The organism is Kribbella sp., assembly GCF_035655035.1.
GTDB lineage: Bacteria > Actinomycetota > Actinomycetes > Propionibacteriales > Kribbellaceae > Kribbella.
Map to the genome: position 1 here is coordinate 1 of NZ_DASRVN010000256.1, position 41,918 is coordinate 41,918.

Consider the following 41,918-nt stretch of genomic DNA (forward strand, 5'->3'; position numbering starts at 1 on the left):
GCGCAGTCTGAATAGCGTTTTTCTCGGCCCCAGCGTTTGTACAGACATCTCGCTGACAGGCTCAGTCACTGTAAATGTCCCGTGCTAGCCCCGTGACCGGGCTAACAAAGCAAGCTCTCTAAATGAGGCCAGGAACCGGGGCGAGAGCATCCCCGGGCTGACCACCTCTTTAAGTGCTCAGGCCGTCAGGCGGCGAGAGCGAGGTCAGTGCGCTTTACGTCGGCACTTATTGGTTTCCAGAGATCGTTAACGAGATAACCCTGGATCCTCGGCCCGCTTCACTTGGAACATACGTCCAAAGTCGAAACCGTTCACCCCCTGTTGAGTTGTCAAACTCCCACCCGTACCGCGGTGGAAGGACCACACTACCAAGTCCAACCAGCGACCCGCACCTGACATTCCCTTCGCCCGGTTCACCACCCTGCTCTGGTCTCCGCCGGACAGGAGGTGTCCGGTTGTCGAGTAGTGCACCTGAGCGTGAACGGCTTCGTGCGTACAGCGTCTCACCAGCGCACTACCTGTCGAGCGGCCGCTCGACCACCGCCAGCCCTCAGTCCGCGGGTGCCAGGACGAAGATCGTCGCCGCGGCCGCGACCACCGTGCCGGCGAGGACGATCACCCAGGCGATGGTGACCTGGAGGAGCAGAGCGCCGGCAGCGGCGCCGGCGAGCATCGCGAGGATCGAGCCGAGGCGGCGGTACGGCGGGGCCGCGCGGCCGTTGCCGAGCACGCTGTCGGCGGCGAGCCCCGGGAGGGTGAGCGTCAGTACGGTCGTGGTCAGGTCCTTCGGGGCGGCGTGCCGTACGGTCGCGTTCTGCAGCCCGAAGCAGCCGGCCAGCGCGAGGATCAGCAGGTACGACGTGCCGCCGGAATCCCGCAGTACGCCGACCCCGACGAGCAGGCCGCACAGCAGCAGCACCGCCGCCTGCGCCCCGAACGCGATCCCGAGCCAGCGCCGCGGTCGCGCCTCCAGGACCCGGGCCGCCCGGCCGCCGAGCAGCGAGCCGAGGACGAACCCCAGGACCGCGACCACCGGCGGGCCGAGCCGGAAGCCCGACCCGGGTGCCACGGCGAACCCGAGGAACACCACGTTCCCAGTCATGTTCGCGACGAAGGTGTGTCCGAGCTTCAGGTAGCTGACCGCGTCGATCAGGCCGGTCGCCGCGGTCAGCCCGAGGAACGCGCCGACCTCCCACCGCACCCCGACCGGAACACCCATTCCAGCAGGGTAGGGCCTACTTGATCAGGCGCAGCGTGAACGGGTACCGGAACTTGGCGCCGGCCGCGGTGGCGAGGCCGCCGATGCCGGTGAGCAGGAACCACAGGATCCCGAGGATCGGGAACAGGAACCCGAGGAACCCGTGCGTGAACCCGGTCATCACCCCGAGCAGCGCGAACGCGCCGGCGGCGGTCAACTGGAAGTTCAGCGCCTCGACGGCGTGCCGGCGTACGGCAGGGTTCTTCTGGCCGGCCGTCGCGACGACGAGCGCCGGGCCGACGAAGAACGTCGGGTATCCGAGCCAGTGCGCGATCGTACCCATCCCGCGGCCGTCGCCCTGGTACATCTGCAGCGGCGCGGGCCGGGTGAAGGCGGCCGGGGCGAACGTCGGCACCGGGCGGGCGACGAGGCCGTCGAACGTGCTGTTCAGCTCGGCCCGGGTGCGCGCCTTGAGGGCCTTGTCCAGCCGGAGGTCGAACTCCATGTGGTCCAGGCGGCCGTCGGCGTACATCTCTTTGAGGATCTCGACGGCCCGATCCCGCTGCGCCGACGTCACCAGCAACTCTGAAGTGGACATGCTTCCACTGTGCGCGCCCAACCACCCCCACCCCATCCGGTTCAGCCCGGACCAACCCCTGACCCGACCCCACCCCTAGGTCCGGTGCCGCCCGCCCCTGTTCTTCCTGCTTGAGCGTATCCGGATCCGGCGGTCAGGTGCCGGAGTTGTCCACAGGTCAGCTGCGGCGGCGGTCGGAGAGGGCTCGGAGGGCTTCTCGGTTGGCTTGGCGTTCGGCCAGGGCGTGGCGTTTGTCGTAGTCCTTCTTGCCGCGGCCGGTGGCGAGCTCGACCTTGGCGTAGCCGTCCTTGAAGTACAGCGACAGCGGGATCAGCGACACCCCTTGCTGCTCGACGGCGCGGATGAGTTTCTGGGCCTCCTCCTTGTGCAGCAGCAGCTTGCGGGTACGGCGGGGTTCGTGGTTCGTCCAGGTGCCGTGTGTGTACTCGGGAATGTGCATCCCCTGCAGCCACAGCTCGTTCCCGCGGACGGAGGCGAACGCGTCGACGAGGGAGGCCCGGCCCTGCCGTAGGGACTTGACCTCGGTCCCGGTCAGCACCAGCCCGGCCTCCACCACGTCATCGATGTGGTAGTCGTGTCGCGCCTTGCGGTTCTGCGCGATCGGCTTCTCCCGGCCGGACTGTTTCACCATCCGGCCAGTATCCCAGATTGTTCAGAGCCACTTCATCGGATTAACGACCGAACCGTCCTGGTACACCATGAAGTGCAGGTGGCACCCGGTCGAGTACCCGGTGGTACCGGACCACGCGATGATCTCGCCGCGCCGCACCCGGTCGCCGACCTGGGCCTTGTACTTCGACAGGTGGTTGTAGACCGTGGTGATCGAGTGACCGTCCATCACCCCGTGTGAGACGAACAACCGGTTCCCGTAGCCGCCGTTGAAGTACTTGTCCGTGACCACACCGTCGGCGGCCGCGCGGACCGGCGTACCGCAAGGAGCGTGGAAGTCGGTCCCGTCGTGCAACTTCCAGATGTGCAGAATCGGATGGAAGCGCATCCCGTACGGCGACGTGATGTAGGTGCTGGCCGGGTAGCTCAGCCGGCCGCCACCGCTCGGCACCGGGTCCGGCACGTTCCGCGGCGGCCGGTGTTCCTTGCGCGCCTTCGCCAGCTCGGCCGCCTCGGCTGCCGCCTTCCGGCGCGCGGCCGCGGCCTTCTCGGCCTTCGCCTGCGCGATCAGCATCTGCTGGACCCGGTTCCGCTCCCGCAGCAGCGAGTTGTACTGCGCGAGTTCGGAGTTCTTCTCCTTCTCCGCCGCCTTGAACGCGGTCAGCTTGACCGCCGCGACCTTGGCCGCCTCCGCCCGGTCGGTCGCGACCTGCTTGGTCAGCACGGTGACCTTCTGGACCGTCGCGGCGGCCTCGACGCGGGCGGCCTCGGCCTCCTTCTCCGCCGCGGTCAGCTTGACCTGCTTGCTAGCCAGCTGAGCCTGCGCCGAGTTCAGGTTGGCGATCGCGTTGCTCTGGATGCCGAACACGTTCCGCTGGACCTGCATCCCGGTGGCGATGTCCTCCGGCGCGACACCGCGCAGCGCGATCGACAGCCCGACGAGACCGTTCTGCTGCTGGTACGCCGACCGTACGGCGCGCCCGGCAACGGACCGTTTCTCGGCGATCTGCCGCTGGCCGGCCGCCACGTCGGACGTCGCGGTCCGCACCGCCGCCTCGGCCGCGACAAGCTTGCCCGCGGCAACCGCGTCGGCTGCCTTCGCGGCGGCCAGCTGCCCCTGCGCGACGGCGTACCGAGCCTGCACGGCCTGGTACTTCGTGACGGCTTGGTTGTAGGCGGCAACGGACTTGCCGAGCTGGTCGGACGCGTCGTCGAGATCCGCCTTGGACTGGTTGATCTTCGAGTCGAGTTGCTTCTTCTTGGCGGCTGGATCCGGCGGTCTCGCCTCCGCGGACGGAGCGGACGGAACCGCGGCCAGGATGCCGGCGGACAGGGACAGGACAAGGCAGCAAGCGGTAACCACGGTCTGCCGGCCCGGCGATCGGTGACGCGATCGCGGGTACGGCGGGGCTGGGGTACCGGTGCTGTCGTCTCGCTTGATGCTCCCCCGCTCAGGCGGGTTCGCACCGGGGAAGTGCGGGACCACAGGTCGACCCCTTGCTCTGGATGAAGTTGTTGTGCGGTACAGGAGTTACTCGTGTGACTCCTGATACTGCACGATAAGTCACCCGGGTCAGACTTTGAGGTATTTCCGCGTCGTCAGGAATGTCGGGATGACCGCCAGCACCAGTCCGACCAGCACCATGATCAGCGTCACCCGGAAGGTCTCGGACGCGCCGACCCACTGCCAGACCCGGAACGTCGCCTGTGCCTGGCGCATGACCATGAAGTACACGATCATCCACAGCGTGCCGCAGGCCAGCGCGGCGCCGATGACGGCGGCCAGCACCGCCTCCAGCAGGAACGGCAGCTGGATGTAGAAGTTGGACGCGCCCACGAGCCGCATGATGCCGATCTCACGTCTGCGGGCGTACGCCGCCAGCCGGATCGTGTTCGCGATCTGCATCAGCGCGGCGACCAGCAGCAGGCCCGCCCCCAAGTACGAGCCGACCTGGAGCCAGTTCAGCGCCTTGAACAGCGGGTCGAGGTACTGCCGGAGGTCCTGGACCGTGTCCACCCCGGGCAGGCCGGCGACGGCGCTGACCAGGTTCTGGTAGCGCTGCGGGTCCTTCAGCCGGATCCGGAACGACTCCTGCATCTGGTCCTGGGTGACCGTGCTGACGATCGGCGAGTCCTTGTACAGCTTCTTGAAGGACTCGAACGCCTGCGCCTTCGACTCGGTGAACACGCCGTCCGGGGCGGTGTCCGGGTTCGACTCGATGGTGTGCTGGATCCGGCTCTTCTGCTCCTGCGTCACCTCGGTGCCGGTGCAGCCGCGGCCGCCGGAGTCCTTGGTGCAGAGGAACACCGAGATCTGGATCTTGTCGTACCAGTTCCCCTTCATCAGGTTGACCTGCTCGTGGGCGAGCAGCGCGCTGCCGAACAGCGACAGCGAGACCCAGATGGTGACGACGACCGCGATCGTCATCGAGAGGTTCCGCTTCAGGCCGATACCGAGGTCGGAGAGAATGTAGTTCAGGCGCATTTCGTCAGTAGTCCCTGTGCTCGGCGGTCAGTGCTGGTAGCCGTAGACGCCACGCGACTCGTCGCGGACGACGTGACCGTTCTCCAGCTCGATCACGCGCTTGCGCATCTGGTCGACGATCGACACGTCGTGGGTGGCCATCACGACCGTCGTGCCGGTCCGGTTGATCCGGTCCAGCAGCTTCATGATGCCCACCGACGTACCGGGGTCGAGGTTTCCGGTCGGCTCGTCGGCGATCAGGATCATCGGCCGGTTCACGAACGCGCGGGCGATCGCGACGCGCTGCTGCTCACCGCCGGACAATTCGTCCGGGAGCCGGTCCTCCTTGCCGTCCAGACCGACCAGCTCGAGGACCTCGGGGACCGTCTTGCGGATGTGCGAGCGCGGCTTGCCGATCACCTGCAGCGCGAACGCGACGTTCTCCGCGACGGTCTTGTTCGGCAGCAGCCGGAAGTCCTGGAACACGGTTCCGATCTGGCGGCGCATCTGCGGGATCCGCCAGCTGGCCAGCCGGTTCAGGTCCTTGCCGGCCACCATGATGTGACCCTTGGACGTCCGGTGCTCGCGGAGCACGAGGCGCAGGAACGTCGACTTGCCGGACCCGGAGGTACCGACCAGGAAGACGAACTCGCCTTTCTCGATCTCGACGTTGACGTTCAGCAGAGCGGCCTTGGACTGGCCCTCGTACGTCTTGGAAACATTCTCGAAGCGGATCACGGATTCATCCGGCCGTGGTCGGGAACAGGGAGCGACGCGACGGTAACCACGAAGTGCACCGTACGCCACCGGAGCGGCCGGCGATCAGTCTAGGCGTTCCACGGCGTGCCGCCGACCAGACCTGCCGCTCCGTACGCCGCCGTCCGATACCCGGTGCGCGGGCCTACGCGTCGGACTGCCGGGCGATCGTGGCCGAGGCGCGCCGGACGATCGGCACCGGGCCGGCCGGGAGCACGTCGCCGATGAACGCGTAGTGCCGCAGTACGTCGGGGTCGACGTCGCCGGGGCGGTGCCGGCTGTGGTCGCGGACCCAGTCGATGATGTCGCCCCAGCCCGGGGCCGCGAGCGAGCCGCCGAAGTGCTGCACGGACAGCCCGGCGCACAGGTTGCCGAACGCCAGCCGGTGCGCGAGCGGCCAGCCGCGAAGCGTCCCGAGCACGAGCGAGGCGAGGAACACGTCGCCGGCGCCGGTCGGGTCGTACGAGTGCACCGGCAGCGCCGGGACCTGCTCCTCCTCGCCGGTGGCCGAGTCGATCGCCAGCACGCCGTCGGCACCGTTCGTGACCACGGCGAGCGGCACCCGCTCGGCGAGCTTGTGCAGCGCGGCCTTCGGCGACTCGGTCCGGGTGTACGCCATCGCCTCGTCGGCGTTCGGCGTGAACGCGTGGAAACCGTCCAGTACGTCGAGCACGGCCGGTGACCACTCGTCCGTCGGGTCCCAGCCGACGTCGCCGAACAGCAGCGCGCCGGACTCGCGGGCCTCGACGGTCCAGCCGGGCAGTTCCTCGGCGACCGGGACGATCGCGGAGCGGGTCCGCAGCCCCGGCCCGACCAGCTTGCTCGGGTCGCCGGGTGCCTCGTGCGCGTGCGTGACCATCGCCCGGTCGCGGTTGATCGACATCGACACCGTGACCGGGGAGTGCCAGTGGCCGATCCGGCGGGAGTGCGACAGGTCGACGCCCTCCTGGTCGGCGAGCGTGCGCCAGCAGAAATCGGCGTACACGTCGTCGCCGAAAACCGCTGCGAGGCCGCTCTTCAGGCCGAGCCGGGCGGCCGCGATCGCGAAGTTCGCGACGCCGCCGGGGCAGGAGCCCATCCCCTCGGCGAAGATCTCGGTACCGGTGGTGGGGGCGGTCGCCAGGCCGGTCATGACGATGTCGTAGAACACGGTGCCTTGTACGAAGACGTCGTACCCGTCCTGCTGGTCGGTCACGGTGACACTACTCCTTGTCATGCTGGCCTGTCGGTGCTCGATGGGATGCTCCTTCGTAGCATCATCGACCGGTCAAGACCACGGAATTGGGAGGACGACGATGATCGCCGGGGTGTGTCCGTGATTCCCACCTGGATCTCGGTCGTCGGGGTCGTGATGACGGTGCTGTCGCCGTTGCTCGCGCTCGGTGGCGTGGTGCTCGGGGCGTACCTGACCCGCAAGTCCGACCGTGAGCTGGACACCTGGCGGCACCGCGAGGAGACCATGCGGATGGTGCGCTGGGCGGTCGAGCAGATCCTCGAGGGCGAGGACGCCGGGACCGACGCCGGCGTGGTGACGCTCCGCTCACTGATGCGGTCGGAGCTGTTACAGCCGGAGGACTACGACCTGGTCGCCGCGCTGACCGCCGCCGTTGCGATCGACCGGGTCGGGGCGGACGCGTACGCTGATATTGCGGAAGCTGACATCGAGGTCGTCGAGGGAGACAGTGACCATGGCTGACAAGCGGACCGTGAAGGTCTCCCGCCAGGTGATCGAGTTGGCCCGCCTGCACGTCGAAGCCGCTCGCCGAGCCGGCCGCAAACCCGACGAGGCAGTAGCCCGCATCGCCAACGCCCACCCCGACAACGGCAACGACTCCCCCACCCCTGCTCCCGCCTGATCGCTCTCAGTCCAGCGACCCGCGCGGCGCCACCCACAGGTGCGGCTGCCCGGTGACCGCCGCGATGTGCTCGAAGTCCTTGTCGTAGTGCAGGATCACCGCGCCGTGCTCCTCGGCCACGGCCGCGGTCAGTACGTCGACCACTCCGGCCGCCCGCTGCTGACCCCGCGCGGCCAGCCGCAGTTGCACGGCGCGTGCCCGCTCCGCGACCGCCTCGGTGAACGGCAGTGTCACGTACAACGACCGCCGCCGCTCGGCGATCGTCTGCAGCTGCTGGTGGTTGCGCCCGGAGAACCCCGCCTCGAGGTCGACGGTCACGCAGGTCGCCGCGGCCCCGTCCGCGATCAGCCCGGCGATGATCGACCGGACGGCCGGGTCGTTCGTCCGGGTCTGCGCCGACGTGTCGACCAGGTAGAGCTTCCCGACGGTGCCGACCGTGGTCAACGACGGGCCTCGCGCATGACCTCCGGGTCGGTGATGTCCGGGCCGACGCCGAGCCCGTACGGATCGTCGAGCAGGGCCTCGATCCGCTCCCGGCGGCGGGCGACGAACGCGAGGGCGGCGTTCACCGTGTCTTTCTTCGTCACTGTCCCCAGCTCCTTTGCCGCGAGTGCCAGCGCCTTGTCGTCCACGTCGATCACCGTCTTCATGCGATCGACACTAGGTGTCATATATATACTCGGGTAGGTTCAGATATACAACTTGATCGAATCGTTGCCGAGGCGGTGCGCGAGCCAGGTCGCCGCGGCGGCGACGCTCAGCAGGATGCCGCCCGCGAGGAAGCCCCAGGAGGGTGTGGTGTGGTCGACGAGGAGGCCGGCCGTCGCGGCGCCCGCGGCGGTGCCCAGGTTGTTGGTGGTGTTGATCCAGGTGCTGGCTTCGGTGTGTTGGTGGGCGGGGGTTACCTGGTCGGCGGCGAGGTAGGAGACGACGAAGAGGGGCGCGACGGCGACGCCGGTCAGGCCCAGGACGATGCCGAGCAGGACGAGGCCGGGGACGAAGGACGCCGTGACGAGGCCCGTGGCGAGGACGGCGATCAGGCCGGCCAGGTGGAGCGGCCAGGGGCGGGTGTGGGTACGGCAGGCCCAGAGCATGCCGCCGAGGACGCTGCCGCCCGCGATCGCCGCCTCGACGTACCCGGCGGCGCCCGGGCGGCCAGCCTGCTGCGCGACGGCCGCCACGCACAGGTACGCCGTACTCAGGCCGGCCGCGGCGACCATGATCACCAGCAGGATGCGCCGCAACCCGGGGAGGACGAGCGGGCCGAGCGGATGCCGGGACGTGGCCGGCGTAGCGGTGTGCGTCGTGACCGGGCTGGTCACCATCGCCAGCGTGCCGACCAGCATCAGACCGGCCGAGCAGCGCAGCGCGACCGGCGCGGCGAAGGCGCCGATCAGCGTGCCGGCGATCAGCGGCCCACCGAGGAACAGGCACTCCTCGGCGACCGCGTCGAGCGCGTACGCCCGTTCCTTGAGCGGCAGCCCGTCCGTGAGCAGCCGCCAGTTCGACCGCATCGACGGGCCCAGCGGCGGCGCCAGCAGGCCGGTCACCCCGACGAGGAGCAGCAGTACGACGGCACTCGACGTACCGGAAATCACCAGCAGACCGGCCGACGCGCCGGCAGCGAGAAACGGAAGCACGCGGCGCTGGCTGTACCGGTCGACGAGCCGCGCCTTGTACGGCATCGACAGCGATGTGACCCCGAAGACGGCGGTCGTGGCGCCGGCGACCGCGAACGACCCGGTCGACTGCCGGACCGTGATGAGCAGGGACAACGGGAGCAGACCGTACGACAGCCGGCCGAGCAACGCTGGCACGAACGTGCGCAGCGCCGACGGCAGCAGCAGGACGTCACGGTAGCTCCCGGCACGAGTAGTGCCGGACACGAGAACGCTCCAGGAAGAGAGACGGGATGGGCTCGGAACCACGCACCGCGTGGGAGCCGCCTCTAGTCACGGAGGGAATGCATGCTGGTCATCTTACCTGTTCCCAGCTGCTGGAAATGCCGCGCTGATCGGCCCCGGCGGTCGTAGGGTCTACGCAGGCTGCGCGTGTGCGCTGAACGGAGGCTGGAATGACTGGTGGGATGACGCGGCGGCGGTTGCTCGGGATCGGTGCCGGGCTGTCGGCGATGGCGGTGGCGGGATGTGGTTCCAACAGCGGGCGGCCCTCCACGGGCAGCGGGTCGAAGCCGGCCCTGCAGCAGTGGTACCACCAGTACGGCGAGGCCGGTACGCAGCAGGCGGTGGAGAAGTACGCGAAGGCGTACCCGGACGCGACCGTGACGGTCCAGTGGTCGCCGGGCGACTACGACAAGAAGGTGTCGACGTCGCTGCTCACCGACCAGGGCCCGGACGTGTTCGAGAACGGCAACGGCCCGTCGATCGACATGATCAAGGGCAAGCAGGTCGTGGAGCTGACGGATCTGCTCGGCGACGCGAAGAGCGACTTCAACCCCGCGCTGCTGGAGCGGATGTCGTACCAGGGCAAGCTGTACGGGATCCCGCAGGTCGTCGACATGCAGCTGCTCGTGTACCGCAAGAGCCTGCTGAGCGCGGCCGGCGTACAGCCTCCGCAGACCGTCGACGAGCTGCTGGCGGCCGCGAAGAAGCTCACCACCCCCAAGGTCAAGGGCCTGTTCGTCGGCAACGACGGCGGTGTCGGCGTGCTCGGCGGCCCGGCGCTCTGGTCGGCCGGTCTCGACTACCTGACCGCGGACAACCAGTTCGGCTTCGACGACCCGGCGGCGGTCGAGTCGCTGCGCAAACTGCGGGAGTTCTGGACCGCGAAGGTTCTGTTGCTCGGGGCACCGACCGACTGGTCCGACCCGTCCGCCTTCACCCAGGGCCTGACCGCGATGCAGTTCACCGGTCTGTGGACCCTGCCCGCCATCGAGAAGGCGCTGCCAGGCGACTACGGCGTACTGCCGTGGCCGAAGCTGAACGCCACCACGGGCAAGCCGAGCGTCCCGATCGGCGCGTACGGCTCCTGCGTGAACGCGAAGTCGAAGAACGTCGACGCGGCGAAGAAGTACGTCAAGTGGCTGTGGGTCGACCAGACCGACGACCAGCTCGACTTCGCCCAGTCGTACGGCTTCCACATCCCGGCCCGGAAGAGCCTGGTCGAGAAGGCGACCAAGCTGAAGTCCGGCCCGGCCGCCGACGCCGCCAAGCTGGCGACCGAGAACGGCCACGCCCAGACCCCGATGCTCTGGTCGCCGAAGGCCGGCTCGGCCTACACCGACGCGCTGAACAAGATCATCCGCAGCGGTGCCGACCCGGCGGCCGAGATCAAGACCGTGAAGGCGGTCACCGAAGCTGAACTGAAGCGGATCACCGGATGAGCCTGCGGTTGCAGCCGCTGACCGACGACGACCGCGAGCTGATCGAGCTGGCCCGCCGTACGGTCGACGCGAACACCGACGGCCCCGACGGCATCCACACGATGGGCGCCGCGGTCCGCGGCGTCGACGGCCGGATGTACGCCGGCATCAACCTGTACCACTTCACCGGCGGCCCGTGCGCCGAACTCGTCGCCCTCGGCCGCGCCCGCGCCGAAGGCGCCCGCGAACTCACCACGATCGTCGCCGTAGGCAACGAGAACCGCGGCGTCGTCGGCCCCTGCGGCCGCGACCGCCAGGTCCTCGTCGACTACCACCCCACCATCCGCGTCATCCTCCCGTCACCGGACGGCCCCGGCTCGGTCCTCGTCACGGACCTGCTCCCGGGCGCCTACCGCTGGACGCCCTAGACGTCAGACACGGCAGGCAGCGTTGTCAGGCGACCTTCCAGGTCCGGTCACCGAGAGTCGCGACCAGGTCAACGCTGCCGCCCAGGGCCGTGACATATGCGCGGATGACGTCGATGCCAGAGACCTCGCCGTTCTCGATCTTCGAGACGCGCGCCTGGGAGACCTTCAGAAGCTTCGCCAGCTCGGCCTGTGTGACCCCCGCCGCCTTGCGCATCTCGGCGAGCTGATGCCCACGCGAGTAGGCATCCAGCCGCGCCCGAGCCGCCTGCTTGCTTGCGGCCCGCTCCGCGTCGCTGCGCGGATCGGCGGCGCGGCTCTTGGCCTTGACGTCCTTCCACTTCACGTAGTCACCCATCACTGTCCTCCTTCAGCGCGATCAGATGTTCGGCGAACCTCTCGTCCGCGAGCGGAATCGCAGTCCGGTACCAACTCTCCCACTGCCCCGACTTGTCGCCTGCCACCAGGACGATCGCCTCACGAGCCGGGTCGAAGGCGAACAACATCCTGATCTCACTCCGCCCCGCTGACGGCGGCCGGAGCTCTTTCATGTTCTGGAACCGGCTGCCTTTCACCCGATCAACCAACGGCCGGCCCGCTGTCGGCCCCTGATCCGCCAGTTGATCGATCGCGGCCTCGATCAGCATGCCGGTCTCCGGATCGCTCTTGCAGACAGCCAGATACCAGGACTCGACTTCCTGATGAAGGCTGATCTCCCATCCCACCCCGCCAGTATAACCGATTTGTCATGTTCCGAACTCAGACGTTCGGGATGATGTGCTTGCCGTAGGAGGTCAGGGTTTGTTCCTTGGCGTCGTGTTGGAGGTAGAGGGCGAACTGGTCGACGCCGAGGGATTTGAGGTCGGCGAGGCGGGCCAGGTGGTGGTCGGGTGGGCCGAGGATGCAGAAGCGGTCGACGACCTCGTCGGGGACGAAGGCGGTGTGGGTGTTGCCGGCGCGGCCGTGTTCGGCGTAGTCGTAGCCCTTGCGGCCCTCGATGTAGTCGGTGAGGGCCTTGGGTACGGCGCCCGACGCGCCGTACCGGGCGACGATGTCGGCCACGTGGTTCCCGACCATGCCGCCGAACCAGCGGGTCTGCTCGCGCTGGTGCGCCAGGTCGTCCCCGACGTACGCCGGCGCGGCGACGCAGAACTTGATCGCCATCGGGTCACGGCCCGCCTGCTCCGCGGAACGGCGTACGGCGGTGATCATCCACTCGGCGATGTCCGGATCGGCGAGCTGCAGGATGTACCCGTCGCCGACCTCACCGGTCGCCTGCAGGGCTCGCGGTCCGTACGCCGCGACCCAGACGTCCAGCGCGCCGTTCTCGACCCACGCGAACTTCAGTTGCCGGCCGCGGTACGACACCGTCTCGCCGCGGGCCAGCGCCCGTACGACCTCGACGCACTGCTTCAGCTCCTCGATCGTCCCGGGCTGGGCGCCGAGCGTCCGCAGCGCCGAGTCGCCGCGGCCGATCCCGCAGATCGTCCGGTTGCCGAACATCTCGTTCAGCGTCGCGAACTGGGACGCGATCACGGTCCAGTCCCGGGTCCCCGGGTTCGTCACCATCGGCCCGACGATCACCCGCCGGGTGGCCGCGAGGATCTGGCTGTAGATGACGAACGGCTCCTGCCACAGCAGGTGCGAGTCGAACGTCCACACGTAGCCGAACCCCGCGTCCTCCGCCTGCCGGGCCAGCTGCACGATCGTGGACGCGGGCGGATCGCACTGAAACACCACTCCGAAGTCCACAGCTTCCCCCTACCTGAGATAAGACGACAGGCCACGCTTGAGGAAGCGACCCCTGCCCTTGCGACCCTGGTAGTTGCCGTCGGCCACGATCACCTCGCCGCGCGAGATCACCGTACCGACCCGGCCCCGGATCTCGACCCCTTCGTACGCCGAGTAGTCCATGTTCATGTGGTGCGTCTGCACGCCGATCCGGGTCGTACCGTTCGGGTCGTAGATCACCAGGTCCGCGTCGGAGCCGGGCTGCACGATCCCCTTCTGCGGATACAGCCCGAACATCCGGGCCGGGGTGGTCGCGATCGTCTCCACCCAGCGCTCCAGCGACAGCTTGCCGTCCACGACGCCCTGGTAGACCAGGTCCACACGGTGCTCGACGCCGCCGATCCCGTTCGGGATCTTGGAGAAGTCGCCGAGGCCGAGCTCCTTCTGATCCTTCATGCAGAACGGGCAGTGGTCGGTCGACACCACCGCGAGCTCGTTGGTCCGGAGGCCCTTCCAGAGGTCCCGCTGATGCGATTCGTGCTTGCTGCGCAGCGGTGTCGAGCAAACCCACTTCGCACCCTCGAACCCGGGCGCACCCAGCTGGTCCTCGAGGGTCAGATAGAGGTACTGCGGGCACGTCTCCGCGAACACGTTCCGGCCCTCGTGCCGTGCTGCCGCGACCTTCTCCAGCGCCTGGCTCGCGGACAGGTGCACGATGTACAGCGGGCAGTCCCGGGCTACTTCGGCGAGCGCGATCGCCCGGTTCGTCGCCTCCGCCTCGAGCGCGGCCGGCCGGGTGATGCCGTGGTGGATCGGGTCCGTCTCGCCGCGTTCCAGAGCCTGCTGGACCAGGACGTCGATCGCGATCCCGTTCTCGGCGTGCATCATGATCATCGCGCCGTTGTCCCGCGCGGTCTGCATCGCGCGCAGGATCTGCCCGTCGTCGGAGTAGAAGACGCCCGGGTAGGCCATGAACAGCTTGAAGCTCGTGATCCCCTCGTCGGCGACCAGCTGGTCCATCGCCTTCAGCGCGTCGGTGTCGACGCCGCCGAGGATCATGTGGAACGCGTAGTCGATGTGGCACTCGCCCTCGGTCTTCGCGTGCCAGGCCGCGAGCCCGTCCTGCACCACCTCGCCGGTGCGCTGGATCGCGAAGTCGATGATCGTGGTGGTCCCGCCGTACGCCGCGGCGCGGGTGCCGGTGTCGAAGGTGTCGCTGGCCGACGTACCGCCGAACGGCATCTCCATGTGGGTGTGCGCGTCGATCCCGCCCGGGATCACGTACTTGCCGGCGGCATCGATCACCCGGTCGGCGGTGATCGTTGGTGTCACCGACGGGTCGAGCACGGCAACGATCTTCTCGCCGTCGACCAGCACGTCCGCGACCTGGGTCCCGGTCGGTCCGACGACGGTTCCGCCCTTGACGAGCAAAGACATCTGTGCCACTTCCCTTTGCTTGTTGTCAGAAGGAAAGGAAGGAAGGTTGAGGGCTACGGTTTGGTCAGGTCGCCGTACGCGTCGGGCCGGCGGTCGCGGTAGAACTGCCAGCGGTCCCGGACCGTGTCCAGCAGGCCGAGGTCCAGGTCGCGGACGATCAGCTCCGGATCGTGGTCGTGCCCGACGTCGCCGACGAACTTCCCCTCCGGGTCGACGAAGTACGACGTACCGTAGAAGTCGTTGTCGCCGAACTCGGACTCGATGCCGACCCGGTTGATCGCGCCGATGAAGTACTCGTTCGCGACCGCGCTCGCGGGCTGCTCCAGCTTCCACAGGTACGCCGACAACCCGCGGCTGGTCGCCGACGGGTTGAACACGATCCTCGCGCCGGCCAGCCCGAGCGCCCGCCAGCCCTCCGGGAAGTGCCGGTCGTAGCAGATGTACACCCCGATCCGCCCGACCGCGGTGTCGAACACCGGGTACCCGAGGTTGCCCGGGCGGAAGTAGAACTTCTCCCAGAACCCCTTCACCTGCGGGATGTGGTTCTTCCGGTACTTCCCGAGGTAGGTGCCGTCGGCATCGATCACCGCCGCGGTGTTGTACAGCACCCCCGGCTGCTCCTGCTCGTACACCGGCAGCACCATCACCATCCCGAGCTCCTGCGCGAGCTGGGCGAACCGCTCGGTGGTGGGGCCTGGCACGGATTCGGCGTACTCGTAGTACTCGGCGTCCTGCTTCTGACAGAAGTACGGCCCGTAGAACAGTTCCTGAAAACAGATCACCTTGGCCCCGGCCGCAGCCGCCTGCCGCGCGTAGTCCTCGTGCGCCTTGATCATGGACTCCTTGTCACCCGTCCACGACGTCTGAACAAGCGCAGCCCTGACAACCTCCGCCACAAGAACCTCCCCAAGTAGCCGAGCACTCATCCTCCATCCGCCGCAGCCCACCCGTCAACGGATGCCACCCCACGGCACCGAGGCCGTTAGGCTGCGCAGGTGGCCAAGGTGTGGGCGGGGGGCCATGGGGTGTGGGGGTTGCCGAGGCGGCCGTCGGGGGCGGTGAAGGCCCGGACGGCCTCGACGGGCGGGGTCGATGGCTAGAGGTCGACTACAGGACGGCGATCGCGGCGATGACGGCGATCAGGACGACGGCGGCGCCGATGATCGCGAGGACGCGGCCGTTGAGCTTGGGTTCGGTCTTGGCCTCGGTCTCGGCCTCGTTGACGAAGGCGCGGAACATCTGGGTGCTCGCGCCCGGGTCCTGCTCGTTCTCCACGTTCTGCGGGACGTTCTGGTCAGCCATGGCCCAAGACCCTACCTGCCGCGGGTGGCCCGCGAGCAGGCCGCCCACCCAGACCTCACACAGACCTGATGTACCATTTGGTACATGCGCTTCGATCACTCCACCACGATCCAGGCCGCGCCCGAGCGCGTCTGGGAGGTTTTCAGCGACGTCGAGCGGTGGCCCGACTGGACCCCGACCGTCGAGTCTGTCGAGCGGCTGGACGCGGGCCGGATCCACCTCGGCGCCCGGACCCGGCTTCGGCAGCCCAAGCTCCCGGTGGCGGTCTGGGAGGTGACCAGGTTCGAGGACGGGCAGTACTTCGAATGGGTCTCCAAGGCCCCCGGCATCACGACCACCGGCGGCCACCGCGTGATCAGTACGCCGGAAGGCACGGTCGCGACCGCCACGATCGTCCAGGAGGGCCCGCTCGGCTGGCTCTTCGGCAAGCTGTACGCGAAGCTCACCAAGAGCTACGTCATCACCGAGACAGAGAAGCTGAAGGAAGTCAGTGAGTCGCGACAGTCTGCTGGCTGACGCCGTCGAGCACTTCGCGACGAACGGGATCGGGGACGCGAGCCTGCGCACCATCGCGTCCTCGATCGGTACCAGTCACCGGATGCTGATCTACCACTTCGGCTCCCGCGAGGGCCTGCTGGCCGAGGTGGTCCGCACCGTCGAGCAGCAGCAACGCGACCTGCTCGCCGGCCTGGCGGACCTGCCGATCGAGGAGCAGGCCGAGCAGTTCTGGCGCCGCGTCACCGAGGCCACGCTCGTCTACGGTCCGCTGTTCTTCGAGCTGAGCGCCCACGCGATGCAGGACCTCCCGCACACCGAGCCGCTCAAGGCCGACCTGGTCAACGTCTGGCTGCCGCCGTTGACGGACCTGTGCATCCGCGCGGGCATCCCCGCCGACCAGGCACCGGCGTACGCGCGTCTCGGCCTGGCGGCGTCCCGCGGACTGCTGTTCGACCTGTTGCTGACCGGCGACCGCGCGGGCGTCGACGAGGCGTCCGCGCTGCTCAACCGGCTGTTCACGCTCCAGGTTCGGTAGGTACCTCGACCCGGCCGGCGACGATCGGCAGCCGGGAGTCCCGCAGTACGGCGACGAACCCGAACGGCCGGTCGAACTGCACGTCGAGCCGCCGCTGCTTGCTGGTCACCATCGCGGCCCGGGTCATCGCCATCGCGGTCACCGCCGCCGCCTCGAACCCGGTCGCGAAGAACCGGGCCAGCACCCGCTGCTTCGCCTGGTCGATCCGCAGCGGCGTCGGGCTGAGCGCGCTGAAGTGCCCATGCGCGCCTGGGTTCGACGACACCGTGGTCAGCCCGAACAGCTCCCGCGAGTCCATCAGGTCGTGCTCGACGTCGATGCTGAACGCCGGCAACGACACCTTCACCTCCGGCCGCGACGCCGTCGTCTGCCCGATCCGCACCCCCGGCGCGACCTCCGCACCGACCTCGCCCTGCTCGATCAACGCCGTACCGGACACACCGCCACCGGGATCAGAAGCGGCGTCCAGCAGACCAGCCAGTACGTCGGCGTGCGGCGTCTGCGGCTGCCCGATCCCGAGGAGTACGTCGACGTCCGCGTCCCCAGCAACGGTGACAACGGTGAGCCCGTGTTCGTACAGGCGGATGCTGTCGAGGTCCGGCGAGGAGCGCTCGAGCCACTGCCACGAGCCGGCAAAGGGACCGTCGGGCACCCGCCGGACCTGCTCGGTGAACGGGCGGACCCACTGCGTACGCAGCAGGATCGCCGAGGCCAGCAGCAGCTCGACGCCGTCGTTCAGGTCGACCGGCATTTCGCGGATCAGGTCGTCGGTGTGATCGGCCGCCCAGGCGTCCAGCTTCGGCTTGTCGACGGCGGGGTTGCCGGTCAGCAGGCCGACCAGCGGCGCGGGCACGACGCTGTCGAAGGTCTCCGCGAGCTTGAGCTGTTCGTCCACCCAGACGCCGAGCGCCGCGTGCAGGTCGGCGGACGCCTCGATCGCCTCGATCAGCCGGATCGCGTCGGTCGCACCGGTCGACGGATCCACCCCTGCGGCCGCGGCAAGCTCCGCGCGACCGGGCTCGTCCGCGCCGGTGGAGAGCATCGCCAGCAACGGCCAGAGCCCGAGCCCGGCGACCACGGTGTTCCCGGCGGGCAGCGCCCGCGCCCAGCGGCTGGTGAGTTCGTTGACCGCCCGCACCACGTCGGCATCCATGCTCTCCACCTTGCCACGTCCGGATCCCCAGGCCATCACAATCGGCCGGTCGCCACCTCCGTCACGCTCAGCGCCCGGCCGCGGCCGGAACTGTGATGGCCTGGGGATCCGGCCGACCCACCCAGCCCGCGACCACCGGTACGCCGGTCGGCCGATGCACCGCGACGAATCCGAACGGCCGCTCCAGGTGCACGTACAGCGCCTTCGCGTCGAACGTCGGCGCCGACCCGGCCGCCATCGGCATCGCGGTCGCCGCCGCGGCCTCGAACCCGGTCGCGGAGAACCGGGCCATCACCACCTGCCGTGCCTGGTCGAGCGCGAGCGGCTGCGGGCTCAGCCCGGGAAAGTGTCCGCGGCTGTGGTCGGCCGCCGCCGTCAGCCCGAAGACGGCCGGATGCCGCAGCAGATCGTGCTCGGCGTCGATCTCGAAGTACGGCAGCGAAAGGATCACCGCCGGCGCCATCGACTCGATCACCTGGACCCCGGGCGCGGGCCGCTCCGCCGCCAGTACCTCGGCTCCTGGCGTCCCGTCGTCCTCCAACGACAGCGCCGCCGGCAGTACCGTCGCGCGCTCACCATCGCCGATCACCAGCCGTACGTCGAACTCCCCGGCTCCCCGCACCGTGACCACGGTCAACGGACCCGCCGCGCTGTCGTGCACCCGCAGGCTGTCCAGGTCGTCGTCGGACCGGCTCAACCAGCGCCGCTCGCCGCGCGGGTACTCCGTGAACGGCAGCGCCCACTCGGTCTTCAGCGCCAGCGCCGACGCCAGGACCAGCAGTACGTCGGGCGTCAGCTGGACCGGCATCCGCTGCAGCAGCCCGTCCGTCTGCTCCGCGACCCACGCGTCGAGCGCCGCCTGGTCGGTCAGCGTCCCGCGGACCTCGGGCGGCAGGAACCGGTCCACGCCGGCCTGCAGCTCGACCTCCGGCCGCGTCCACAACCCGAGCGCCATCCGCAACCCCGGCGCCTCGAGGAGTCCGCCGTACCGCTCGCCGGCCGCCTCGACCAGCTCCGTGTGCGCGGGCTCGTCCGCGACCTCGGCGAGCATCGCGAGCAGCGGCTGCACCCCGAGCCCGGAGATCACGGTGCTGCCCTCACCGGGCAGTTCGGCGATCCAGCGCGCGGTCAGCCGGCCGATCTGCTGAGCGTCCACTCACACATCCTCGCGCATCCGCGTTCAACCCGCATGAAGCGCACAGTCGAGCCCAAGGTCCTGTACTTCGGTACGCCCGTTGTCCTGATCAGCTCCCGAAACCCCGACGGCACAACGAACCTGGCCCCGATGTCGTCCGCGTGGTGGCTCGGCTACACCGCGATGCTCGGGATGGGGACGAGTGCCCAGACCGTCAAGAACCTCGCCGTACGGCCGGAGATCGTGCTGAATCTGGTCGATCCGGACATGGTCGCGGCGCTCGACCGGATCGCGTTGCTGACCGGGTCGGAGGAGATGTCGGACGCGAAGCGGGCACGCGGCTACCGGTACGAACCGGACAAGTTCACCGCGGGCGGGCTGACCCGCGAGGCCTCCGAGAACGGCCTGGACGGTGTCGCCGAGAGCCCGATCAACCTGGAGGGACGGATCCAGGCGATCCACGAGATCGGCGGCCCGGACTCGCACCTGTGCGCGCTGGAGATGCGGGTCGAGCGGGTCCGGGTTCGCGAGGAGCTGCTGATGAGCAACGACCGCTACATCGACCCGCTGCGCTGGGACCCGCTGATCATGAAGTTCACGGAGTACTTCGCGGGTGGCGCACCGGCGTACCCGTCGTCGCTGGCGCGCGGCTGGCAGATGCCGCCGATGGCGCCTTCGGCTGTCCCTTCCGTGGGCTAGGGCGGCGGACGATCGTGCACGCCATGCCGCCGATCACCAGCACCGCCGCGATCGCCTGCTGCGCGCCGACCGCTTCGCCGCGCAGTACCCAGGCCGCGGACATCCCGACGACCGGCACCAGCAACGAGAACGGCGCGACCGTACTGGCGTCGTACTGGCGCAGCAGGTAACCCCAGACGCCGAACCCGAACAGCGTGGCCGCGAACGCGAGGTACGCGATCGCACCGATCCCGCTCAACCGGATGCCGCGGAGCGCGTCAACGTCGGCCCGCGGCCCTTCGGTGAGGAGTGAGAGCAGCAGCAGCGGTACGACGGCCACCGCGCTGACCCACACCATGAAGCGCAGCGTGTCCGGCGGCTTGGCGTACCGGGTGATCGTGTTCGACACGCCCCAGAACCCGGCGGCGACGATCACCAGCACGAGCGCCCCGAGCGGCGCGGACAGTTGCTGGTCGAGCACGATCAGCGCGATCCCGATACAGGCGACGACGATCCCGGCGAGTTGCGCCGGCCGCGGGCGTTCCCGCAGTACGGCGATCGCGAACAGCACCGTGAAGATCACCTGGCTCTGCAGGACCAGCGACGACAGGCCGGCCGGTACGCCGTGGTCCATCGCGATGAACAGCAGCCCGAACTTCGCGACGCCGAGCGCGAGCCCGACGCCGACGACGTACCGCCACGGGACCTGCGGCCTGCCGAGCAGGAAGATCGCCGGGACCGCCGCGAAGAAGAACCGGAGCGCGGACAGCAGCAGCGGCGGGATGCCTTCCAGGCCGACGTCGATGACGACGAAGTTGATGCCCCAGACAACGACGACGGCGACGGCGAGGAGCAGGTCACGAGGCTTCATACGGTCCAGTGTCGGTAGGAGTACAGTTAAGAACCAGCACCGATTACTACGGATATGGATGTAGGACTGCTACATGATCGATCTCGGCCGATTGCGCGCGCTGCACGCCGTGGCGCAGTACGGATCGGTCAACCGCGCGGCCGAGGTGCTCGGGTACACGCCATCCGCGGTGTCGCAGCAGCTGGCGAAACTGGAGCGCGAGACGCGCACGACGCTGGTCGAGCGGCAGGGGCGCGGGATCGTGCTGACGGACGCGGCGCGGCAGCTGGCGGCGACCGCGGCACGCATCCTGGAGCTGGTCGAGGACGCCGAGCTGACGCTCGAGGAGCAACGCGGGCAGGCGATCGGGACGCTCGGCATCGCCGCGTTCCCGACGGCGGCCCGCGGACTGCTGCCGCCGGCGCTGGCCCGGCTGATCGACGAGCATCCCACGCTCGACGTACGGCTGATCGAGACGGACCCGTTCGAGGCCGTGGCCGCGGTGCACCGGGGCGAGATCGACATCGCGATCGTCCACGACTGGCAGAACACTCCGCTCGGGCTGCCCGAGGGGTTGTCCCGGGTGAAGCTCGGCGTCGACCCGGCCGACGTCCTGGTGCCCGCGACCCATCGCCTGGCCGGCAAGGAGTTCGTCCGCGCCGAGGACCTGGTCGGCGAGCGCTGGATCTGCCAGCCGGCCGGCTCGATCTGCCACGAGTGGCTGGTCCGGACGATGCGCCGCGCGGGTGTCGAGCCGGACGTGGCGTACTCGGTCGCGGAGTACCAGACCCAGCTCGCGATGCTCGCCCGCGGGATCGGCATCGGCCTGCTCCCCCGGCTCGGCCGCGGCCCGGTCCCGGACGGCGTGGTCGTCGTACCGCTGCAACCCGCCCCGAGCCGCCGGCTGTTCGCCGTCTGGCGGACGACCACCTCGCGCCGTCCCGCGATCACCGCGGCACTCACCACCCTGAAGGCCGCCTGGCCGGACCGCGACACGGCGTGAACGGTTGACAACCCTCCGCGATAGCCTCTAGGTTCACCTGAACTGTTAGGAATCCTTCCTAACAGTTCACCCCGGTCAGCTGACGAAGACTCCCCGGCCGTCCTGCCCGGCGGCCGGGGACCGGCCCGGCTGGCCCGCCCCGGCAGCCGGGCCGGCAAGCACCCGCAACTTCGCCTCGGTCTCCTCGTCGGCCGGCGTGTAGACGGTCGCCCGTATCTGGCCGAGCTGGGACAGCCAGAGGTTCACCGGCTCGATCCGCAGTACGCCGGCGCTCGCGTTCTCCAGCAGCTTGATCCGGGTGCTCGGCGCGGCCACCTCGTACCGCTCCCAGAGCTCCGCGAACAGCGGCGACCCGGCACGCAACCGCTCGACCAGGTCCTGCCAGGCCGGCTCGCCGACGTGATCGGCCATCGCGGCCCGGAACCCGGCGACCATGTGCAGCTTCATCGACTCCGACTCCACGAAGCTGCACCTCCACTCCCGCGACACGAACGTCACCCAGAGCATGTTCCGCTCCTCGACCGGGATCTCCCGCAGGTCGAGCACCACCCGGCAGTACGCCTCGTTGAACGCGAGGATGTCGTACCGCGAATTCAGCACGAGCGCCGGGTACGGCGTGACCGCGTCGAGCGTCTTCTGGACGGACGCCGGGAGTACGGCGCACTCGCCGCGCGTCGGGCCGACCTGCAGCCCGGCCAGCGTGAAGAGGTGGTTCCGCTCCTGCCGGTCCAGGCGCAACGTGTCGGCGATCGCCTCGAGCACCTGCGCGGACACGTTGATGTCCCGGCCCTGCTCCAGCCACGTGTACCAGGTCACGCCCACACCGGCGAGCAGCGCGACCTCCTCCCGCCGCAGTCCCGGCGTACGCCGCCTGCCGCCGGGGGCGAATCCCACCTCGTCCGGTCGGATGCGTTCGCGGCGGCTGCGCAGGAAGACCCCGAGCTCGTGGCGCTGCTGGCCCCGGTCCACAACGGTTCTGTCGGTGGCAGCTGGGAGTGTGGTCATGGCACCATCATGACCGCAGCCGCAGCCTGGTGCCAGGTGGTGTGGATACCAGGATAAACAGGCTCTTAGTACCTGGATCTCACAGCGCCCAAGCTGAGGGCATGACAGACCACGCCGTCGCTGCCCCGGCCGTCACCCGGCCGCGCGCCGCAGCGTCTCCGCTCGGGCCGGTGGCGCTGACCACCCTGCTCTTCGGCGCCTTCCTGCCGATGCTCTCGTTCTTCATCATCAACGTCGCGCTGCCCGCGATCGGCTCGGACCTGCACGCCGGCTCCGGCGCGCTCCAGCTGGTCGTCGGCAGCTACGGCATCGCGAACGCCACACTGCTCGTCGTCGGCGGCCGGCTCGGCGACGGGTTCGGCCGCAAGCGGCTGTTCCTCGTCGGCCTGACCGGTTTCACCGTGATGTCGCTGATCTGCGCGATCGCTCCGACGATCGGCGTACTGCTCGCCGCTCGTGTCGCCCAGGGCGCCGCGGCGGCCGCCATGACACCGCAGGTGCTGGCGTCGATCTCCGCTCTGCTGACCGGCGAGCACCGGGCCCGGGCGATGGCCATGTTCGGTGTCGCAGGCGGCGCGGCGGCCGCGCTCGGGCAGATCCTGGGCGGTGTCCTGGTCGAGGCCAACGTCTTCGGCCTCGGCTGGCGGGCCGTGTTCCTGGTCAACGTCCCGGTCGGACTGCTGGCGATCGCGGCCGGCGCACGGCTGCTACCGGAAACCCGTGCCGACAAGGCCCAGCGGGTCGACCTGGTTGGGGCCGCTCTGCTGGCGCTGACGCTCGTACTGCTGCTCCTGCCCCTCACTGAAGGCCGCCCGCTCGGCTGGCCGCTCTGGACGTGGCTCTGCCTCGCTGCGACCGTTCCTGGCGTAGCCCTACTCGGTCTGCACCAGCACCGGTCCGAACGTTCCGGACGACACCCGCTGATCCCCCCGACCGTACTGCGGCTGCGGGCAATGCGGATCGGCCTGCTGCTGGCGGTCGCGTTCTTCACGACGTTCGGAGGGTTCATGTTCGTGTTCGCTCTGGCAACGCAGGGCGAGGCGCACATGTCCCCACTGGAAGGCGGTCTGAGCCTGCTGCCGATGGCGGTCGGCTTCCTGATCACCTCGATCTACGGTCCGCGCCTGCAGGTCCGGTACGGCGCAGGGCTCATCCTGCGCGGCTGGCTGATCCAGGCCGTCGGCTACGCACTCCTAGCAGTCGTGGCCCTGACCCTCTGGCCGCACGTAGACCCACTGCGCCTCGCCATCCCAATGCTGGTCGCGGGCTTCGGCGCAGGCCTGGTCATGGTCCCACTGATCGGCGTAGTACTCAGCCAGGTCCCACCAACCCAGGCCGGCCTCGGCAGCGGCATCCTCCTCACCAGCCAACAGACCTGCCTCGCCCTAGGAGCCGCCACAGTAGGCACTGCCTACCTATCCCTCTCCACCACCACCTGGGACCAACGCGGCGCCCTAGCCGCCGTAGCACTCGCAATCACAGCCATCTCCCTGCTGATGACCCCAGTCACGCACCAGCTGCGGTCCAGTGGGAGGGGCGCGTAAGAGCCTTCGGGAGCTTGGTGGTGTGGTCGCCGCGGGCGGCGTTGAGTTGGGGTTGAGTGAGGAAGAGGGCGCTGGTCAGGTCGGCGCCACGGAGGTCTGTGTCGCGGAGGTCTGCGCCGATCAAGTCTGCTTGGCGTAGATCCGCCTGGCGGAGGTCGGCGCCGATCAGGTAGGCGCCGCGGAGGTTGGCCTTGGCCAGGTCTGCCTGGCGGAGGCGGGCTCCGATCAGGTCGGCGCCGCGGCGTTCCTTCTTCTTCGGTTGCTTGCCGCGGACGGCCCGGCTGGTCTCCAGGAGCAGCTCGTTGACGACGGCGCGCTCGGCCGCCACGTCGACGTCCGCGAGGTTCGGCGTACGGCTGACCCGCTCCACGCGGTCGATCGCAGATTGCAGATTCGCGTTGTATTCAAGGGCTTCGGTGAGGTACCACAGCAGCTCGTGCAGCTGCCGCAGGATCGGAAGCGCGGCGAACATCTCAGGCCCGCGCTTCGAGAGCTCCTGCCCGGCGCCGAAGCAGTCGTACACCGTGCAGCCCGGGAAACCCTTGTCACGCAGCCGGCTGTGGATCGTGCAGCGGTGCTCGGCGCTCAGGTTCGGGCAGGGTTCGCCCGCAGGTTTGTCGATCGCGAAGTCGGCCGACTTGGCGAACGTCAGTACGACGCAGCAGAGGCCGAAGCAGCTGCCGCAGTCGGCGCTGAGCCTGCTTCGGGGGTCAGTTGTGGTCGGCAACCGTCTGGCCGGTCCGGCGCCAGCGGATGCCGGCCTCGATGAAGTCGTCGATCTCGCCGTCGAAGACCCCGGACGTGTTCCCGGACTCGTACTGCGTCCGCAGGTCCTTCACCATCTGGTACGGGTGCAGGACGTACGAGCGCATCTGGTCGCCCCACGAACCCGCCACGTCACCGCGCAGCGCGTCCAGCTGCGCCCGCTCCTCGGCCTTCTTCAGCGCGAGCAGCTTGGCCTTCAGGATGACCATCGCGCTGGCCTTGTTCTGCAGCTGGGACTTCTCGTTCTGGCAGGAGACCACGGTGCCGGTCGGGAGGTGCGTGATCCGGACCGCGGAGTCGGTCGTGTTGACGCTCTGCCCACCCGGGCCGGACGAGCGGTACACGTCGATCCGCAGCTCTTCTTCCGGTACGTCGATCTCGTCGGTCTGCTCGAGCACCGGCACCACTTCGACGGCGGCGAACGACGTCTGCCGGCGGCCCTGGTTGTCGAACGGCGAGATCCGCACCAGCCGGTGGGTTCCCGACTCCACGGACAGCGTGCCGTACGCGTACGGCGCCTTGACCCCGAAGGTGGTCGACTTGATCCCGGCCTCTTCGGCGTACGACGTGTCGTAGACCTCGGTCGGGTACCCGTGCCGCTCGGCGTACCGCAGGTACATCCGCTGCAGCATCTCGGCGAAGTCCGCGGCGTCCACCCCGCCCGCGCCGGAGCGGATCGTCACCAGCGCCTCGCGCTCGTCGTACTCACCGGACAGCAGCGTGCGGACCTCAAGGGACTGGATCGACTTGGCCAGCGAGCCAAGCTCCTTCTCCGCCTCGGCAAGGCTGTCGGCGTCGTTCTCCTCGCGGCCGAGCTCGACCAGCACACCGAGGTCGTCGACTCGGCCGCGCAGGTTCGTCACCCGCTCGACGTCGGCCTGCAGGCTGGACAGCCGCGACGTCACCTTCTGCGCGTTCGCCTGGTCGTCCCAGAGATCGGGCGCAGCGACCTGCTCGCCGAGCTCGTCGATCTCCTTGCGCAACGCAGGGAGATCGAGCACTTTCTCGATCGAGGTCATCGTCGCGTCGAGCTGCTTCAGCTCCGCGTCAAAATCCAGTCCAGCCACAACCAAACAGCTTAGCTCAGCCGAGACCACTACGAAGAACGGCGAAGACTTCGGCCACCGCCCGCTCGAGCTCTCGCTGTGCCTGGTCGAGCTCAGCGGGTGACGCGTCGTCGGGCAGCACCGCCATCAGCCTCTCCTCGAGCACCTTCTGCGCGGCGGCGTACAGGGCCGCGGTCAGCCGGTTGCGGAGGTGGTTGGGCGCGCGTTCGTCGAGCGCCGCGGTGAGCGATCGCTCCAGCTCGTCCGCGGTCAACCGCCGACGCGCGAGCAGCGCGGGACTGCCCTCGATCGTGCGCACGAACTGCTTCCAGGTGGCCAGATGCCCGACCTTCAGGCGCTCCCGCGTTCCTTGCAGGTACTGCGTTTCCAGCACATCAACCGGATCCGCCTCCGCAGGCGCTTCACGAACCGCCTGCGCCGGACCGGTCCACCAGCCCTGCTCATCGAAGAACAGGTCCTCCTTCGCCGGGAAGTGATTGAACACGGTCTGTACGGCGACGTCCGCGGCCCGCGCCACCTCGGCCACGGTCACCGCGTCGAAGCCGCGCTCGAGGAACAGCTCGGTGGCCACGTCCGAGATGGCCTGCCGTGTCTGTTGCTTCTTGCGTTCCCGCCGCCCGAGCTCCATTGCGCTCACTGTAGTGGATCTGTTTTACTGAATCCATTCTTGTAGTCACTACATTTTTGGAGCACATCCAATGACGATTCTCGTCACCGGCGGTCGCGGCGCGATCGCCCGCGCGGTCACCACCTTGCTGACCGACGCCGGCCAGGACGTCCGGGTCGCCAGCCGCGAGCCGTCCGCCCTCCCGTCGGCCGTCGCGTACGACGCCGCCGATCCCGCGCCCGCCCTCCGCGGCATCAGCCAGGTCTTCCTGTACTCCGACCCGCAGACCGCGCCCGCCTTCGTGGCCGCGGCCGAGGCCGCCGGGGTCAAGCAGGTCGTCCTGCTCTCGTCGCTGTCGTCGCTCGGTGGCTCCGAGGACCCGCACGCGAAGACCGAGCAGGTGATCGCCGCTGGTTCCTACGCGACCACTCGCCTGCAGCCCGGCGCGTTCATGAGCAACGCGAGGTACTGGGCGCATCAGGTCCGCGCGACCGGCCAGATCCGGCTGCCCTACCTGGACGCCGAGGAGGCACCGATCCACGAGCGCGACATCGCCGACGCCGCGGTCCGGGTGCTGCTCGACGGGCCGGGCAACGGCCACGACGGTCGCGGGTACCCGATGACCGGACCGGAGTCGATGACCCGGCGGCACCAGATCGAGGTCGTCACGTCGGTGACCGGCGTACCGATCGAGGCCGTCGACCTCACCCTGGACCAGGCCCGCGCCGAGCTGCGGATGCCCGACGAGGGACAGCGCGAAACGCTGCTCGCCTACTGGGCCGCGCGCGTCGGCAGTCCCGCCCCGATCGAGCCGGGCGTGGAACTCCTCACCGGCCACACGGCCCGCTCGTTCACCACCTGGCTCGAGGACAACCCCGGGCTGTTCGGCTGAGTCATCGGATCGGGACGATGGCCGCGGATTCGGAGGAGACGCCGGCGGAGGTCGGGAAGCCCGGGGGCCGGAACGGGAGCTGGGTGGTGGACGTGAGCCGGACGGTGACCGTCGTACCCTCGACGTCGACCGACCAGTCCAGGTTGTCGAACCTGTTGCCTGCGGCAACCTCGTCGAGGTAGTCCGCGGTCAGCCGCCGGGCCTGGTCCGGGTCGATCGCGGCGTTCCCGCCCGCGCCGGGCTGCGCGTAGACCGCGGCCAGCCCGTTCGCGGCCGCGAGTACGGCGCCGTCGGCCGTGGCGTCCAGGTCGCGCCGGACCAGGAACGCCTTGGAAATGTCGGTCACCACGACCACCATCAGCAGGATCACCACGGCGAACCCGACGATCAGCAGGGTCATCTGGCCGTCCTCGCCGCGTTTGCGGCGGATCATCCGTCGCCCTTGGCTTCGCGGTAGTCGCCGAACGCCTCGGTGTGCGAGGCGCTGATCCGGATCGCCGGCGGCTCACCGCCGAGCGCGTCCGGGATCAGCGGCAGCCGCACCTTCGTCTCCAGCGAGACGGTCACGGTCGAGCCCGGCTGCAGACAGGCCGGGTTGCAGCTGATCCGGAGCTCGTCGGTGGACAGCTCCATCCCCTGGTCCTTCATCGCCAACTGCGCGGCGGCGAACGCCCGCGCCCGGGCCTCGTCCTCGGACACCCCGTCCGGGACGATCACGAACGCCCGCCCGGCCGCCCGGGTCGCCGCGGTCGCGCCGTACGAGGCCCGCTGGACGTCGAACACGCCGAGCATCATGTACACCAGCGGCACCATCAGCAGGATCGCCAGCCAGGAGAACTCCACGACCGCGCTGCCCCGCTCGTCCCGCCGACGGCACCTCACTCGCCCGTCTCCTTCACCGCGTGGCCCTCGACGCTGAACGAGATCCCCGGTCCCCACAGCCCGAGCGGCGGCATGTGCGCGCGCACCGACACCACCACACCGGGCTGTCCGTCGATGTCGATCGGGTCCGCCGACACCGAGTCGATCAGGTTGTCCGCGACCACCCCACCGATCAGCTCCTGGGTACGTGTCGCGCCGTCGGCCGGTGCCCGGTTCAGCACGGCCGCGTAGTGCGCGCCCTCGGAGGCGGCGGCGGTCAGGGTGTTGCGGACGTACAGGAACAGGCCGACCTGCAGGATGCCGAGGAACAGCGGCACCAGGATCGTCGAGACCAGGACGAAGTCGACGACCGCCGATCCCCGCTCGCCACGGGTTCTTCGCATTGGTTGCCGGGCGCTACTTGTTGGTGACCGAGGACAGGGCGTCGCTGAGCATCTTGGCGAGCTGGTCGCCGGCCAGCTTCCAGATCGCGACGACCAGGCCAGCCGTCATCACGGTGATCAGCACCCAGCCGGGCACGTCACCGCGCTCGGTCCGGGCCGGACGCGGCTTCAGCAGCAACGTCACGAACAGCCTCGTCAGGTAAAGGGACATGACTTCTCCTCAGTTCATCCGGCGATCAGCCGGATTCCGACAGCGCCCGGGTAGAAGGCGAACGCGATGGTCACCGGCAGCACCAGGAAGATCACCGGGACCATCATGGCGACCTCGCGGCGGGCGCCGGACTCGATCAGCTCGCGGCGCCCGGCTTCCCGGATGTCGCCGGCCTGTGCCCGCAGTACGTCGGCCAGCGGGGTGCCGCGCTCGAGCGCCACCGCCATCCCGTCCGCGAAGCGCGACAGCGCCAGCAACCCGGTCCGGTCCGCGAGCGCGTCGAGCGCGCGGACCAGGGACTCTCCCGCCCTGGTCTCGGCCAGGACGCGTTTCAGTTCGTTCGCCAGCTCGCCGCGGGAGGACCGCGCGACCCGGTCGAGGGCGGCGGCCGGGCCCTCACCGGCGGCGACCGACAGCGCCAGCAACTCGGCAACGGTCGGCAGCTCCGCCAGCAGCCGCCGCTCCCGCCGCCGCACCTGGGACGTCAGGTAGGTGTCGCGGCCCAGCACGCCGGTGATCCCGAGGACCAGGCAGAACACCAGCAGCGCGACCGGATCCCCGAGGCCGACCGCGACCCCGACGATCGAGATCACCAGCCCGGCCCCGAACGCGATCGCGCCCCAGAGCAGCTGCTCGATCCGGAACTCCTCGACGGTCCGCTCCAGCCCGGCCCGCTGCAACCGCCGGCGGATCGTGGTCGCGCCGCCGAGGATCCGCTCCAGCCGGCGCGCCGCGGACCGCAGCGACGGGCCGAACAACCGCAGGATCGCGTAGAACGGCGACCGCGAGTCGACGACGCCGACGAACACGTCGGGCGCCCCGAGATCCCGCAGGTACGGCGAGATCCGCTCGTCCACGCTCGGCCGCCGCAGGAACGGCAACCGCAGTACGACGATCAGCAACCCGGCGCCGAGCACCGCGCCGAGGAAACCGCCGAGCAGCAACGGACTCATCGCAGCACCCGCTCGGGCTCGGGCAGCCGGCCGATCCGCAGCATCACCCGGTACGCGACCACGCAGATGCCCGCACCGGCGGCGATGATGATCGCGCCGACCGGCGAGTTGTACCGCTGGATCACGTCGCCCTGGAAGGACAGCAACAGCAACACCAGCCACGGCGCCGCGACCGCGACCCGCGCGCCGTTGACCGACCAGGACTGCCGGGACTCGAGCTCGGACCGGGTCCGGGCGTCTTCCCGCAGGAACGACGACAGCGAACGCAGCAGCCGGCCGAGGTCGCCACCGCCGACCTCCCGCGCGATCCGCAGCGCCTCCACCACGCGGTCACCGACCGGGTCGGCGAGCCGCGCCTTCAACCTGTCCAGCGATTCGGCGAACCGGCCGGTCGAGGCGTAGTCCGCGCCGAACCGCCGGAACGGCTCCCGCAGCTGCTGCGGCCCGCGCTCGCCGACCTGGGCCAGTGCCTCGGACAACGACAGCCCAGCCCGCACGGCCGACGCGACGTTGTCCACCACATCCGGCCACAGCTCACGGAACTCGGCGAGCCGCTTCCGCGCCCGCGACCGCACCAGCGCGACCGGCAACCAGCCCGCCATCACCGCGAACACCAGCGCCACCGGCAACGTCTTGGACACCACGAACATCAGCAGGAACGCGACCAGCGCAAGGATCACACAGGCGCCGATGAACGCACCCGGCGTCAGGCCTTCGATGCCCGCACTCGCGAGCAGGTCCCGGCTCCGGCCCCGCAGCCGTCCGTCCGCACCCGGCACCGCCTCGGCCGGAGCGACGAACGCCGCGATGATCAGCAGCAGCCCGACCCCGAAGAACAGCCCGATCAGCAGCCCCATCAGCCGGGCCCTCGCGGTAGCTCGGTCAGCAGACCGGCCAGGTTGTACCCCGCCTGCTGGAATCGCTCCGGGTGCGGCAACTGCCCCTCGGCGCGCCGCAGGTACCCGTCGTAGGTCTGGAAGACGGTCTCCGTCTCGATCGCCTGCTCCTCGACCCGCCCGGTCACCGCGACGATCTCCCGCACCCGGCGGCGCCCGTCCGCCGCGACGCCGAGGTGTACGACGAGGTCGACGCAGCCGGCCACCGTCGGCAGCACGAACCGGGAGCCGATGTTCTCCCCGGCCAGCAACGGCAGCGTGCACATCTTGGTCAGCGCCTCGCGCGCCGAGTTCGCATGGATGGTGCACATGCCGGGGAGGCCGCTGTTCAGCGCGAGCAGCAGGTCGAGGCACTCCTCGCCGCGCACCTCGCCGACGATCACCCGGGACGGCCGCATCCGCAGCGACTCCTTCACCAGGTCGCGCAGCCGCACCTCACCGGTGCCCTCGAGCCCGGCCTGCCGGGTCTGCATCGACACCCAGTCGGGGATCGGCAGCTTGATCTCGAAGACCTCCTCGCAGCTGATCACCCGCTCGCTGCCGGGGATCGAGCCGGCCAGCGCGTTCAGCATCGTGGTCTTGCCGGCCTGGGTGCCGCCGGAGACCAGCACATTGAGGCCCGCGGCAACCGATGCCTCCAGCACCGCCGCCGCGTGCGGCGTCAGCGAGCCGAGCTGCACCAGGTCGGTCAGCCGGGTCGCGCGCACGGTGAACTTGCGGATGTTGATCGCGGCGTACCGCTGGGTGATGCCGCCGAGCACGATGTGCACCCGGCTGCCGTCCGGGAGCCGGGCGTCGGTGAACGGCTGCGACACGTCGATCCGGCGGCCAGTGGTCTTCAGCATCCGCTCGACCAGGTCGCCGACCTCCTCCTCGGTCAGCACGGTCGTGGTCAGCTCGTGCCGGCCCTCGCGGGCGATGAACACCCGGCTCGGCTCGTTGATCCAGATCTCCTCGACGGTCGGGTCGTCCAGGTAACGCTGCAGCGGCCCGAATCCCGCGACCCGGTCGTGCACCTCCCGGCTGACCGCCTCCAGGTCGCCGATCGGCGGCACCACGCCGGTCAGGCTGCGCTCGTCGTACTCCCGGACGACGGTCGCGACGATGTGGTTCACCGCGCCCGGGTCGCGGAGCGGGTCGATGCCCTCGCGGCGGACCAGGTCGCGGACCTGGGCGTCGATCAACTCGATCGCGCCGCCCCAGCCGGAGCGGTGCGCGTCGAGCCTGTCCGCTGTCATCGATCTCCCCGTGTTGGTCCCGTCCGGCGACCACTCTCGGTCACCATGCGGGCCATCCTTTCAACTTCTGCAGACCGGTCGCCACTCGCGTGCGCCGTACCTGTGGATAACCGTGACACGCCGATGGCTCACTCACCGTATCGACGGGCTCACGACAGGTCCAGAATTCTGCAGCTTGTTGCAATTCCGCGCTGAGGAGTCAGCGGTGTACGAGCGTGTGCTCGAAGGAGTAGCGGCTGGCCCGGTACAGGTGCGATCCGTACTCCACCGGCTGGCCGTGGTCGTCGTACGTGATCCGGGTGGTCGCCAGCAGCGGGGCACCCGGCTCCTCCGACAGCAGCCGTGCCTGCTCGGCCGTTGCGGGGATGGCGGAGATGGTCTGGTGCGCCACCTTCAGCCTGACGCCCTCGGCGCGCAGCAGTTGGTAGAGCCCACGTTCGGCCAGCGTGGCCGGGTCCGTCTCCAGGATCTCGGGCGGCAGCCAGTTGCGCATCAGGGCGAGTGGCTCGCCGTCTGCGCGCCGCAGCCGTTCCAGCCGGAGTACGCGATCGTCCTGCTCGCACTGCAACGCTGCCGCGACTTCTGCGGTCGCAGGCGAGATACCGAAGCGCAGTACGTCGGTCTCCGGCTTGCGGTGCGCCGCCGCCAGGTCGTCGTACAGGCTGGTCAGTTCGAGCGAACGACGTACCTGTCCGGAGCTGCCGACCACCTGGGTACCGACACCGCGCTTACGCACCAGAAGGCCCTGGTCGACCAGTCGGGCGATCGCCTGCCGGACGGTCGGGCGGCTGAGCCCGTACGCCTCCGCCAGGTCCACCTCGTTGCTCAGCCGGGAGCCGACGGGCAGTTCACCGTCCTGGATGGCCGCCTCCAGCTGCTGCGCCAGCTGCACGTGCAACGGCGTACGGCTGTTCCGATCGACCTGGACCTGGACGGTACTCATGGGCTCATCCTGAGGGCTGGACCGGATTCCGTCGAGCCACCAACGGGATTTGATCAGACGCGGGTCACCGGCTCGGCAGGTTGAACGGAGTGACCGGGTGCAGGTTGCTGGCGGCGGGGCGGACGTCCGGGAGCAGGCCGTGCGCATGCAGGAGGTGCTGGCATGCTCGGTGCAGGTCTGTGGGCAGGTCGTGGTGCAGCACGACGGACAGTGCGCCTGCGCGGAGCAGATCGACGTTGTCGGCGTCCAGGTCGTGGGCGATGAAGCAGCGACAGGTTCGGTCCAGGTCGGCAAAGGCCTGGACGATCGCGCGGTTGCCGCCACCGATCGAGTAGACCGCGTTGATGGTCGGGTCCGCCGTGAGCGCCGCGAGCGTCTGGCTGTGGATCGTCGTGTCCAGCCCGTCGGTCTCGGCGAGTTCGACGACCTGGCGGCCCGGTGACAGCCGGCGCAGGGTGGAGCGGAAGCCCATCTCGCGTTCTTCCTCGCCGCGGAACGAGCCCCGGCTGAGGGTGACGAGCGCGCTGCCCGGCTCCGCGCCGAGCCATTGGCCGAGCAGATACGCCGCAGTCGCACCGGCCGCCCGGTTGTCGATGCCGATGTACGCCACGCGCCGGCTGGTCGGCAGATCGGTGACGAGGGTGACGACCGGGATGCCGGCGTCGGCCAGGCGGTCGACAGCCTCGATCACTTCTGGCTCGTCCGGAGCCTTGAGGATCACGCCCTGCGAACCGCGCTTCCGCAGCTTGTCCAGGGTCCCGACGATGTCGGAGGCCGCGGCGGTCTCGCTCAGATCGAACCTGGCCCGCAGCAAGACCGGGCGCAGACCGGGCAACGTGGCCTCGAGCGCGGCGCGGACGACCTCCGTGAATCGGCGCGGCGCCTGCATGACGAGATCCACCAGCAACGTACGGCCGTCGAGCCGGATCTGCGACGCCTGCCGGTCCAGGTCCTGGATCGCCTGCTCGACCTGGCGGCGCGCCCGGGGACTCACCCCGGCGCGCCCGTTCAGCACCCGGTCGACGGTCGTCTCGCTCAGTCCGGCCTGGACCGCGATGTCGCGGACGCGATGCTCGCGGGGCATGTCAGCCTCCCGGAATGACGGGTTTTTGGTGGATTCAGGGGATTCCGGACCCTTCAACGAACCACCAATCTAGAACCATCGACCCGAGAGGAGCCATCCCATGTGGCTGAACCCCGCAGACGTCCGGCTCGACGACCTGCTGACCGTGCTCAAGGACCAAACCGATCCGGCGGCCTACCCGCACGCCGCGACCGTCGAACAGCAGGTCCCGGTGTACGACGCGACCCGGATCCGGGCCGCGGATCCGCGCGACCTGCAGACCGAGTTCGTCCGGGCGTTCGCCGACGGGCCCGGCATCGTCGTACTGAAAGGGGCCTTCAGCAACGAGGTGGTCGATGCGACGACCCTCGAATTCAACCGGCTGATCGACGCGCAGCACCGCGCGGGCGTGACGGCCGGCGACCACTTCGCGAAGCCGGGTGCGAACGACCGGGTCTGGAACGCGCTCGAGAAGCTCGCGGTCGGTGCACCTGAGGTCTTCACGGCGTACTACGCGAACGACCTGCTCGCGTTGGTGTCCGCGGCCTGGCTCGGACCGGCGTACCAGGTCACCTCGCAGGTCAACGTGGTGAACCCGGGCGGCGCGGGACAGACCGTGCACCGCGACTACCACCTGGGGTTCCAGTCGGACGAGGTGGCGGCGCAGTACCCGGAGCACGTGCATCGGCTGTCGTCCGTGCTCACCTTGCAGGGAGCGGTCGCGCACTGTGACATGCCGGTCGAGTCGGGGCCGACGTTGTATCTGCCGCATTCGCAGAAGTACGGCCTGGGCTACCTGGCGTACCGGCGACCCGAGTTCCAGGCGCACTTCGTGGAGAACCACGTGCAGTTGCCACTGGAGAAAGGCGACGCCGTGTTCTTCAACCCGGCGCTCTTCCACGCTGCCGGGAGCAACAACTCCGCGGACATCAAGCGGATGGCGAACCTCCTGCAGGTCTCGTCGGCCTTCGGTCGCGCGATGGAGAGCATCGACCGGGCCCGGATGATCGAAGCGGTCTATCCCGCACTGCTCGAACTGACCGATCCGGCGGCGGCCGGGCACGTGATCGCCGCGACGGCCGAGGGCTACGCCTTTCCGACCAACCTCGATCGCGACCAGCCGATCGACGGCCTCGCGCCGCAGTCCCAGGCCGATGTACTGCGTGCAGCCGTCACCGAGCGTTGGCTGCCGGACCAGTTGCACCAGGCACTCGTCGAACACGCGGGCCGGCGGCATACGCACGACGCAAGCGCGTGAACGTTCGGCGAACAGCGTCCGGATCACGGGCAGCCGGTGTCGGGCAGCGGTGATCGTGAGGCAGTATGGCGCGTTCGCCGTCGTGAGGAGGACTACCCTTACCGGCGGAACACGCCCCTCGGACGACCACCGTAGGCCGCGCGTCACGGCCAACCATCGAAGGAGAAGGCATGGAACCGCTGCGGATCGGCATCCTCGGTGCGGCCCGGATCGCCGCCCGGGCCATCGTCGAGCCGGCCAAGCTGACCGGAGCCCGGCTGGTCGCGGTCGCCGCGCGCGACACCGACCGGGCCACGGCCTTCGCGACCGAACACGGGGTCGAACGGGTCCATGCGTCGTACCAGGCAGTGCTCGACGATCCCGAGATCGAAGCGATCTACAACCCGCTGGCCAACGGTCTGCACGGCCCGTGGAACCTGCGGGCGCTTGCGGCCGGCAAGCACGTCCTGACCGAGAAGCCGTCGGCCAGTAACGCGGCCGAGGCGCTCCAGGTGCAGGAGGCCGTGCACTCGTCCGGCCTGGTGTTCATGGAAGGCTTCCACTACGCGTACCACCCGGTGATGCGGCGGCTGCAAGAGCTGGTGGCCAAGGGCGAGCTGGGCGAGCTGCAGCACGTCGAGGCGACCATGGTGATGCCCCCGCCGGCCGACAACGACCCGCGCTGGTCGCTGCCGCTCGCAGGCGGTGCTGTGATGGACGTCGGCTGCTACGCATTGCACGCGCAGCGCATGTTCGCTTCTTACGCCGGTGGCGCGCCCAAGCTCCTCAACGCACGCGCCGGCGAGCGCAAGCGCGTCCCTGGCGTCGACGAGTGGCTGAACGCGGACCTGGAGTTCCCCAACGGCGCAACCGGGACAGTGCGGACCAGCATGGCTGCCGAGAGCGTCGAGTTCAGCCTCAAGGTCGTCGGCAGCCGTGGCGAGGCCTTCGCGCCGTTCTACGTCGTGCCGCAGAACGACGACCGCGTCATCGTCACGACGAAGGAAGACACCTGGGTCGAGCACCTCGGCACCCGTACGTCGTACACGTACCAGCTGGAGGCCTTCGCCGGGGCGATCCGCAACGGCGCTCCCCTGCTCACGGACGCCGACGACGCGGTGGCCACGATGCAGCTCATCGACGAGTGCTACGTCGCGGCGGGAATGACCCCGCGGCCGCTGTCCTCGATCTGACCCGCCCACTCACACCACGAGTAGTTGCTCAAGGCCTCTACACGTCATCGGCCGCTCCAACACCCCCACCGCTTCCCGCTCGGCGAAGATCGCCTGATCAGCGTCCTTCGGATCGATCGCCTCGCAGATCGCGTTGTACGCCCAGTTCAGCCACCCCGAGATCGCCACCGCGAACGACCCGAGCTCGAGCCGCGGCCAGTCCCCGCCGTACCCCTCCCGGAACGCCCGCAGCCCCTTCACGTTGACGTCCGGCCGCAACACCCACTGGGTCAGCGCGGACCCGAGCTCCAGCTCCGGCGTCAACGACCCCGCGAAGTCCCACTCCATCACGACCAGCTCGCCGCCACGGCCCTGACGGACATGCCCCGGAATCAGGTTTCGGTTGCAGAGCATCAACCGGCTGGGCACCTCCAGCTCGACAGCCTGCAAGTCGCGGAACGCCGGCAACAACGCTTCGAGCCGCTCGGCCCACGGCTTACCGGCCGCCCGCGCGCGGCCGAGCAGGTCCTGCCACTCCGCGGGTGTACGCCGGTACGTCAGATAACCGTGGATCGGCTCGTCGCTCGCGATCGCCAGCCCGTGCAGCGTCCCGAACACCGCTCCGGCGCGCCGGGCCAGCTCCACCGACGCCGGGAGCATCGGCGACGGCCCGACCTCCAGCCACTCGTGAACCCGCCAGTTCTCTCCCCGCACACTCTCGATCAACCAGCCGCGCGGACTCCTGGCAGGCATCGGCGTAGCCAAGCCCGCCGCAGTAGCCGCCTCCCTTAGCCGCGCGCCAACCTCTGCCTGCTCGTTCGTGATCCACGGGTAGACCGTGACCGCCAGCCACCGCCCGCGGTCAGTCGTGATCCCCCAGCACCGCCCCATCGCGGTGAACACCACGGGCCGCGCCGGAGCCGTCACGACGCCCAGCCCGAACGCCGCAGCCAACTCCTCCGCCAGCCCCGGCGGCGCGGCAGGCGCATCCGCCACCCGCCGCTCCACCTCAGCCCTCAACGCGCCCCAGTCGCGCTCCCCGTACTCTCCCGCCAGCACCCGCTGCGCCTCCGCAAGCGACGTCCCCGGCGAGGACTCCCGTAGTACAGCCAGCAGATCCTTGGCTTCCTTGCGCAGGAACTCGATACTCGGCCGATCCGGCAGCAGTCTCACAACGCGTCCTCTCGCGCCCGGACTCGCACGGGCCTCAAGAGAGCGTCGGCAAACCGCCTCGTGGTTCGGATTGAGGTGGCTTCCAGCCTTCCGGCGAGTCTCGACGCGCCCTCACGCGCCTTTCGAAGCTACCCAACCAGGCGGCCGGCCGTCAATCAGTCGTGGGTCGGGAAGCCCAGGTTGATGCCCCCGTGGGACGGGTCCAGCCAGCGGGACGTGACCACCTTGCCGCGGGTGAAGAAGTGCACGCCCTCGGTGCCGTGCGCGTGGGTGTCACCGAACAACGAGTTCTTCCAGCCGCCGAACGAGTAGTACGCCATCGGCACCGGGATCGGCACGTTGATCCCGACCATCCCGACCTCGACCTCGTTCTGGAACCGCCGCGCCGCACCGCCGTCGTTGGTGAAGATCGCCGTACCGTTGCCGTACGGGTTCGAGTTCACCAGCTCGAGCGCCGCGTCGTACGACGTCGTCCGCAGCACCGACAGCACCGGGCCGAAGATCTCGTCGGTGTAGATCGACATCTCCGGCGTGACCTTGTCGAACAGCGTCGGCCCGAGCCAGAACCCGTCGTCCCCGCCGTCGAAGTCACCCTCGCGCCCGTCGACCACCAGCTCCGCGCCGGACTCCACGCCGGCCGCGACGTACCCGGCGACCTTGTCCCGGTGCTCACCGGTGACCAGCGGACCCATGTCGCAGCCCCGGGTCCCGTCGCCGGTCTTCAGCTTCGCCATCCGCTCGGAGATCTTGCCGATCAGCTCGTCGGCGATCGGCTCGACCGCGACCAGCGCGGAGATCGCCATGCACCGCTCACCCGCGGAGCCGAACCCGGCGTTCACGGCCGCGTCCGCCGCCAGGTCGAGGTCCGCGTCCGGCAGCACGATCATGTGGTTCTTCGCGCCGCCGAGCGCCTGCACGCGCTTGCCGTTCTTGGTGCCGGTCTCGTAGACATACTTCGCGATCGGGGTCGACCCGACGAACGACACCGACTTCACGTCGGGGTGCTCGAGCAGCCGGTCGACGGACTCCTTGTCGCCGTGCACGACGTTCACCACGCCGTCCGGCAGCCCGGCCTCCGTCCACAGCTCGGCCATGGCGTTCGCCGCCGACGGGTCCTTCTCGGACGGCTTGATCACCACACTGTTGCCACAGGCAACCGCGATCGGGACGAACCACATCGGCACCATGGCCGGGAAGTTGAACGGGGAGATCACCGCGCAGACGCCGAGCGGCTGGCGGATCGAGTACACGTCGACCTTGGTCGACACGCCTTCACTGTATCCGCCCTTGAGCAGGTGTGGGATACCGCAGGCGAACTCGATCACCTCGAGCCCGCGGGTCACCTCACCGAGCGCGTCGGACAGCACCTTGCCGTGCTCGGCGGTGATCAGCGCGGCGATGCGTTCCTTGTTCCGGCTGACGAGCTCGCGGTAGGCGAACAGGATCTGGGCGCGCTTGGTGAGCGAGGTCTGCGCCCACGCCTTCGAGGCGTCGTGCGCGACCTTGACGACCTCGTCGACGGTCGCCGCCGAGGCCAGGTCCAGTTCGCCGGTGACCTGGCCGGTCGCCGGGTTGTAGACCTTGCCGGTCCGCTCGGACACGCCGGTCCACGGGCTGCCGCCGACCAGGTGGGTGATGCGTTTGCTGTCAGTACTCACGATGCTCCCTCACGTTCCTAGGACGTTGCCGCGGTCGGCCAGCGCGACCTCGACCGGTGTGCCGCTGCTCAACGACGCGAGCCCGGCCTCGCAGACGGCCGCCGCGGCGTACCCGTCCCAGGCGCCCGGCCCGTCGATCTCGCCGCGCCGGGTGGCGTCGACCCAGCGCTGCACCTCGACGTCGTACGCCTGCTCGAACCGGGTCCGGAAGTCGGCCGGCATCGTGCCGCCCCAGCGCTCCCCGGCCCGGGTGAACACGCCGGACCCGAGCCCGATCGTCGCGCTGCCCCGCTCGGCGACCGCCTCGCACCGGACCTCGTACCCGACCTGGAAGTTCACGAACACCTCGACGTCGGCGATCGCGCCGTTCGCCAGCTCGAACACCGCCAGCTGCGGATCGAACACGCCGTCACCGACGACGCTCGTCGGCTTCGGTTTGTGCACGGTGATGCGGGTGATCTCCTCGTCGAAGAGCCACCGGGCGACGTCGACCTCGTGCACCATCGAGTCCCGGACGATCATCTCGCTCCGGAACGCCGGCCCGGCCGACTTGTTCCGGTGCACGTTGTGCAGCACCAAGGTCCGCCCGAGGTCGCCGGAGTCGAGCAGCTGCTTCAGGGCGGCGTACTCCGGATCGAACCGGCGCATGAACCCGACCTGGATCAGCTGCCGGCCGAGCTTGTGTTCGGCCTCGACCACCTGCAGCGCCGACGCCGCGTCCATCGTCAGCGGCTTCTCGCAGAGCACCGGCTTCCCGTGGTCCAGGCACGCGAACAGCTGCTCGGCGTGCACGGACCCGGGCGAGGCCAGGATCACCGCGTCGACGTCGTCGGCGGCGATCAGCTCCAGCGGATCCTCCACCACCCGGACACCCTCGCCGTACGCCGTGCCGCCCGAGTGCCGCGCGGTACTCCCGGACTCGCCGCCCGCGGGCCACTCCGACAACCGGGCAGCCAGCGCCTCGGCCCGGCCGTGATCGGCGTCGGCCACCGCGACCAGCCGGGCGCCCGACGTCTTCCGCGCGACGCGCTCGGCATGGTCGGCGCCCATCACACCGACGCCGACGACGCCGACCCGCAGGTCACTCATCGTCCCTCCCTTGTGGTTCGTCCACGACCACTCCAGGATCGATCTCCCGCAGCTCGTGGCTCAAGGCCTCCAGCTCGGAACCGCCGGCCATTTCGGTGGTCAGCTGCTCGAGCGTGATCTCCGACCGGTGCGTGTCGAGCGCGACCCGGCCGAGCTTCAGCACGACGAAGTGGTTGCCGACCAGGTACGCGTGATGCGGGTTGTGGGTGATGAAGATGACCCCGATCCCGGCGTCCCGGGCCTTCACGATGTACTTCAGCACCACGCCCGACTGGTTCACCCCGAGCGCCGCGGTCGGCTCGTCGAGGATCAGCACCTTGGCGCCGAAGTGGATCGCCCGCGCGATCGCCACGCACTGCCGCTGGCCGCCGGACAGCTTCCCGACCGGCTGCTCGAGATCGGGGATCGAGATCCCCATCTTGGACAGCTCCTCCTGGGCGATCCGCTTCATCCGCGCCGCGTCGAGCTGCCGGAACGGCCCCTTGGTGATCTCGTTGCCGAGGAAGAAGTTCCGCCAGACCGACATCAGCGGGGCCAGCGCAAGGTCTTGGTAGACGGTCGCGATACCGCTGTCCAGGGATTCGCGCGGCGACGAGAAGTGCCGCTCCTGGCCGTTGACCGACATCCGCCCCGACGTGTAGTCGTGCAGGCCCGCGACGATCTTGATCAGCGTCGACTTGCCGGCGCCGTTGTCGCCCAGCACGCAGGTGATCTCGCCCTGCCGGACCGCCAGCGACACCCCGCGCAGCGCGTTGATGTTGCCGTAGCTCTTGCCGACGTCCTCGAGCAGCACGATCGGCGTGTTCGGGCTGGTCGCCGCGTCGTCCGCGAACGGCTCCGTGGTGGTCATCGCGCCTCCGCCCGGTTTTTCACGACCAGGTTCACAATGGTTGCCAGCAGCAACATCGCCCCGAGGAACGCCTTGAACCAGTCCGGGTTCCAGCCGGCGTACACGACACCGAGCTGGACCATGCCGAAGATCAGCGCACCGACCGCGCCGCCGACGACCGACCCGTACCCGCCGGTCAGCAGGCAGCCGCCGACCACCGCGGCGATGATGTACAGGAACTCCTTGCCGACCCCTTCACCGGACTGCACGACCCCGTTGGAGTTGAACAGCAACTGCATCCCGGTGAACCAGGCGAAGAACCCGACCGCCATGAACAGCCCGATCTTCACCTTCTTCACCGGTACGCCGACCGCCCGCGCGGCCGCCGCGTCACCGCCGGCCGCGAAGATCCAGTTGCCGATCTGCGTCTTCAGCAGCACCCACGCGGCGATCGCCACGAACACGATCCACCAGACGATGATGATCTTGACCGTGATGCCGCCGAGCTTGAACTCCGAGGCGAAGATGGCCTTCGCCGCGCCGAACCCGTCCATGTCGCTGATCGAGTTCGACGCGACGGCGCCGGACGTGATCCGGGTGACCGCGATGTTCAGGCCCTGCAGGATGAAGAACGTCCCCAGCGACACCAGGAAACTGGGCAGTCCGGTCCGCATCAGCAGCCAGCCGTTGAACGCACCGATCGCCAGCGAGAACACCAGCGCGACGACGACGCCGACCCACACGTTCAGGCTGAACTGGTA

49 protein-coding genes and 1 other RNA gene are annotated in these 41,918 nt (G+C 69.3%); 12 read left to right on the top strand and 38 right to left on the bottom strand.

Annotation, left to right across the window (positions count from 1 at the left end):
• The 8 genes from ssrA to VFF46_RS14815 form a co-directional block, all read right to left on the bottom strand.
• Positions 1-319, bottom strand: a transfer-messenger RNA (tmRNA) gene (gene ssrA / locus VFF46_RS14780); the annotation flags it as partial.
• 231 nt (positions 320-550) lie between these two features.
• Complete coding sequence (locus VFF46_RS14785) at positions 551-1,219, bottom strand: YoaK family protein (RefSeq protein ID WP_325037692.1); 669 nt, start codon at positions 1,217-1,219, stop codon at positions 551-553.
• 16 nt (positions 1,220-1,235) lie between these two features.
• Positions 1,236-1,796: a DUF1707 and DUF4870 domain-containing protein gene (locus tag VFF46_RS14790; RefSeq protein WP_325037693.1), complete on the bottom strand. Its 561-nt coding sequence runs from the start codon at positions 1,794-1,796 to the stop codon at positions 1,236-1,238.
• A 157-nt stretch (positions 1,797-1,953) separates the two neighbouring features.
• Positions 1,954-2,427: an SsrA-binding protein SmpB gene (gene smpB, locus VFF46_RS14795; RefSeq protein WP_325037694.1), complete on the bottom strand. Its 474-nt coding sequence runs from the start codon at positions 2,425-2,427 to the stop codon at positions 1,954-1,956.
• Positions 2,428-2,448: 21 nt separating this feature from the next.
• The gene (locus VFF46_RS14800) at positions 2,449-3,768 is read right to left on the bottom strand and encodes a peptidoglycan DD-metalloendopeptidase family protein (RefSeq protein WP_325037695.1); all 1,320 of its coding nucleotides are present in this window, start codon (positions 3,766-3,768) and stop codon (positions 2,449-2,451) included.
• 210 nt (positions 3,769-3,978) lie between these two features.
• A complete protein-coding gene (gene ftsX / locus VFF46_RS14805; RefSeq protein WP_325037696.1) occupies positions 3,979-4,890 on the bottom strand; it encodes a permease-like cell division protein FtsX in 912 nt (303 codons plus the stop codon).
• A 27-nt stretch (positions 4,891-4,917) separates the two neighbouring features.
• On the bottom strand, positions 4,918-5,607 hold the full coding sequence (gene ftsE, locus VFF46_RS14810; protein ID WP_077013482.1) for a cell division ATP-binding protein FtsE: 690 nt from the start codon (positions 5,605-5,607) through the stop codon (positions 4,918-4,920).
• 163 nt (positions 5,608-5,770) lie between these two features.
• On the bottom strand, positions 5,771-6,820 hold the full coding sequence (locus VFF46_RS14815) for a carbohydrate kinase family protein (protein WP_325037697.1): 1,050 nt from the start codon (positions 6,818-6,820) through the stop codon (positions 5,771-5,773).
• A gap of 120 nt (positions 6,821-6,940) precedes the next feature.
• Here VFF46_RS14815 and VFF46_RS14820 point away from each other — a divergent pair, with 120 nt between their 5' ends.
• Together VFF46_RS14820 and VFF46_RS14825 are read left to right on the top strand one after the other, a co-directional pair.
• Positions 6,941-7,321, top strand: a complete 381-nt coding sequence (locus VFF46_RS14820) for a hypothetical protein (protein WP_325037698.1) — start codon at positions 6,941-6,943, stop codon at positions 7,319-7,321.
• Entirely contained in the window at positions 7,314-7,481 is a 168-nt protein-coding gene (locus tag VFF46_RS14825) for a hypothetical protein (RefSeq protein WP_209698182.1), read from the top strand. The genes VFF46_RS14820 and VFF46_RS14825 overlap by 8 nt, the downstream gene beginning before the upstream one ends.
• A gap of 6 nt (positions 7,482-7,487) precedes the next feature.
• On the opposite strand, the gene VFF46_RS14830 is transcribed toward VFF46_RS14825, so the two are convergent.
• Genes VFF46_RS14830 through VFF46_RS14840 form a run of 3 tightly spaced genes read right to left on the bottom strand, consistent with a single transcriptional unit; the run spans position 7,488 to position 9,367 of the window.
• Positions 7,488-7,925 (bottom strand): PIN domain-containing protein, encoded by a 438-nt coding sequence (locus VFF46_RS14830; RefSeq protein WP_325037699.1) that lies wholly within the window; start codon positions 7,923-7,925, stop codon positions 7,488-7,490.
• Positions 7,922-8,131: a type II toxin-antitoxin system VapB family antitoxin gene (locus VFF46_RS14835; RefSeq protein ID WP_325037700.1), complete on the bottom strand. Its 210-nt coding sequence runs from the start codon at positions 8,129-8,131 to the stop codon at positions 7,922-7,924. Before VFF46_RS14835 ends, VFF46_RS14830 begins: the two co-directional genes overlap by 4 nt.
• Before the next feature lie 39 nt (positions 8,132-8,170).
• Positions 8,171-9,367: an MFS transporter gene (locus tag VFF46_RS14840; RefSeq protein ID WP_325037701.1), complete on the bottom strand. Its 1,197-nt coding sequence runs from the start codon at positions 9,365-9,367 to the stop codon at positions 8,171-8,173.
• 188 nt (positions 9,368-9,555) lie between these two features.
• Here VFF46_RS14840 and VFF46_RS14845 point away from each other — a divergent pair, with 188 nt between their 5' ends.
• Together VFF46_RS14845 and VFF46_RS14850 are read left to right on the top strand one after the other, a co-directional pair.
• Positions 9,556-10,824 (top strand): sugar ABC transporter substrate-binding protein, encoded by a 1,269-nt coding sequence (locus VFF46_RS14845; RefSeq protein ID WP_325037702.1) that lies wholly within the window; start codon positions 9,556-9,558, stop codon positions 10,822-10,824.
• Complete coding sequence (locus VFF46_RS14850; protein WP_325037703.1) at positions 10,821-11,231, top strand: cytidine deaminase; 411 nt, start codon at positions 10,821-10,823, stop codon at positions 11,229-11,231. The genes VFF46_RS14845 and VFF46_RS14850 overlap by 4 nt, the downstream gene beginning before the upstream one ends.
• Positions 11,232-11,256: 25 nt before the next feature.
• Here VFF46_RS14850 and VFF46_RS14855 read toward each other — a convergent pair whose 3' ends face one another.
• The 6 genes from VFF46_RS14855 to VFF46_RS14880 form a co-directional block, all read right to left on the bottom strand.
• On the bottom strand, positions 11,257-11,586 hold the full coding sequence (locus VFF46_RS14855) for a helix-turn-helix transcriptional regulator (protein WP_325037704.1): 330 nt from the start codon (positions 11,584-11,586) through the stop codon (positions 11,257-11,259).
• Complete coding sequence (locus tag VFF46_RS14860) at positions 11,579-11,953, bottom strand: type II toxin-antitoxin system RelE/ParE family toxin (RefSeq protein WP_325037705.1); 375 nt, start codon at positions 11,951-11,953, stop codon at positions 11,579-11,581. Before VFF46_RS14860 ends, VFF46_RS14855 begins: the two co-directional genes overlap by 8 nt.
• A 34-nt stretch (positions 11,954-11,987) precedes the next feature.
• Positions 11,988-12,980, bottom strand: a complete 993-nt coding sequence (locus tag VFF46_RS14865) for a TIGR03842 family LLM class F420-dependent oxidoreductase (protein WP_325037706.1) — start codon at positions 12,978-12,980, stop codon at positions 11,988-11,990.
• Positions 12,981-12,989: 9 nt separating this feature from the next.
• The gene (gene hydA, locus VFF46_RS14870; protein ID WP_325037707.1) at positions 12,990-14,396 is read right to left on the bottom strand and encodes a dihydropyrimidinase; all 1,407 of its coding nucleotides are present in this window, start codon (positions 14,394-14,396) and stop codon (positions 12,990-12,992) included.
• A gap of 53 nt (positions 14,397-14,449) precedes the next feature.
• On the bottom strand, positions 14,450-15,292 hold the full coding sequence (locus tag VFF46_RS14875) for a nitrilase-related carbon-nitrogen hydrolase (RefSeq protein WP_325037708.1): 843 nt from the start codon (positions 15,290-15,292) through the stop codon (positions 14,450-14,452).
• Between the two features lie 211 nt (positions 15,293-15,503).
• Positions 15,504-15,698, bottom strand: coding sequence for a hypothetical protein (locus VFF46_RS14880; protein WP_325037709.1), 195 nt, complete (start codon positions 15,696-15,698; stop codon positions 15,504-15,506).
• Positions 15,699-15,782: 84 nt separating this feature from the next.
• On the opposite strand from VFF46_RS14880, the gene VFF46_RS14885 reads away from it, so the two are divergent.
• A complete protein-coding gene (locus VFF46_RS14885; protein ID WP_325037710.1) occupies positions 15,783-16,214 on the top strand; it encodes an SRPBCC family protein in 432 nt (143 codons plus the stop codon).
• Positions 16,189-16,731, top strand: coding sequence for a helix-turn-helix domain-containing protein (locus VFF46_RS14890; protein ID WP_325037711.1), 543 nt, complete (start codon positions 16,189-16,191; stop codon positions 16,729-16,731). The genes VFF46_RS14885 and VFF46_RS14890 overlap by 26 nt, the downstream gene beginning before the upstream one ends.
• Here VFF46_RS14890 and VFF46_RS14895 read toward each other — a convergent pair.
• Positions 16,712-17,884 carry a serpin family protein gene (locus VFF46_RS14895; protein WP_325037712.1) on the bottom strand — a complete coding sequence of 391 codons (1,173 nt, stop codon included), beginning with the start codon at positions 17,882-17,884 and terminating at the stop codon, positions 16,712-16,714. The two genes, VFF46_RS14890 and VFF46_RS14895, sit on opposite strands and share 20 nt — an antisense overlap.
• 67 nt (positions 17,885-17,951) lie before the next feature.
• A complete protein-coding gene (locus tag VFF46_RS14900) occupies positions 17,952-19,040 on the bottom strand; it encodes a serpin family protein (protein ID WP_325037713.1) in 1,089 nt (362 codons plus the stop codon).
• A 33-nt stretch (positions 19,041-19,073) separates the two neighbouring features.
• Between VFF46_RS14900 and VFF46_RS14905 the strand changes: the two genes are divergently transcribed.
• Entirely contained in the window at positions 19,074-19,718 is a 645-nt protein-coding gene (locus VFF46_RS14905; protein WP_325037714.1) for a flavin reductase family protein, read from the top strand.
• On the opposite strand, the gene VFF46_RS14910 is transcribed toward VFF46_RS14905, so the two are convergent.
• Positions 19,615-20,568 carry an EamA family transporter gene (locus VFF46_RS14910; RefSeq protein ID WP_325037715.1) on the bottom strand — a complete coding sequence of 318 codons (954 nt, stop codon included), beginning with the start codon at positions 20,566-20,568 and terminating at the stop codon, positions 19,615-19,617. The genes VFF46_RS14905 and VFF46_RS14910 overlap by 104 nt on opposite strands.
• A gap of 73 nt (positions 20,569-20,641) precedes the next feature.
• On the opposite strand from VFF46_RS14910, the gene VFF46_RS14915 reads away from it, so the two are divergent.
• Positions 20,642-21,550, top strand: coding sequence for a LysR family transcriptional regulator (locus VFF46_RS14915; protein WP_325037716.1), 909 nt, complete (start codon positions 20,642-20,644; stop codon positions 21,548-21,550).
• 75 nt (positions 21,551-21,625) lie between these two features.
• On the opposite strand, the gene VFF46_RS14920 is transcribed toward VFF46_RS14915, so the two are convergent.
• Positions 21,626-22,555 (bottom strand): helix-turn-helix transcriptional regulator, encoded by a 930-nt coding sequence (locus VFF46_RS14920; protein WP_325037717.1) that lies wholly within the window; start codon positions 22,553-22,555, stop codon positions 21,626-21,628.
• A 101-nt stretch (positions 22,556-22,656) separates the two neighbouring features.
• Between VFF46_RS14920 and VFF46_RS14925 the strand changes: the two genes are divergently transcribed.
• Positions 22,657-24,099: an MFS transporter gene (locus VFF46_RS14925; protein WP_325037718.1), complete on the top strand. Its 1,443-nt coding sequence runs from the start codon at positions 22,657-22,659 to the stop codon at positions 24,097-24,099.
• Here VFF46_RS14925 and VFF46_RS14930 read toward each other — a convergent pair.
• The 3 genes from VFF46_RS14930 to VFF46_RS14940 are packed head-to-tail and all read right to left on the bottom strand — an operon-like array spanning position 24,062 to position 26,559.
• Entirely contained in the window at positions 24,062-24,826 is a 765-nt protein-coding gene (locus tag VFF46_RS14930; RefSeq protein ID WP_325037719.1) for a pentapeptide repeat-containing protein, read from the bottom strand. The two genes, VFF46_RS14925 and VFF46_RS14930, sit on opposite strands and share 38 nt — an antisense overlap.
• The gene (gene prfB / locus VFF46_RS14935; protein WP_325037720.1) at positions 24,810-25,931 is read right to left on the bottom strand and encodes a peptide chain release factor 2; all 1,122 of its coding nucleotides are present in this window, start codon (positions 25,929-25,931) and stop codon (positions 24,810-24,812) included. The genes VFF46_RS14930 and prfB overlap by 17 nt, the downstream gene beginning before the upstream one ends.
• A 16-nt stretch (positions 25,932-25,947) precedes the next feature.
• Positions 25,948-26,559: a helix-turn-helix domain-containing protein gene (locus VFF46_RS14940; RefSeq protein WP_325037721.1), complete on the bottom strand. Its 612-nt coding sequence runs from the start codon at positions 26,557-26,559 to the stop codon at positions 25,948-25,950.
• 70 nt (positions 26,560-26,629) lie between these two features.
• Here VFF46_RS14940 and VFF46_RS14945 point away from each other — a divergent pair, with 70 nt between their 5' ends.
• Positions 26,630-27,430, top strand: coding sequence for an NAD-dependent epimerase/dehydratase family protein (locus VFF46_RS14945; RefSeq protein ID WP_325037722.1), 801 nt, complete (start codon positions 26,630-26,632; stop codon positions 27,428-27,430).
• A gap of 1 nt (position 27,431) precedes the next feature.
• Here VFF46_RS14945 and VFF46_RS14950 read toward each other — a convergent pair whose 3' ends face one another.
• The 9 genes from VFF46_RS14950 to VFF46_RS14990 all read right to left on the bottom strand — a co-directional run bounded on the left by VFF46_RS14950 (position 27,432) and on the right by VFF46_RS14990 (position 34,020).
• Positions 27,432-27,863 carry a pilus assembly protein TadG-related protein gene (locus VFF46_RS14950; RefSeq protein ID WP_325037723.1) on the bottom strand — a complete coding sequence of 144 codons (432 nt, stop codon included), beginning with the start codon at positions 27,861-27,863 and terminating at the stop codon, positions 27,432-27,434.
• Positions 27,860-28,312 carry a hypothetical protein gene (locus tag VFF46_RS14955; protein WP_325037724.1) on the bottom strand — a complete coding sequence of 151 codons (453 nt, stop codon included), beginning with the start codon at positions 28,310-28,312 and terminating at the stop codon, positions 27,860-27,862. The genes VFF46_RS14950 and VFF46_RS14955 overlap by 4 nt, the downstream gene beginning before the upstream one ends.
• Positions 28,309-28,695, bottom strand: a complete 387-nt coding sequence (locus VFF46_RS14960) for a TadE/TadG family type IV pilus assembly protein (RefSeq protein WP_325037725.1) — start codon at positions 28,693-28,695, stop codon at positions 28,309-28,311. The genes VFF46_RS14955 and VFF46_RS14960 overlap by 4 nt, the downstream gene beginning before the upstream one ends.
• Before the next feature lie 13 nt (positions 28,696-28,708).
• Positions 28,709-28,906, bottom strand: coding sequence for a hypothetical protein (locus tag VFF46_RS14965; protein WP_141858726.1), 198 nt, complete (start codon positions 28,904-28,906; stop codon positions 28,709-28,711).
• Between the two features lie 14 nt (positions 28,907-28,920).
• On the bottom strand, positions 28,921-29,859 hold the full coding sequence (locus VFF46_RS14970) for a type II secretion system F family protein (protein WP_325037726.1): 939 nt from the start codon (positions 29,857-29,859) through the stop codon (positions 28,921-28,923).
• Complete coding sequence (locus VFF46_RS14975) at positions 29,856-30,716, bottom strand: type II secretion system F family protein (protein WP_325037727.1); 861 nt, start codon at positions 30,714-30,716, stop codon at positions 29,856-29,858. The genes VFF46_RS14970 and VFF46_RS14975 overlap by 4 nt, the downstream gene beginning before the upstream one ends.
• On the bottom strand, positions 30,716-31,993 hold the full coding sequence (locus VFF46_RS14980) for a CpaF family protein (RefSeq protein WP_325037728.1): 1,278 nt from the start codon (positions 31,991-31,993) through the stop codon (positions 30,716-30,718). The genes VFF46_RS14975 and VFF46_RS14980 overlap by 1 nt, the downstream gene beginning before the upstream one ends.
• A gap of 199 nt (positions 31,994-32,192) precedes the next feature.
• The gene (locus tag VFF46_RS14985) at positions 32,193-32,936 is read right to left on the bottom strand and encodes a GntR family transcriptional regulator (RefSeq protein ID WP_325037729.1); all 744 of its coding nucleotides are present in this window, start codon (positions 32,934-32,936) and stop codon (positions 32,193-32,195) included.
• 64 nt (positions 32,937-33,000) lie between these two features.
• A complete protein-coding gene (locus VFF46_RS14990) occupies positions 33,001-34,020 on the bottom strand; it encodes a LacI family DNA-binding transcriptional regulator (RefSeq protein ID WP_325037730.1) in 1,020 nt (339 codons plus the stop codon).
• 100 nt (positions 34,021-34,120) lie between these two features.
• Here VFF46_RS14990 and VFF46_RS14995 point away from each other — a divergent pair, with 100 nt between their 5' ends.
• Positions 34,121-35,257, top strand: a complete 1,137-nt coding sequence (locus VFF46_RS14995) for a phytanoyl-CoA dioxygenase family protein (RefSeq protein ID WP_325037731.1) — start codon at positions 34,121-34,123, stop codon at positions 35,255-35,257.
• A 170-nt stretch (positions 35,258-35,427) separates the two neighbouring features.
• Entirely contained in the window at positions 35,428-36,429 is a 1,002-nt protein-coding gene (locus VFF46_RS15000; protein WP_325037732.1) for a Gfo/Idh/MocA family oxidoreductase, read from the top strand.
• Positions 36,430-36,438: 9 nt separating this feature from the next.
• On the opposite strand, the gene VFF46_RS15005 is transcribed toward VFF46_RS15000, so the two are convergent.
• The 5 genes from VFF46_RS15005 to VFF46_RS15025 form a co-directional block, all read right to left on the bottom strand.
• Positions 36,439-37,581 (bottom strand): hypothetical protein, encoded by a 1,143-nt coding sequence (locus VFF46_RS15005; protein ID WP_325037733.1) that lies wholly within the window; start codon positions 37,579-37,581, stop codon positions 36,439-36,441.
• A gap of 155 nt (positions 37,582-37,736) precedes the next feature.
• On the bottom strand, positions 37,737-39,239 hold the full coding sequence (locus VFF46_RS15010; RefSeq protein WP_325037734.1) for a CoA-acylating methylmalonate-semialdehyde dehydrogenase: 1,503 nt from the start codon (positions 39,237-39,239) through the stop codon (positions 37,737-37,739).
• A gap of 9 nt (positions 39,240-39,248) precedes the next feature.
• Positions 39,249-40,328: a Gfo/Idh/MocA family oxidoreductase gene (locus VFF46_RS15015; protein ID WP_325037735.1), complete on the bottom strand. Its 1,080-nt coding sequence runs from the start codon at positions 40,326-40,328 to the stop codon at positions 39,249-39,251.
• On the bottom strand, positions 40,321-41,178 hold the full coding sequence (locus tag VFF46_RS15020; RefSeq protein ID WP_325037736.1) for an ATP-binding cassette domain-containing protein: 858 nt from the start codon (positions 41,176-41,178) through the stop codon (positions 40,321-40,323). The genes VFF46_RS15015 and VFF46_RS15020 overlap by 8 nt, the downstream gene beginning before the upstream one ends.
• Positions 41,175-41,918, bottom strand: a 744-nt coding sequence (locus tag VFF46_RS15025; protein WP_325037737.1) for an ABC transporter permease, incomplete at its 5' end; no start/stop codon positions are given. The genes VFF46_RS15025 and VFF46_RS15020, both read right to left, overlap by 4 nt.

Bases quoted from the DNA above. Each gene is read 5' to 3' on its own strand.
- VFF46_RS14785 (WP_325037692.1), bottom strand. From the start codon at position 1,219: ATGGGTGTTCCGGTCGGGGTGCGGTGGGAGGTCGGCGCGTTCCTCGGG.
- VFF46_RS14790 (WP_325037693.1), bottom strand. From the start codon at position 1,796: ATGTCCACTTCAGAGTTGCTGGTGACGTCGGCGCAGCGGGATCGGGCC.
- smpB (WP_325037694.1), bottom strand. From the start codon at position 2,427: ATGGTGAAACAGTCCGGCCGGGAGAAGCCGATCGCGCAGAACCGCAAG.
- ftsX (WP_325037696.1), bottom strand. From the start codon at position 4,890: ATGCGCCTGAACTACATTCTCTCCGACCTCGGTATCGGCCTGAAGCGG.
- VFF46_RS14825 (WP_209698182.1), top strand. From the start codon at position 7,314: ATGGCTGACAAGCGGACCGTGAAGGTCTCCCGCCAGGTGATCGAGTTG.
- VFF46_RS14835 (WP_325037700.1), bottom strand. From the start codon at position 8,131: ATGAAGACGGTGATCGACGTGGACGACAAGGCGCTGGCACTCGCGGCA.
- VFF46_RS14845 (WP_325037702.1), top strand. From the start codon at position 9,556: ATGACTGGTGGGATGACGCGGCGGCGGTTGCTCGGGATCGGTGCCGGG.
- VFF46_RS14850 (WP_325037703.1), top strand. From the start codon at position 10,821: ATGAGCCTGCGGTTGCAGCCGCTGACCGACGACGACCGCGAGCTGATC.
- VFF46_RS14855 (WP_325037704.1), bottom strand. From the start codon at position 11,586: ATGGGTGACTACGTGAAGTGGAAGGACGTCAAGGCCAAGAGCCGCGCC.
- hydA (WP_325037707.1), bottom strand. From the start codon at position 14,396: ATGTCTTTGCTCGTCAAGGGCGGAACCGTCGTCGGACCGACCGGGACC.
- VFF46_RS14880 (WP_325037709.1), bottom strand. From the start codon at position 15,698: ATGGCTGACCAGAACGTCCCGCAGAACGTGGAGAACGAGCAGGACCCG.
- VFF46_RS14885 (WP_325037710.1), top strand. From the start codon at position 15,783: ATGCGCTTCGATCACTCCACCACGATCCAGGCCGCGCCCGAGCGCGTC.
- VFF46_RS14895 (WP_325037712.1), bottom strand. From the start codon at position 17,884: ATGGATGCCGACGTGGTGCGGGCGGTCAACGAACTCACCAGCCGCTGG.
- VFF46_RS14905 (WP_325037714.1), top strand. From the start codon at position 19,074: ATGAAGCGCACAGTCGAGCCCAAGGTCCTGTACTTCGGTACGCCCGTT.
- VFF46_RS14910 (WP_325037715.1), bottom strand. From the start codon at position 20,568: ATGAAGCCTCGTGACCTGCTCCTCGCCGTCGCCGTCGTCGTTGTCTGG.
- VFF46_RS14915 (WP_325037716.1), top strand. From the start codon at position 20,642: ATGATCGATCTCGGCCGATTGCGCGCGCTGCACGCCGTGGCGCAGTAC.
- VFF46_RS14920 (WP_325037717.1), bottom strand. From the start codon at position 22,555: ATGACCACACTCCCAGCTGCCACCGACAGAACCGTTGTGGACCGGGGC.
- VFF46_RS14925 (WP_325037718.1), top strand. From the start codon at position 22,657: ATGACAGACCACGCCGTCGCTGCCCCGGCCGTCACCCGGCCGCGCGCC.
- VFF46_RS14940 (WP_325037721.1), bottom strand. From the start codon at position 26,559: ATGGAGCTCGGGCGGCGGGAACGCAAGAAGCAACAGACACGGCAGGCC.
- VFF46_RS14945 (WP_325037722.1), top strand. From the start codon at position 26,630: ATGACGATTCTCGTCACCGGCGGTCGCGGCGCGATCGCCCGCGCGGTC.
- VFF46_RS14950 (WP_325037723.1), bottom strand. From the start codon at position 27,863: ATGATCCGCCGCAAACGCGGCGAGGACGGCCAGATGACCCTGCTGATC.
- VFF46_RS14960 (WP_325037725.1), bottom strand. From the start codon at position 28,695: ATGCGAAGAACCCGTGGCGAGCGGGGATCGGCGGTCGTCGACTTCGTC.
- VFF46_RS14965 (WP_141858726.1), bottom strand. From the start codon at position 28,906: ATGTCCCTTTACCTGACGAGGCTGTTCGTGACGTTGCTGCTGAAGCCG.
- VFF46_RS14970 (WP_325037726.1), bottom strand. From the start codon at position 29,859: ATGAGTCCGTTGCTGCTCGGCGGTTTCCTCGGCGCGGTGCTCGGCGCC.
- VFF46_RS14975 (WP_325037727.1), bottom strand. From the start codon at position 30,716: ATGGGGCTGCTGATCGGGCTGTTCTTCGGGGTCGGGCTGCTGCTGATC.
- VFF46_RS14980 (WP_325037728.1), bottom strand. From the start codon at position 31,993: ATGACAGCGGACAGGCTCGACGCGCACCGCTCCGGCTGGGGCGGCGCG.
- VFF46_RS14985 (WP_325037729.1), bottom strand. From the start codon at position 32,936: ATGAGTACCGTCCAGGTCCAGGTCGATCGGAACAGCCGTACGCCGTTG.
- VFF46_RS14990 (WP_325037730.1), bottom strand. From the start codon at position 34,020: ATGCCCCGCGAGCATCGCGTCCGCGACATCGCGGTCCAGGCCGGACTG.
- VFF46_RS14995 (WP_325037731.1), top strand. From the start codon at position 34,121: ATGTGGCTGAACCCCGCAGACGTCCGGCTCGACGACCTGCTGACCGTG.
- VFF46_RS15000 (WP_325037732.1), top strand. From the start codon at position 35,428: ATGGAACCGCTGCGGATCGGCATCCTCGGTGCGGCCCGGATCGCCGCC.
- VFF46_RS15015 (WP_325037735.1), bottom strand. From the start codon at position 40,328: ATGAGTGACCTGCGGGTCGGCGTCGTCGGCGTCGGTGTGATGGGCGCC.
- VFF46_RS15020 (WP_325037736.1), bottom strand. From the start codon at position 41,178: ATGACCACCACGGAGCCGTTCGCGGACGACGCGGCGACCAGCCCGAAC.